The following is a 57671-nucleotide window of genomic DNA, read 5'->3' on the forward strand; positions in this document are numbered from 1 at the left end:
CCGCCGGCGCCCTGCTGCTGTGGGTGGTCAACGATCCGTGGGCCGGCGTCGACCTCACCGTCCGGCAGGGTGACACCCTCCAGCACGTCGGCCCGGCCGCCGTCGTGTTCGCCGCGCTCGCCGCCGGCCTGGCCGCCTGGGGCCTGCTCGCCCTGCTGGAGCGCACCGTCCGGCGCCCCGTCCGGGCGTACCGGGCGATCGCTCTCGTCCTTCTCGTCATCTCCCTGGCCGGACCGCTCGGCAGCGGGGTCGGCGTCAGCACCAAGCTGGTCCTGCTCGGCATGCACCTCACCGTGGGCCTGGCACTGATCATCGGTCTTCCCGGCCGCCGCCACTGCCGGTGATCTCCCGGCGGGCCCGGGCCGCACGGGTGAACTGGTCGTCCCAGCGGCGCGGAAAGGGCAGCATCCGGTGCTTGGCGCGCCACGGGCGCATCTGCCGGACCACGTTGAAGCCGGCCGCCGAGACGACCCGTTCCGCGGACGCGAACAGTGGCCACACCGGGTAGACGTCCAGGTGCTCGACGTCCGCGGGCAGGCCGGGCGGCCGGTGCGGCGACGCCAGCACCAGTGGCGGCCGGCGTCCTTCCAGGGCGGCGCACTCCCGGGCGTACGAGACGAGTTCCTCGATCTCCGTCGCGGGCCCGGCGTGGGGGATCAACCAGGTCCCGTCGGCGATCCCGGCCGGCTCCGGCGGAGCCGGGTCGATGAGCGACAGCGGCGCGAGCGCCGCCGACCTCCGCGCCAGATGGGCCTGATGCTCCGGATCCAGCTCCTCCAGCGTCCAGGTCTGCGCGAAACGCGACAACCCCGACAGCGGGCGGTACGCGTCCCACCGCAGCAACCGAGCCAGATGAACCGTGACGATCCCGGCCGGCAGCACGGCCAGCTCTCCATCGATCCCGGCCGGGAACGCGTCGACCACCAGGGTCTCCGGGCGCAGGTCACGCAGGACCGGCCCGATCGGGCCAGAGAAGCGCAGGAGCCGGTGCGGGCCGAGCACCCGCGGATCGGCCGCGAACGGTGACGTGGTCAGCACCGTGGCCGGCCGGTCCGCGTGGACGGTGTGCAGGTACGCCCGGATCCGCGTCAGGTGTCCCAGCCCGCCACCCTGCGCGTAGCAGACGATCACCGCGCCGCCGCGGCCAGCACTTCCAGATAACCGGCGGTCTCGCCGGCCACACCGAACCGGTCCCGGACCCGGACCGCCGCCGCCGCACCCAGCGCCGCGAGCTGATCGTCCGTCGCGTGCGCGGCCCGGTGCAGGGCCGCCCGGCAGGCGTGCGGATCCCCGGCCGGGAACCGGAACCCGATCTCGTCGTCCACGAGATCGACCAGCCCGCCGGCGTCCGAGGCGAGCAGCGGGATCCCGAGCGCGGCGGCCTCCAGCGCGACGTTGGGCAGCCCGTCGTAGAACGAGGGCAGGGCGATCAGGTCGCAGGCCGCGTAGACGGAGAGCAACTGGTAGCGGTCCTGGAACGGCAACGCCGTGTACGCCACCGCGGGCCGCGCGCCGAGCCACTCCTCGATGCCCGGTTCCAGCTCCCCGGCCAGCACGACGTGGAACCGCTCCTCGTGCCGCCCAGCCACCAGGGCGTCCAGCAGCAGACGGACGCCCTTCTTGTTCTTCAACTGGCCAACCAGCCCGATCGTGCGCCGCCCCGGCTCGACGTGCTCCGCGCGCCACGCCGCCGCCTTCTGCCGTTCGGACGGCAGGATCGCCCACTCGCTCGTGTCGATCCCGTTCGCGACCCAGCTGACGGGCGTGCCGGGGGCGAGCCCGGCGACCAGCGGCGCCGTCCCGCTCGCCACCACGCACACGTGGGCGGAGGAGCGCAGCGCCTCGAGGACCACCGGCTGCCGCCGCAGGGAGAACATGCCGGTGTCGAAGTCGTTGCCGCGCAGGAGGGTGACCAGCGGCAACCCGGACCACGCCGCGTAGACCGGCGCGGACAGCAGCGGATAGGTGCCGCCGAAGGCGACCACGTGCGTGTACTGCCCGATCGAAGCCGACAGCGTCGTCCACAGCATGCGCAGCGCGTGCTCCGGATCATCGCCCAGCGGCACGGTGAGCAGGCTGCCCTCCCGCCGCATCGACCGGGCCCGCCGGCTGAGATGGACGACGTCGACCTCGACACCGGCCTGCCGCAGACCCCGCACGATGCGGTCGCACGAGTTGGCCATCCCGCCCGGACTGGGCGGATGATTCTCGGTCACCCAGAGCAGGCGCATCAACTGTCCACCAGCGCGTCGGCGCCGTCGTCGAGGTAATCCTGGTCCGCGCCGGCGCCCGGATCGAACGGCGCCCGGTCGTACGTGTCCAGGCCCGCGTACCAGCCGACGTCCGTGTACTCCTGCGCCGTACGGTGCCGGTGCGCCCGCCGCCGATAGGCGGCCGCCGCGGCCGGATGGCCGAACTGATTGCGCGCGGCGGCGCACTCCGGGCAGAGCCCGCCGTCGGCGACGTGGTCCGCGCAGAGCGCGCGGCCGCACGCCGGGCAGCCGGCGACCGCCATCTGCCCGCACTTGCCGAGGGTGAAGAAGCCCGTGGTGACGGCGCAAGGGGTCATGACTCACTCCGTTGTCCGGTGCCGGCCTGCGGTGTCCAGCGGAACGGCTCGGTGGCCACGGTCAGGATCCGGTCGACCTGTTCCTGGCCGGACTGCGGCAGCCGGTGCAGCTTGGCGGTGGCGAGGACGCTGCGGCGCTCCCCCTCGCGGACGAAGACCCCGATCCAGGCGGGCGGCGGCGCCGCCGGCACCCGGCTCTGCGCGCCCTTGGCCAGCCGGCGGCGCACCTTGATGATCTGGATCGACTTGCTCTTCCGCTTCGCCTTGTACTTACCGCGCGGGTTGCGTTTGGCGATCCGGCGCTCGCGCGTCCGGTCCACGACGAGGAGCTCCAGGATGCTGCCGTCGCGCAGCTCCGCGCGCACCCGCAGCCACGGGTCCACCGTCAGCGTCTCGGTGGCGGAGCGGACCGGCGGCCGCACCGGCAGATCACGCGACGGGCCGGTCTTGCCGGGGACGTCACGGCCCCGCAGATCGGCGGCGACCGTGAGCGTGCCCTTCGGCCCGAGATCCGAGCAGAGCTCGAGGATCAGCGGCACCAGGACGTCCAGCGTCCGCGGCGGCAGCGCCCACTTCGCGCGCCGCACCAGGCCGGCGTGCCGGTGCAGGCTCGCGATCAGGGCCGCCCAGCCGGCCGCCGGCTGGGTCGCGGAGAACCCGCGCTGCCACACGAGCGCCTGGTGCAACGGATGGAAACCCGCGATCGCGGCCTTCTGCTTGCCCCAGAACATCACCGGACCGTATCAGTGGCCCTCGACCCGGTCGTAGACGGCGGCGAGCCGGGCGCGCGCGTGTTTCCAGGTGAAGCCCTCCTCGACGTGCTGCCGGGCGCGGCGGCCCAGGTCCCGCGCCGCCTCCGGATATTCGAGAAGCACCCGGATGGCGCGGGCCAGCTCGGCCGGCCGGTCCGGTGGCACGAGCCGCCCGTGCTCCCCCAGCACCTCGCGGATCACCGGCAGATCGGAGGCGACGACGGCGGTGCCGGCGGCCATCGACTCCCACACCTTGATCGGGCTGCACCCCTGGTCCAGGTTCCGCGGGCTCGCCGTCAGCGGCGCCACGGAGAGTTCGGCGTGCGTCAGCCAGGCGGCGACCTCGTCGTGCGGCAGGGTGTGCTGCCACGTCACCCGGTCCTCGACGCCGAGCCGCTCGGCGAGCCGCCGCAGCGGGCGGGCCCGCGACGGCGACACCGAGGAGCAGACGACCAGCGACAGGTCGGTCAGGTCGGCCAGCCGGGCGAACGCTCGCAGCAGCACGTCGACGCCCTGCCAGGGCTGCAGCGCCCCGACGTAGATCAGGTAACGGCCGGGGGCGGCGGGTGGGCGCGGCAGGCCGGGCCGCACCGGGTCCGCGCCGTTCGGGACCAGATGCACCCGTTCGGGTGCGGCGCCGCGGCTGGTCACGGCCGCTTCGATGACTTGCGACGGTACGACCACCGCGGCGGCCCGGCGCAGGCACTCCCCTTCCAGGTCCCGGATCTTCGCGAGGGTGCTCGGCGCGGCGAGCGGCCACGCGTACGGCAGCTCGATCGACGGCAGCCCGTTGGCCTCGTAGACCAGTCGCCCACCGGCCGAGAGCGCCGGCAGCGCGCCCCACGGATCGCGGACGTGGCACAGCCGCAGCGTGTCGCGGTGCGGCGCCAGCCGGTCGGCGACCCAGGCCGAGAACGCCTCCGCCCGGTCCAGCAGGTTCGGCACCACCGCACCGAACCGGACGATCTCCACGCCGCCCTCACGCTGGTAGGCGGGCAGTCCCCCGCCACCGAGCACGCAGAGCAGACCGCCGCCGTACCGGTCGAAAAGCTCGGCCGCCATGTGCCGGATGTGCACGGCGGAGCCCTTGGCCGACGGAAAACGATCGAACGCGACGTAGGCCGCGCGATGCCCCTCAGACACGAACACGCTCCCGATGCCAGGCGATCTGCCGGGCCAGCCCCGCGTCCAGGCCGGTCCGGGCGGTCCAGCCGAGCAGCCGTGCGGCCCGGTCCGGGCCGGCCCAGGTGCGGGCCACGTCGCCGGGGGCGGCGGCGGCCGGCTCGGTCGGTGGCGGGGTGCCGAGCAGCGCCCCGATCCGCTGGAGGGCGTCGCGGAGGCTCACGCTCTCCGGATGGCCGACGTTCAGGACGGTCCCGGGCGGCAGCGGCGCCCGCGCGGCCCGGACGGTCGCGTCGACCACGTCGCCGACGAAGGTGAACGACCGGCTCTGGTCGCCGCCGTACAGCGGGGCCGGGGAGCCGTCGAGGGCCGCCTCGACGAACCGGTGGAACGCCATGTCCGGGCGCTGGCGCGGCCCGTACACGGAGAAGTAGCGCAGGATGACCGCCGGCACGCCGTCGCGCGCGGCCTCCTGGGTGAGCTGCTCGGCCCGCGCCTTCGACATCGCGTACGGACTCCGCGGGTCGATCCGATCGTGCTCCGCGCATGGGCGGGCCGCGCTGCCGTACACCGACGAACTCGAGGCCAGCACGAACCGCGGCCGGTGCCGGGCCGGCCGGGCCGCGCACGCCGCCAGCAGCCGTTCGGTGGTGGTGACGTTGTCCCGGTGGGCGGCCGCCCGGCCCCGACCCCACGAGGTGCGCACGCCGGGACGGCCGGCCAGGTGCAGGATCGCGTCCGCCTCCGCCAGCGGGGCGAGGTCGTCGGTTGCGAGATCACATTCGGTCACGGTCACGCCGGCGTGGGACAGCTCGGCGCTGTTGGCCGCCGCGGCCTCCGGTGCGGCGGCACGTTCGACGGCGTCGACGGCCAGCACGTCATGGCCCGCGGCGATCAGGGTCTGCACGAGATGGCTGCCGATGAAACCCGCCGCCCCCGTTACGACCACTCGCACAACCAGGCACTGTAGCTGAGCGCGGGCCGGGCGGTTCCGGCCCCTGTACCGGGGAGGAAAGATGAAGCTGCTGGTGATCGGGGGAAGCGGGCTGCTCGGCCGGGAGATCGTCCGGCAGGCGGAGCTCGCGGATCATCGGGTCACGGCGACCTTCCACCACCACCGGCCGGCAAAGCGCGCGGACCTTCAGGTCACTGCGACCTTCCACCACCACCGGCCGGCGGAGTCGGCGGACCGTGAGGTCGCGGCGACTTTCCACGACCGGCAGGCCGGGGCGCGCGGTCGGCGGATCGACATTCGCGATCGGGCCGCGGTCGCGGGACTCGTCGCGGAGGTCGGGCCGGAAGTGATCGTCAACGCCGCATATCAGCAGGCAGACTGGGTGACCACCGCGGACGGTGGAATGCACGTCGCCGCGGCCGCCGCGCGGGCCGGGGCCCGCCTCGTGCACGTGTCGAGCGACGCGATCTTCTCCGGGCGGGCGGATTGCTACGACGAGACCGCGCGGCCGGATCCGATCACGCCGTACGGCGCTGCCAAGGCCGCCGCGGAGGTCGCGGTCCGTGGGCTGGTGGCGGACGCGGCCATCGTCCGTACGTCGCTGATCATCGGTGGCGGGGAGTCCGTCACCGAGCGTCACGTACGCGGGCTCGCCACCGGGGAGCGGGAGGGAGCCCTGTTCACCGACGACATCCGGTGCCCGGTCCACGTCGGCGACCTGGCGGCCGCGATCCTGGAGCTGACCGCGGAACCCGGCGTGCACCACGTCGCCGGGGCCGACGCGATCAGCCGGCACGAACTCGGTGTTCTGATCGCCCGGCGGGACGGCCTCGACGAGACCGCGCTGCCCACCGCGTCCCGGGCGCGCAGCGGCCTGCCGGGCGCCCTGGCGGTACGCCTCGACTGCGAGGCGACGCAGTCGCGCCTGACCACCAGACTGCGCGGAGCCCGCGAGTTCCTCACGACGCCCGAGCAAGACCGAATGCCGTTCGGCAGAAGTTGATCCTGGCACGCCACGAGCGAGGCGACGCGCGGTGCCGACCGAGTTCGCCGACGGGCGGGGCCACGAGTGAGGCCGACGGGCGGCGCCGCGGACAGAACCGGCAGGCGGCGGCACGGACAGATCCGGCAGGCGGCGCCGCAGGCAGGGGCGGCGGGCGGCGCCGCAGGCAGGGGCGGCGGGCGGCGGCGCAGGCAGGGGCGGCGGGCGGCGGCGCAGGCAGGGGCGGCGCCGGAAACGCCCGGATTGAGTCGGAAAGGCGTCGCGGATGGTCGCCGCCGGCGCGTAACCGGTGCGCCCCTCGGGGTCGTTACACCCCATGTTTTCCCCTGTCGCCGAGTCCGGGAGGACCGATTTCGTGCAGCCTCAGCCGCCGCGCCGCACCACCCACGCGCACGGGACCGCGAACAACCGCCTGATGTACGACCGCTGGGGCCGGTTCGGCCGCCCCGTGGTGCTGCTGCACGGGCTGTTCTACGACCGGACGATGTGGTGGCCGGTCGCGGCCGAGCTGGACGGGAACTGCGCCGCGGTGGCGGTGGACCTGCCGGGGCACGGGGAGTCACCGGCGCGCGACGTGCACGACCTCTCGCGGCTGACGAGGGATCTGGCCACCCTGGTGAGCGGTCTGGACCTGCACCGGGCGCCGGTGCTGGTCGGGCACGGGGAGTCGGCGCTGCTGGCGCGGGCTTTCGCGGAGCGTTACGCCGTACAGCATGTGATCGCCCTGGACGGCGGTGCGGACGCGGACCTGAGTGTCGTACCCGAGGCCTATCGTCAATTCGCCGTGCGCCGGACGGACCCGGAGCTGTCGGCGGCCTACCGTGAGTGGTCCGGTGTCCCGGTCGGCGCGGCGCCGTCGGCGCACGCCGCCGGCGGCCAGTTCCCGCATCTGCGCGACCCGGCCGGCTTCGCGGCCCTGCTCCACGGCCTCGTCTAGGAGAGCCGGCCCGGTCATGACCCGCGCTGGCGGGAGAAGTGGCCGACCCGCGCCTCAGCGAACAGCAGCCGACCCGGCCCGGTCACGATCCGCACTGGCGGGAGAAGTGGCCGACCCGCTCCTCGGCGAACAGTAGTCGGACCGGCTCGGTCACGATCCGCTCTGGTGGGTGTAGTGGCTGGCCCGTTCCTCGTCGAGCAGCAGCCGGCGCAGCCGGCCCAGCGCCCGGGCACGGGTCGGCCCGATCGCGCCAACCGGGATGTCCAGCCGCGCGCTGATCTCCGTGTACCGCGCGTCCGGGTCGGTCGCCATGTGCCACAGCAGCTGCCGCTGGCGCTCCGGCAGCCGGGCGAGCGCACGGCGCACACTGGCCGCCTGCTCGGCGCGGAGCAGGCCGGTCTCCGGCGCGTCGCCCGGCTGGACCAGCCACTCGTCGAGACCGGTCATCGGGCACTCGCGCTCCCGGCCGGCGACCGCGTGCAGGCAGAACCGCCGCATCGTCACCGCCAGCCAGGAGCCGAGCGCCTCCGGGTGCTGCAACCGGTCGATCCCGTTGAACAGTTGCAGCCAGGTGGCCTGCGACAGGTCGCCGACCTGGTCCGGCGGGATTCGGAATCGGCGCGCGATGGCGCGGAGCCCGGGACCGTACGCCTCGACGAGACTGCTCCACGCCTGCTCGTCACCGGCCCGCGCGTCGCGCACCACCGCGGTCAGGTTCTCCGCCACCGCCTGTCGCATGTCCGCCACTCCTCTGCTCCGGCGTCAGTCGCCGACCACAGAAGACTGCCGACGGTGGCGACCGTCTCGCGCCGGGGAAATCCCTGGTGTCATGCGAATGAGGTACGCGAAGGCAGAATCTCGGCATGTTTCGCGAAAGCCTTCCGGAGCGACGGGAAGCACGCCGGCTGCTGGTCGGCGTGCTGCTCTCGGCGATCGGGCGGGGTCTGACCCTGCCGTTCCTGTTCATCTACCTGACCGACGTCCGTGCGATGACCGATGCGTCCGCGGGGCTCGCGATCGGCTGGTTCGGGGCCGTCGTCATGCTGCTGGCGCCGGTCGGCGGGTCGCTGATGGACCGGTTCGGCGCCCGGCCGGTGGCACTGTTCAGCCAGATCGGTCAGGCGGTGGGCAGTGTCCTGCTCGCGTTCGCGGTGACGCCCGCCCTCGCTCTGCTCGCGTTGACGGTCATCGCCGTCGGGTCGGCGTCCACCTGGGCGTCCAACGCGACAATGCTCGCCTCGCTCACCGGCGAAGGGGAGCGCCAGCGCGTGTTCGGGGTCCAGTTCGCCCTGCTCAACCTGGGGATCGGCGTGGGCGGACTGATCGCCGGGGCGTTCGTCGACGTGCACCGGCCGGTCACCTTCCAGCTGATCTATCTGCTGGACGGCGTGACGTTCCTGGTCCCCCTGGCCATCCTGCTCGCCATGCCGGCGGTGGGCCGCCGGGCCGCCGCGCCCGGCCGCTCCGAGACCGAGGCCGGCGGCTATCGCGAGGTCTTCCGCGATCGCGCCTTCCGGCGCGTGTTCCTCTTCGGCCTGGTGCTGACGACCTTCGGGTACGGCCAGATCGAGGTCGGTTTCCCGGCTTTCGCGGTACGGGCGGTCGGCACCGGCACCCGGGTGGTCGCCTGGGCGATGGCGGCCAACACGATCGCCATCGTGGTCGCCCAACTGCTGGTGATCCGGCACCTCCAGGGTCGCAGCCGCAGCCGCGCCCTCGCCGTGACCGGCGCGGTCTTCGCGATCTCATGGCTGGTCCTGGGTGCCGGCGCACTGGCCGGTGACCAGGCGCCGCTGCTCGCCGCGGTGCTGGTGATCGCCTGTTCGGCGATCTTCGGCCTCGGCGAGACCCTGCTGCAGCCGGTCCAGCCGGCCCTGGTCAACACGCTCGCCCCGGATCGGCTGCGCGGTCGCTACAACGCCGCCAACTCGATGATCTTCGGGATCAGCTCGGTGATCGGGCCGGTGACCGCGGGGCCGCTGATCGGCGCCGGGCATGCCACCGTGTGGGTGCTGCTCACGATCGGTGGCTGCCTGCTGGCCTCGCTGGTCGCCCTGTCCCTGCGCCCCCTGCTGACCCGCGCCCAGGACGGACGGCCCGACCGGCCCTCCGAGGTGCTTTCCAGGTGAAGGCCGGCCGGGACGTACCGGTCAGAAGATCGAGCCGAGGCTGCCGGGCGTGAACAGGTGGTCCTCGATCGTCTGGTCGGCGGGCGGAGCCGCGACCTGCACCACCGTCCCGTAGTGGGAGTAGCTGACCACCATCGCCGGATCACGCAGGGTGACCCGGCTGAACCGCCCGGCGACGTCGAACTCCGCGGCGGCCGCCTTCCGGGCCGGCGCCCAGGGGAAGTCCCGGTCGAAGGCGGGAGCATCGGACGGGGCCGCCAGGTGCACCCACTTGCCGAGGTCGTCGCCGTACTGGCCGGGAAAGACGCTGTGCGGCGGTTCTCCGGTCAACTTCACGTAGACGTCGGCACCGACCCGGCGGACGACGTAACCGTCACCGGTCATCTCCCAGTTGCCGGTGGCCTGGTCGATCACGCCGGAGACCTTCTCCGCCTCGCCGAACACGACGGTGAACCGGGCGGACTCCTGGCCCAGCCGGGCCACCGCCTGGGCCGGATCGGGCGTGGGCGAGGTGGTCGCCGGCGGTTGCGCCACCACGGGCGCCTTCTCGAGGAGGGAACAGCCGGCCGGTGCGAACGCGCTGGCCAGCAGCACACTTCCGATGACGAGCCGCCGAATCTGATCATGCACGGCCGCAACTATAGGAGATCGATCCCCGCCCGGCCCGCCGCGTCCGCGGGCCTCGCCCTCCGCCCGGCCGTGATGGTCGCCTCGGCCGGGTCCGCGGCGCTGGACCTCCGGGGTGTGACGCACACAACCACGCCAGATACTCTATCTAAACTATAGGCTTTGCGGGATAACGGGTTTCCTGGAGGTCCGATGAGCCAACGACAACCCCACCTGGCGCTGGAGCTCGGCGAGCACGCGGGCGACCTCGCCACGAGCGCCGAGGCGGCCGGCTTCGCACTGGTCACCATCGCCGATTCGCCGCTCGGCGGCGCCCGGATCGAGGCCGGTGTCCGAGCGGCCCACCTCGCCCGGCGGACCCGGCGGATCGGGCTCGCGCCCACCCTGCACGTCACCGTCACCGAACCGTTCCACCTCGCCACCCAGCTCGCCTCCCTGGACCACGCCTCGCTCGGTCGCGGCGCCTGGGTGGTCGGCGCGCAGAACAGCGCCGAGGCGTACGCGACGGTCGGCCTGCCCCGGCTGGACGGCGCCGAGCTGCGGCGGGAGATCACCGACGCGATCGACGTGGCCCGGCAGTTGTGGGACTCCTGGGAGGACGACGCGATCATCCGGGACCGGTCGACCGGCCGGTTCCTGGACGCCGGCAAGGTGCACCACGTGAACTTCACCGGCGCGCGGTTCTCGGTGGTCGGACCGTTGATCACCCCGCGGCCGCCCCAGGGCCGGCTCGTGGTCCTCGGCTCCGACGAGCTCGGTGTGACCGACCGGCTCGACATCGCCCTGATCGCCGCTCCGACGCTGGACGAGATCACCGACCGGACCCGGCGGGCCCGGGCCGACGGCGCCCCGCTGGTCTTCGCCGACCTGGAGGTGCACCCCGCCGGCCACTCGTCGCCACCCCGGCACCTCGCCGACGGCTCGTCGCCGCCGCTCCGGCACACCGGCGGCGCGGACGAGCTGCCGGAGCTGATCGAACGGCTCGGCCGTGTGGTCGACGGCGTCCGCCTGCACCTCGCGGACCCCGGGGCCCTACCCGGGATCGCCGCCGCGCTGGGCCGTCCACCGGTGACCGGACCGACCCTGCGGGACACGCTCGGGCTGCCACGGCCCGCCAACCGGTTCGCCACTGTCGCGTAGGGAGTCGCTCATGTCGCACCGTCTGCACCTGGGAGTGTTCTTCACCGGCGTCGGGCCGCAGCTGATCTGGACCGATCCGGCGTTCAGCTCGCACACCCACATCGACACGTTCATAGCCACGGCGAAAACGCTGGAACGCGGACTCTTCGACGCGTTCTTCCTCGGCGAGGGCCTGCGCGTACGGGAGAATCGCGGACGCGTCCACGACCTCGACGTCGCCGGACGGCCCGACGCCATCACCCAGCTCGCGGCCCTGGCCGCGGAGACCTCGCGGATCGGCCTGGTCGCCACCCAGAACACCACCTACAACTTCCCGGCTGACCTGGCCCGGCGTCTGGCCGGCCTGGACGCGATCTCCGGCGGCCGTGCCGGATGGAACATCGTGACCACCGACAACGCGTGGACCGGCGAGAACTTCCGCAACGGTGGATGGCTGCCGCACGACCGCCGTTACGCACGGGCCGGCGCGTTCGTCGAGGTCGCGAAGGCACTGTGGCAGGGGCACCCGGTCGACCGGCACGACGACCTGATCGACGTGACCGCGGCGCCGACCGTGCCGGCCCGCCCGGTCCTGTTCCAGGCCGGCGACTCCCCCGGCGGCCGTGACCTGGCCGCGCGCCACGCGGACGTGGTGTTCTCGGCGAACACCGACTATCACAAGGCCATCGCGTACGCGGCCGATCTGCGTCGGAGGCTGGCCGGTCACGGCAGGTCCCCGGACTCGCTGCGCATCCTGCCGGGGGCGGCGGTCGTCCTCGGCGACACCCCGGCCGAGGCCGCCGAGAAGGCCCGATGGATTCAGCGCGAGCAGGTCACCGGCCCGCGCGCCCTCGCGTTCCTGGAACAATATTGGGGCAAGGACCTTTCCGGGTACGACCCGGACGGCCCCCTGCCCGACATCGAGCCGACCGAGGGTGAGCTGGACCCGTCCCGCGGAACGATCTCGATCGAGCACCGCACCGGGAAGGCGGAGCGGATCGCCGGTTGGCGGCGGCTCGCCGCCGAGCGCGACCTGTCCATTCGCGACCTGGTCATCGAGGTGACGCCGCAGCACAGCACGTTCGTCGGCACCCCGTCACAGATCGCCGACGAGTGGTCCCGCTACGTCCGCGACCGTGCGGCCGACGGGTTCAACATCCTCCCGCAGCTTCTGCCCGGGACGATCGAGGACATCGTCGACAAGCTGATCCCCGAACTTCAGTCCCGCGGCGTCTATCGAACCGAGTACGAGGGCACCACCCTGCGCGAACACCTGGACCTACCCGGCTGACCGGCTCGGCGACCGGTCACCGCCGCCGTCGGCGGTGACCGGAGGTGCCGGTGTTCTCACCTTGCCCGCGGTTCTCGGGCGAGGGACGTCGTCGACGGCGGTGCAGATGCCGAAGACCCGGGCATACGAGGTCCAGCCGTTCACCCGGCCGCGGTTGTTGCTGATCTGCACCCGGCCGGCATCCGGGTTGATCGCGGACACCAGGTGCAGGTAGGTGGTTCCCGCGACGCGGGCCAGCACGATGTCGCCGACCTCGAGCCGCGCCGGATCGACCGGTGCGACGGTGACCAGTTGGCGGCTCCGGATCAGCGGCACCATGGACGACCCGGTCGGCCGGAACCGGATCACCGCTCCCCCGGCCACCCGCATCCCATGCGCGTCCAGAGCTCCCATCAGCCGCAGTCTTCAGCCCCCGCCCGCACCCCGCCACCGGTTTTCCACCACCGGCCCGGCCCACGCCGCGGTGCCGGCCATGGCGGCGGTCAGCGGGGGTCGGTGGGGAGGATGGCGAACAGCAACGAGTCGCGACGCCCGTGGCGGGTCTGGAGGTGGCTGCGCAGGCGGCCTTCCGCCCGCAGTCCCGCCCTGGTCAGCGCCCCCACCGAGCCGGCATTGCCCGGGTGGCAGGTCGCCGCGATCCGCTCCAGGCGAAGCTCCTCGAAGCCGAACCGGATCAGCTCACGGAACGCCTCCGTGGCGTAGCCCCGGTTCCACACCGATGGGTGGAAGACGGCACCCAGCGCACCACGCCGATGACCGGCGTCCTCCACCCAGATCGCGACCGTCCCGACGAGCGCGTCATCCTCCTCGACGACGGCGGCGAGCGTGAACGAGCGCCGATCCGATTCGCCGGCCTCCAGGACGCTCTCCCGGATGAAAGACCGGGTCTCCTCGATCGTGTTCGGACCCCAGTCGGTGAGCCGGGTGACGACCGGGTCGCTCGCGTACGCATGCACCCGCTCGACGTCGTCGGGTGCGAAGTCCCGCAGCAGGAGCCGCTCGGTACGGAGGGATCTCCGGCCCGGCGAGGACGGGGTGACTTCCATGCCGCGCACGCTATCGCGGCCCGCCGCCTCCACCCACGTCATCCGCAGGTGACGATGATCATCGAATAGAGCACTGTGCAGAATCGGCCAGCCGGGCGCGGACCTCCATCAGCGCGAAGCCCAGCAGATTCAGCCCGCGCCATCGCGCCGGGTTCTCGGCGCGCGGATCCTCACGGGTCAGTCCGATCCCCCAGATCCGGTCCGTGGGGCTGGCCTCGACGAGGACCCGCCCGCCGGTCCCGGCCAGGAACGTACCCAGGCCGGGGTTCTGCTGGAACTTGGCGAGATTGCCGGCGACGACGATGGCGAACCGTTCGGCGTCCCACACCTGCTGGTCGAAGGGGGTCACCCGGCCGCCGAGCAGCTTCGCGTCCCGCGGATGGCCCGCTGCGAGGATGCGCTCGGCCGACACGGTGTCGCCGAACAGCATCGCCTTGCGCCACATCATGTAGTGCTCGGCCGTGGCGAACCGGTTGCCGTCGACCGTGAAGCCCTCCGCCGACCACTGGCTCAGGCAGGAAGCACTCGCCCTGCCGTCCCGTGCCGGAGTGTGGCCCCAGAACAGGAGGTATTTGATCCGCTGACCAGAAGCGGTCAGAGCGATCAGGTCGGCGACACTGCGAACATCGGCGGGCATCCCGACAGTCTGCCTTGACCCCGCTTCCCGTGCCCCACGAATTTCGCCGGGTACCGCTACGATCTTCGTCAATCGCTTGGCCGGTGCGGAAGGGAACATTTCGTGTCTGACGACCCCAGGATCGACACTTCGGTCGCGCATCCGGCCCGGCGCTACGACTACCTGCTCGGCGGCAAGGACAACTTCGAGGCCGACCGCCGGTCCGCGGCCGAGATCGTGAAGCGGCACCCCACCGCGCGGCTGAGCGCGCAGGAGAACCGGTTCTTCATGCACCGCGCGGTGCGGTACATGGCGCGGCGGGGGATCCGGCAGTTCCTCGACATCGGCACCGGCATCCCGACCTCGCCGAACACGCACGAGATCGCACAGGAGATCGAACCCGCGGCGCGGATCGTCTATGTGGACAACGACCCGCTCGTGCTGGTCCACGCGCGGGCGCTGCTGACCGGCACGGAGCAGGGCCGGACCACGTACATCGAGGCCGATCTGCGTGATCCGGCGAAGATCCTGGCCGACTCCGAGGTACGCGACACCCTGGATCTCACCGAGCCGGTGGGGCTCCTGCTGATCGCCGTCCTGCACTTCATCCGCGACGACGACGATCCGGCCGCGATCCTCGGCACGCTGATCGACGCGCTTCCGGCCGGCAGCGTGGTCGCGGCCTCGCACGCCACCCCGGAGTACATGCCCGCAGAGCAGGTCGCGACGTTGCGCGCGGTGATGGAACGCCAGTGGCGCGACCGCACCGGCACCGAGCTGCGGGAGCTCTTCACCCGGCCGGACCTGCGGCTGCTCGGCCCCGGCATCCAGTCGGTCGCCCGCTGGTGGCCGGACGAGGCACCCCAGCCCCGCCCGGCGGTCGAGTCGGTCGCGTCGAACGGCGTGATGGCCGAGATCAGACGGACCTAGCGCGCTCACCGACCCGGGCCGGGGCCTCGGCTTCCGCCCCGGAGAGGTACCGCCGCACATAGGCGCGGAGCACCTCCGGACGGTTCATCGGACAGACGAGTCCGACGTGGCCGTCCGGTCGTACGAGCAGAAGGTCCTGGGCATCGCCCAGCGATCCGGCGGCCTCGCGGTCCGCGGCCGCGAAGGGTTCGACGGCGATCGGCGCCGGGCAGCCCACCAGCGCCAGGCGCAGCGTGTCGCCGGCGTCGGTGCCCGCAAAGCGGAGGTGGTGCAGCAGCGTCCACCGGTCATAGCTGAGCAGTTCGTGCAGCCGGACCGGTCGCCCGCGGCGCGAGACGACCTTGACGTCGGGCACCCGGTCGCCGGCCCGGATCCCGCCGATCGGCCAGCGGCTCCGGCCGTGGGAGAGGGGGCTGCGGCGATGGTGCCGGCCGAAGTCGCTCATCATCCACTCCGTGCGCCGCTGCATCGCGTCGAACGTCAGCATGGTCCGCAGCAGCAGGCCGCGCAGCTGATGCGGCACCGGCGACAGCTTCATCTCCATCGGGCTGACCCGCATGTCACGGATCACGCTCGCGGCCAGGGCCCGCTGCTCCAGGTCGTACGAGTCGAGCACCGGGTCGGCGGCCTGCCCACGATGCACCGCGGCCAGTTTCCAGGCGAGGTTGTACGCGCCGAGCATGCCGACGTTCATCCCGTGCCCGCCCAGCGGCGCCCAGGTGTGCGCGGCGTCGCCGGCCAGCAGGACCCGGCCCGCGCGCAGCCGGGTGGCGATGCGGTCGGCGAACCGGGCCCGGCTCAGCCAGACCGGCTCGGTGAGCACCAGGTCCAGGTCCGGCATCCGGGCCGCGCCGGCCACCAGGTCGCGCAGCTCCCGCAGCGTGGGCGGGTCGTTGAACTGCGGATCCGGGTCGTCGCGGACGCAGAAGACCCGGTACCCGCAGCCCGGGGTGGGGAAGGCGATGACCGACCGGTGCGGGGAGAGGAAGAAGTATCCGTCCCCCGGCTTCTCGGGCAGGGGCCAGGACGGGATGACGTTGCCCTGGACCACCTGCATGTTGGGCCGCTCGGCACCGGGAAAACCGATGCCGAGCAGTTCGCGTACCGTGCTCCGGACGCCGTCGCAGGCGATCACCCAGGCCGCCGTGATCCGCTCCACCGCCCCCTGGGCACGCTTGACGGTGACCCGCACCTGGTCGTCGTCCTGTTCCAGGTCGGTGACCCTGGTACGCCGGTCGACCGTCACCCCGAGCCCGGCGAGCTCCTCGGCGAGCAACCGTTCGATGTTGTGCTGCTCGATCGTCATCGCCCTGGGGTAATTGGAGGCGAGCCGGCCCGAGGTCAGCTTGCCGATCCGGCGCCCCGAGGAGAAGACGGTGCCGCTCGCCATCTCGTACGCGTTGCGCCGGATCGTCTCGCCGACACCGAGCGATCCCAGCGCCTCCCCCGCGCGCGGGAAGATCACATCGGCCCGCGGCTCCCGGTTCGTGCCCGCCGCCCGGTCCACCACCGCGACCCGCATCCCGAGCCGGCGTAACGCGATCGCCATGGTCAGCCCGACCGGGCCGGCCCCGACGACGAGTACCTCGATGTCCTGTCGCATGGTCGTCCTCCTCAGGCCGGATAAGCTTCGATGACGCTGAGCGGCGCGGCCGCGTCGACCATCCGGTCGAAGCGCAGCCCGGCCTCCACCAGCAGTTCGGTGTGCTCGGTCAGGGTCCGCTCCCGCCCGCCGTAAACGATCATCATGGCGACGTCGAGGACCTTGCTCGGGTGGAACTCGTCGCCCGGCGGGACGACGGCCTCGATGAGCAGCAGCCGGCTGCCCGGCCCCATCGCGGCCCGGCAGTTGCGCAGCAGGACGGCGGCGTCCGCGTCCGACCAGTTGTGCAGCACACCCTTGAGGACGTAGAGGTCGGCACCGGCGGGCACCTCACGCAGGAAGTCGCCGCCGACGACGTCGCAACGCTCGGACAGCCCGGCGGCCCCGATCCGCTTGCGGGCCACCTCGACGACCTCGGGCAGGTCGAAGACGACCCCCTCCGCCTCCGGGTACCGCTCGAGCAGGACGGTGAGCAGGGTGCCGTCGCCGCCGCCGACGTCGACGATGCGCCGTACCCCGCTGAAGTCGTAGCCGGTGGCCAGGACGGTTCCCATGACCCTGCTGTGCTCGGCCATCGCCGCGTTGAAGATCTCGCCGTGCTCGGCGTTGCTGGCCAGGTGCTCGAAGATCGGTTCGCCGTACACCGCCGAGAAGACCGGCTTCTGATCGCGCACGCACTGGCCGGAGGCGTCGTACACCGGATTGAGCATGGTCTGGAACCGCACCCACCAGTACAGCGACTGTGGATGGTCGGCGTCCAGCCGCTTGCCCATCTCGGTCAGCGCGAACCGGCCGGGTGTCACCTCGGTACAGACGCCGATCCCGGCCAGCGCCCGCAGCAACCGATACAACGCTTGCGGGTGGGCGCCGATCGTCTCGGCGAGGTCGTCCGCGCCGCGTGGCCCCTCGGCGAGCAGATCCGCCACGCTGAACTCGACGGCGAGTTGCAGCAGCCGGGCCGCGCCGAGACCTTCGGCCATCCGTAGCAGGCGCAGCGCTTCCTCGTGGTCCGGGGTAGTTCGCCGCTCCGTCATCATGTCGCCTCCAAGAGCTGATGGGTGTTTCCCGGGTTTACGAGCAGCCGCGCCGGGCCGTGGAAGACCAGGTCGTCGGCGTATCGAACAGGCTGTTCGGCCAGGCTGAGCCGGGGCGTCCGGCGCAGCAGCGCGGAGAGCCCGATCTCGGCTTCGAGCCGGGCCAGGTGGGCGCCGAGGCAGTAGTGGGCTCCGATTCCGAAGCCGGCGTGCCGGGTGGCGAGGCGGTGCGGGTCGAGCCGGTCCGGGTCGGGGAAGCGGGCCGGGTCGCGGTTCGCCGAACCCAGCACCAGTACGACGGTGCTTCCCGCCTCGATGTGCCGCCCGCCGAGCTCCACGTCCTGCCCGGCGCGGCGCCGGACCAGTTGCACCGGGGTGTCGTACCGGATCAGCTCCTCGACCGCTTGCGGCATCAGCTCCGGCACGGCGCTCAGCTCGTCGCGGACCCGCGGATGGCGCAGCAGCGCCAGCACGGCCTTGGCGATCAGGTTCGTGGTGGTCTCGTGCCCGGCGGTCAGCAGGTGGATGCAGGTCGAGGTGAGCCGGCCGCCGGTGAGCCCGGCGGTGAGCAGGTGTCCGATGAGGTCGGCGCAGTCCGCGCGGCCGGGGCGTCCGGCCTCGGCCGCGAAGAAGTCCGACAGCTCCCGGGCGGCCCGGTCGGCCGCGGCGTGCCCCTCACCGCCGTACGACGTGTTGGCCTGTTGCAGTGCCACGGCGCGTTCCCGCAGCCACTGGTGCCGGCTGGCGGAGATGCCGAGCAGGTCGGCGATGACCATGATCGGCAGCGGTGCCGCGAAATCCGCGACCAGGTCGGCGACGGGGCGGTCGGCCAGTTCGGAGAGAAGCTCGTCGACGAGCGTCTCGACGCGGGGCCGCAGCGGCGCGACCCGCGCCTGGCTGAAGTGGCCGGCCACCCGCGAGCGCAGCTCGGTGTGCTCCGGCGGGTCGAGGAAGACCAGCCAGTTCGTGACGACGTCGCGCAGGGTGGCGTACTGCGGCGGGATCGGGACCGGGGGGCCACCGCCGGGGGGCCGGCGGACGAGACGACGGTCGGACAGGGCCGTGGAGACGTCGTCGTAGCGGAAGACGTACCACGCGTCGGAGTGCCGGTGCACGGGATCGGTCTCCCGGTAGCGCCGGTAGACGGGGTACGGGTCCGCGATCTGACCCTCGACAATGCTTTTCATGCCGCCACCTCCGCTTCGCTGCGGCGTCGACCTGAATTGACAACTGAGCTCGATGATTGGCTCGCAAGCTCGCTCATGCCCGTACTCCCGCCCCGAAGCGGTCGGCGTAGAAGGCGAACATCTCGGTGACCCGCTCCGGCGCGGCCGCCACCTTGCCGGAGGCCGTGGCCAGATGGTCGAAGCGCAGCGCCATCGAGCGCATCGCCACGTCGGGGCGCGGAATGAACCGCGGCTCCGCCTCCAGCTCGAAGGAGGGGCCGGCGCTCGTGCCCGGCCGGCCGGAGGACATGGTGACCAGGACCTCGGCGAGCGGGCCCATCATCCCGGTCATGACGTCGATGGCCGCGTTCATCAGCTTCGACCGGCGCAGGCTGGCGTCCGGGTCCTGACCGAAGTGCTGCACCATCAGCTGGATCATCATGAAGTACGCCCGGTTGAAGAGGTCCAGCACGGCGATCGCCTCGGGATCGGTCACCGGCTCGGTGTTCGGGTTGCCGGGATGCCGGGCCGGGTTGCGCGCCACCGGGTAGGCCGGCGTCCACAGCTCCCGTGAGGTCCGCTCGGAGAGCAGCACGTCGGCCAGGCCGAGGAAGATCTCGTAGTGCGACTCGCCGCCCCCGGCGTCCGCGTGCAGCCGCCCGCCCTCGCCCTGCTCGGTCACCACGTCGATGGCGAAGAGCGCGCTGGCCAGGTCGTCGACGTACAGCTGGTAGTCGGGGTGCACGGCGTTGATGGACTCCCGCAGGAACAGGTGATGTTCCCCGCCGCCCCGGCCCCGGGCGATCATGAACAGATCGGGCACGCGTCGCAGGCCCTCCCTGATGCCGTCGTACAGCTCGGGGATGGAGTGGTACCGGTGCTCGTCGCGCCCGGGCGGCAGGTCCGGTCCGGGCACGCCGGCCAGGGGCGACACCGCGCCCAGTGGGCGCTCGATGGCGATGAACCGCTGCAGGCTGCCCACGGCGAGTGGTTCCAGGGCGAAGTCCATCGCGACCGGCAGGAGGCCGTTCAGCGTGCCGAAGGAGAAGACCGGTACGTGGAAGCCCTCACCCAGCGCCATGATGATGTTGTTGATCGCCAGGAAGTGGATCATCTCCTCGCGGGCGACCTCGATCAGCCGGCCCCGCACCCCACCGTCCCGGCTGCGGCCGCCGTCGCCGCAGGCCAGCCGGGCCTGCTCCGGGGTCCACCGGCCGCGGCGCACGAACTCCTGGGCCGCGGCGTGGGTCGGGACGGAGTACGCGGCGTACAGATACTGCAGCATCACGGCCAGTTCCAGGGTCACCGCCTGGCGCAGCGCGACGAGCAGTTGCCCGCGCGTCGTGATCGGCAGTCCGGGCCGGACCTGGCCGGAGGCCGCCACCGGGATCTTGGCAGCGGACTGTTCACGCCGCAGAAACTTGAGGAACAGGCCGGCCTTGGCCGCGGACATGTCCCGCGTCGGCGGCATCGCCCAGGTCCGCGACCGGTTCGCCGGATCGGACATCTGCCAGAGCAGGCGGGCGTAGGTCGCCACCTTGCAGCGGTCCGCGAGGCTGAACACCTCGTCGTTCATGAACGAGTAGAGGAACTCGTAATCGGCGAGCACCTCGTGGTAGAGCAGGTCGAAGGTGACCTCCTCGACCGGTACGGCGTCGAGGCTCCAGTCGTCGGGCAGCACCCGGACCGCCAACTGGCCGGCGCCGGACCAGTAGCCCAGCGCGTCCGCGTCGTCGTAGGCGCGCGCGCTCGAGCCGGGCTCCTCCGGCGGGCAGGGACCCGGGTCGCCGTCGGGGGCGAGCAGGATCCGGGCCGTACCCGCGCAGGCGCCCCGGATGGTGAACCGGCCGTCGCCCCGGTCATCGGTGTCGACGACGCAGGAGGCGGCGAAGTCACCGCCGGGGGCGGCCACCCGTACCAGGTCGACGTCCCCGCACCGGGCCGACGGCGCGGCCACGACCGGGTCGAGCGGGCGGGAGCGGGGGTTGAGGAACTGCCGCACCCGGATGCCGTCGACCGGTGCCGGGCGGCCCCGCACGAAGGACCGGATCGCGACGGTCACCGCGTGGTCGTCGCCGCGTGACCGGTCGGGGTGCTCCAGCACGAGGCAGCCGTCGTCGGTCTGTACCGTGACCTCCTCCTCGGCGACCAGCGGCCGCCGCTCCCCGGCCACCTCGCCGACCAGGCACAGCGCCTCGTCGGGCAGGGCGCCGGCCAGCAGGTTCGGCACCGTGACGATCCCGCTGAGAAGATCGAAATCCGGGCCCGTGTACGCCGTACCGGGCACCCGCGCGATCAATTGACTGGTCCGCGCCGACCGCAGCTCCAGGTCGCCCAGCCGGACCCGGTCACCGCCGCGCCCGGTCACCGGCACCGCCGTGACCAGGTTGAACGTGACCCGGTCCGGTTCGACGGCGACCGTCAGGTTGTGCAACGGAACCGGCCGCCGGGTCCACCCGGCGGCCCGGGGTGTCAGCAACCGCCCGGCGGGACAGGTGCGCGGTTCGGTTCGCCGCCAGGGCGCCACGGTGCCCCGGACCAGCCACTGGTTCGGCGCGTCCGGGGCCACCGGGGCCGCCATGGTCGCCAGCGCGAACTGGACCACGAGGCCGTCCACCCCCGGCTGAGCGGCGACGTCGCGCAGCCGGGCGACCGCGGGTGACTCCGCCGTCCCCGGGAGCCAGCGCAGGCCCTCGCCGGACGCCAGCACGAACTGGTGCACCGTGGACCGGGCCAACTCGGTGGCGAGCGGGTGCTCCCGGAGCTCGCGGCAGTAGTCGAAGTGGTGCCACCGGGGCGGCTGGAAACCGGACACCTCGCCGCTGATCAGGTAGCCGTCCTCATACGACCGTTCGCCGCGGCCGAGCGCGAACTGCCCCACCATCACCGTCGTCGTCCAGCGCGACGTCGGATCGAGGTCGAACACCCGAGCCCGGTTCGCGGTGGTCGCCAGGTACTCGTTGTAGTGGCCCCACAGGTCCACCCGACGCCCGATCACGGGGTCGTCCCGGTCCGGACCGGTCGCGGCCTCGGCGGCGACGACCTCGGCGTCGATCCAGAAATGGCCGCTTCCGCCGAAATTGTAACCTTTGCCGCTGTTGAGCGGGCCCTCCCCGCGGCGTTCCAGCCAGGCGTGATATTCCGCCGGCGGCAGGCCGGTCGGCACCGGCCCGTCGTCGGTGAGCGCGCGGTTGGTCGCCAGATCGATCAGACCACTGCGCGGCCCGGTGGGCAGCTTCGTGGTCGCCGTCCCCCGGAAATGCAGCCGCGGGAGATCCAGCACGCTCATGCCGCCACCTCCGCTGCGCTCCAGCGTCGACATGTGCCAAAAACTGAGCTAGCCGATTCGCTCGCAAGCTCGCTCATGCCGCCACCTCCGCTACGCTCCGGCGTCGACATGAGCCAATAACTGAGCTGATTGATTCGCTCGCAAGCTCGCTCATGTCGCCAGCTCCGGCACCCGGATCGGCATCTGCAGGACCATCCGGCTCACGGCGTCGAGCGCGGACTCGATCGCGCCGTCGATCCAGGCCGGCCGGGACGAGCAGTGCTCCCCGGCGAAGAAGAGGCGCCCCTGCGGGAGCTGCGCCAGCTGGCGCTGTTCCTCAGCGGCCGCCGCGTCCATGCCCCACTGGACCGAGCACCCACCGCGGCTCCACGGGAACTGGCCCCACACCATGCTCTTCGCGTTGAGCACCATGCCGGGACGCAGCAGCTGCGGGTGCATCGACGCGAGGTCGGCCAGGATCGCCGCGTACCGGGTCGCGGTGGACATCCGGCCGAGCAGCTCGGCGTCCTCGCCGACGCTGTAGCTGGCCAGCAGGACCGCGCCGCGCGCCGGGTCACCGTCGGTCGGTGAGTAATAGGTCTGCCGAACCCGGCCACCGCTCGAGGAGGCGCCGCCGTTGATCCCCTCGCGCCGCCAGAACGCCTCCCGGCAGTGCAACGCCACCTTGGTCGCCGGCACGTACTGCATGTCGTTGATGATCTGCATCTTGTCGTCGCTGAAACCGGTGAGCCGCAGCTCGCGCAGCACCGAGAACGGCAGCGTGCACAGCACCTCGCCGCAGCGGCGCACCACGTGCCGGCCACCGACCCGCAGGTGCAGCAGCACCTCGTCGGGGCGCGACTCGATCCCGACGACCTCGTGCTGCCGGCGGATCGGTCCCTGCACCCGCCACGCCAGCCGGCGCGCCAGCTGTTCCATGCCGCCACGCAGCCGGAACAGCTCGGTGCTGGTCTCGAGGAGGATGTCGTCCAGGAAACCCCGCAGCGGGTTGTGGCACCCTTCCCGCAGCGACGGGTGGGCGGAGAAGAGTCCGTGCAGGTCGAACGCGGTGCCGCCGTCCCGGACGAACGGCATGAGGTTCAGGCGCTCCGCGGAGTCCAGCAGCCGGGTACGCAGGTCCTGGCGCAGATCCTGCCGCTGGTCGGGGGGCGCGATCGCGTCCACGACGAGCGTCAGCCATGCGCCGAACATGAGCGTCTCCGGGCGATAGCCGTTATGGGAGAGCCCATCGCGGATCTCGGTGGTCAGCCGGCTCGCTGCATCGTGCAGGCGGACGTAGCTGTCGTCGGTGCGCAGAAACGCGTTCCGATCGGCCAGCAGACTGTGGAAAGAACGCAATTCCTCGGTGAGACCCAGCTCGGCGATGTATCGCAGTGTGTTGCTGTGGCCGGCCGGTATCCGCATGGCGCCGAGTTCGGCGAAGGGCGAGTCCTCCGAGTCTCCGAATCGGAAGGTGTAGACCCGCCCGCCGATTCGCCGGCTGCCCTCGAGCACCTCGACGGGCACGCCCAGTCGTTCCAGTTCGTAGGCGGCCGACAGGCCCGCAATTCCGGCGCCCAGGATGACCACGGTCCGGTCGGTACTCCTGCCGTCGGGCCCACTGTCGGCCCCGGTGATCTGGTCTTCGACGTTCGCCGGTGCCAGCCCGGCCGTCGGTGATGGCCTGTACATGGGTAGTGCCTCCCGTACACCGTCGTCTTCGAGGTCCATTTGCCGACAAAGCCGGAGTTCGAACTGGCGAACGTCCCGAAAAGAGGCGACACCCGACCCGATCTAATTGTCGGATACGAATGGACTATGATTCGTCGACTAATACCCGCACACGAGCGTCATATAACTGACCTAGGCCATTGTCACGACACGCTGATCCGGTTATCCGGGAGCGTCGGCCTACAGCCGCTTTACCTGCCGAAGCATAAGCTGCGCTGTAGGGACCTGCGGCTCAAAGCTAAGCGAGAAGCCGTTAAGCCGCAAAAGAACGGCGGAACGGGGGAGACGATTCACAGGCACCGCCCGCAGCACCCCTCATCCCGAATAGAAGCTCGCGGTTCGGCCGCCGGAACGCTTCCGGCCCGGTACAGTACGTTCGGCACGAACCGGACAGAATTGTTTTCCAGGTGCAAGCCGGCCGGGCGCCTCCCACGGGCCCCTTCACGCCCAGCCGATGACATCGACGAACTTCGACGGTAGGGTGCGACAGGAAAGCGCATTCCCGCTGAGGAGACGCGATGAACACGGTCCTCTTGATGCTGACCGCACTGCTGGTCGCACCGGGCACACCGGCCCGGCCGGTCCTCTCCCCCACCGAAGCCGCCCCGTTCACCGCGGCGAACTACCTCGGATCCTCGGGAACCTACGCGGCGCCGGTCGCCGACCCGTGGCGGCCGCAACCGATCCGCACGCCGCGTCGCCCGGACTTCGTGGTCGGCGGTCACGGCCTCACCGACGTGCAGCAGGCGGTCGACGCCGCCTACCGGACCGGCGGCACGCGACGCCTGTCGATCGCGGTGCGCCCCGGGACGTACACCGGAACCGTCTTCATCCCGGCCGGTACTCCCCCGTTGACGATCTACGGCGACGGGCCAGCTGACCAGGTGAAACTCGAATTCACCATCGACGCGACGATCACTCCGGCCCAGTGGGCGGCCCAGGTCAACGCCGACGGCCGCTACGCCGAGGGCGACCCGGCCTGGCCGATGTTCCAGTCCTGCGCCACCAAGACGACCGCGACCGCCGCGCTCTGCGCCACCGTGGTCTGGTCGCAGGCCACCGACCTGCGGTTGAAAGGTCTGACGATCACCAACACGCTGCTGGACACTGTGGATCGCGGCACGCACCAGGCGCTCGCGCTGCGCACCGACGCCGACCGCACCCAGTTGGAGAACCTGCGACTGATCGGCCGCCAGGACACCTTTCTGGCCAACGCCGACAACGTGAACACGATCGCGCGCGTCTCGGTACGGAATTCGTACATCGAAGGCGACACGGATTTCGTCTTCGGCCGCGCCGCGGCGGTCTTCGACCACTGCGAATTCCGCCTGGTCTCCTCCCGCAAGGCCAGCGGCGGCGTCATCTTCGCCCCCAACACCCACCCCGGATTCCCGTACGGATTCCTGGTCACCCGCTCCCGCATCATCGCCGATGACGGCTATCGATCGGCACCGACCGGCCACCTCGGCCGCGCCTGGGATCAGGGCGCCGGCGCGACCGGCTACCTTCCCGGCATCACCCCGAACGGCCAGCTCGTGATCCGCGACAGCTATCTGGGCGAGGGCTTCGACACCGCCGCCCCGTGGGCACCGGCCGCGACAACCGCCCGCCCCTTCCTCGCCCGCGTCGACGAGGGCCGCGACCTGAACGACGTCAACTACAACCGCCTCTGGGAGTACGCGAACCACGGCCCGTTCGCCGCCTCAATGCTCATCGAGCCGGCGAACGGTGCCGGCGTCTACCGCAGGGGCAGCGCCCGCCTGACCTCCCTGGTGTTCGACTAGCGTGTTCGACTAGCTCTGCTGGTAGGTGACCGCGGTGAAGCCGCACGGCTGGTGGACGTGCAGGTAGTAGGCGCCCTCGCCGTACTCGTAGAGGTCCGCGCCGCCGATCAGGCCGACGTAGCTCATCGGCCGGCCGCAGCCCGGGCAGTCCGGATCCTCGGGGTCCTGGATCCACTGCGGATGGCCGCCCAGCGTCGACCCGCCCCGGCTCCACGCGCTGGCCTGGTACGGGTTGGAGCGGGCCGCGCCGACCACCGGCAGCAACGTGGGCAACTCCTGCGGTGGACCGCCGACCGGTAGGTAGCTGGGCGCGGTGTTCCCCTCCCACCAGGTTGCGCCGCCGTCCGGCGTGACCTGGCTGAACAGGGTGGTGTAGCAGGAGCAGAGGACGCAGGTCCGGAACCGCAGCCGCCCGGTCCAGCCGACGTGCGCGAGCGCCGGCTCGGCCCCGTCGAGGTCGGCGATCGTCGACAGCGTCGTGGTGCACCAAGGGCACGCGGGATTGAAGAGCGGTTCGGGCGCTTCGCGCGGGATCCACTCGTACGCGACGTCCCCGCACAGATCCCGCCGGGTCCCGTCCGGTTCGATCGTCCAGCCGCCCTCCCGCGCGAAGTCCAGCACCCCGATCGGCAGCCCGTCCGCGCCGGCCGGCGGCTGTCCGGCCCAGCGGCGCATCGCGGCCTCGGCCAGCGGATGCCGGCTGACCGCCAGCACGAGCAGCAGCTGGTTGAGCGCCTCCGGCCGCTCGCCGCGATCCACCAGCGCGACGACCCGGCCGACCACGCCGGCGTCCGCGGCGCGGTAGATCGTCGGCGGCCACAGCAGGTCCGCGTCGAGCGCCCGGCCCAGGAACGGCGTCAGCCGCCCCGGGTCGGAGTCCGCGATCTCGGTCAGTTCCTCGGTCGCGGCGTCATCGTCGGCGGCGGCCCTGTCGATCAATTCCTCGAGCACGGCGGAGATTATTCAGTACGACCGGGGCAGCCCCAGCGAGAACTGTGCCACGAAGTTGAGCGCCATTTCCCGGCTGACCGGCGCCATCCGCGTGAGCCGGGACGTGGCCAGGGCCTGGACCAGGCCGTACTCGTTGGCGAGACCGTTGCCGCCATGGGTCTGGATGGCCTGGTCCACCGCCGCGCAGACGGCTTCGCCGGCCGCGTACTTGGCCATGTTCGCGGCCTCGCCCGCCGCCTTCAGCTCGCCTGCGGCGTGCAGCGCGGCCGCCTTCTGGGTGAGCAGCCGAGCCGCCTCGATCTCCACGTGCAGTTTCGCGAGCGGGTGGCTGATCGCCTGGTGGGCCCCGATCGGCACGCCCCACACCTGACGCTCGCCGGCGTAGGCGACGGCTTTGCGCAGCGCCCACCGGGCCATCCCGGTCGCCGACGAGGCGGCCATGATCCGCTCCGGGTTGAGGCCGGCGAAGAGCTGGTCGAAGCCGGCCTCCTCGCTGCCGATCAGCGCGTCCGCGGGCAGCCGCACGTCGTCGAAGAAGAGGGTGAACTGGTCCTCCGGCGCGACCAGCCCCATGTCGATCTTCTGATGGGTGAAGCCGGGCGCGTCGACCGGCACCATGAACAGCGACGGGCGCTTGCCGACCCGGGCCACGACCAGGACGTGCGAGGCCTCGTCGACCCCGCTGATGTACGTCTTCGAGCCACTCAGGATCCAGTCGTCGCCGTCGCGGCGGGCCTGCGTGGCGATCTGGTGGGTGTTCGAGCCTGCGTCCGGTTCGGTGATCCCGAAGACGTACGTCGCGGTGCCGCTCGCAAGGCCGGGCAGCCAGCGCTGCTTCTGCTCCTCGGAGCCGAAGAGGGCGATCACCGTGCCGACGATGGCCGGGGAGACCACCATGAGCAGGAGCGGACAACCAGCGGTGGCCAGCTCCTCCAGGACCGCGGCGAGGTCGCCGATGTCGCCGCCCCCGCCGCCGTACTGCTCCGGGATGGACACGCCGAGGTAGCCGAGGGCGGCGGCCTCCTGCCACAGCTCGGTGGTCTTCCGGCCCTCGCGGGCGGCGGCGTAGAAGTACGCCTCTCCGTACTTCTGGCCGAGGCGGGCGACGGCTTCGCGCAGCTCCCGGCGTTCCTTGGACTCGACGAATGCGGTCAACTCAACTCCCGGAATCGATCACGGCGAGTACCTCGCCGGCGGCGACCTGCCTACCCACCTCGGCGGTCACCGAGGCGACGACCCCGTCAGCGGACGCGCTGAGGGTCTGCTGCATCTTCATGGCCTCGAGGACGACGATCGGATCGCCGGCGGCGACCTGATCACCCTCGGACACGTGGACCGCGACGACCAGGCCCGGCATCGAGGCCAGCAGCGAGCCGGCGGCCAGGTTCGCCGCCGGATCCTGGAAGATCGGCACAGCCTGGAAGTCGTACGACCCGGACGGCCCGTGCACGTCCGCGCCGCCGTCGACCGCGGTCACCCGGTACGTCTCGCGCACCCCGTGGTCGTCGAGCACGACCCGGTCGGCGGTGACCGACAGGACGCTCACCCCGGGCAGCCAGGACGATTCGATCCGGCCGCCGCGCGACGCATAGCCGACCGCGTACTCGGTGCCACCGCATCGATACGTCCGCACCCGCTCCCGGCTGGGCACGTTGCGCCACGCGGCCGGGATCCGCGCCTGCACACCGGCGGACGCCGCGGTCCGGACCGCCGATCCCACCGCGGCCGCCAGGGCTGCCTTCCGGACCGGATGGTCCTCGCTCTCGCCGGTCCAGGCCGCGAGCTTGCGCTCCAGCAGCGCGGTGTCGACCCGTCCCGCGACGAAGTCCTCGTCCGCCAGGATCGCCCGCAGGAGCCCGAGGTTCGTCGTCAGCCCGTGCAGCACCCCGCGGCGCAGGGCGTCCGCGAGCAGCCGGATCGCCGACGCGCGGTCCGGGCCGTACGAGATGATCTTGGCAAGCATCGCGTCGTAGCGGACCCCGACCTCGCTGCCCGCCTCGACCCCGGAGTCCACCCGGACACCGGGCGCCTCGAAGCCGAAGGCCCGCAGCCGCCCGGTCTGCGGCGCGAAGCCGGCCGCCGGATCCTCCGCGTAGAGCCGCACCTCGACGGCGTGCCCGGCGGGCGCCGGCGGCTCCGCGGGAAGCTCGCGCCCCTCCGCGATCGCGATCTGCCAGGCGACCAGGTCGAGGTCGGACACGGCCTCGGTGACCGGGTGCTCGACCTGCAGCCGGGTATTCATCTCCAGGAAGAAGATCCGCTCGCCGTCGACCAGGAACTCGACCGTCCCCGCGTTCTGGTAACCGACCGTCTCCGCCGCCGCCCGGGCATGCCGGTGCAGCGCCGCGCGGACCTCGGAGGACAGACCGGGAGCCGGCGCCTCCTCGACGATCTTCTGGTGCCGGCGCTGGACCGAGCAGTCCCGGTCCCCGACCACCCAGATCCGCCCGTGCCGGTCACCGAGCACCTGCACCTCGACGTGCCGGGCGTTCGGCAGGTACGGCTCGGTGAACACCGTCCCGTCCCCGAACGCGGAGCGCGCCTCGGCCGCGGCCGCGGCCAGGGCCGGACGCAGCTCCCCGGGCTCGGTGACCACCCGCATGCCACGCCCGCCGCCGCCCGCCGCGGCCTTGATCAGCAGCGGGAACGCGTCGTCCCCGTCGAGCACCGGCACGCCCGCCGCGGAGACCAGCTTCTTGGCCCGGATCTTGTCGCCCATCGCCTCGATGGCGTCCGGGGCGGGACCGATCCAGATCAGTCCGGCGGCCGTCACCGCGTGGGCGAACTCGGCGTTCTCCGACAGGAAGCCGTAGCCGGGATGGATCGCGTCGGCGCCGGACCTCCGCGCCGCCTCGATGATCGCCGCACCGTCCAGGAACGACCCGATCCCGACCGCGGTGTCGGCCTCGCGGACGTGCGGGTCCGTCTCCTCGGCGAAGACGGCGACCGTCTCGATCCCGAGCGCCCGGCAGGTCCGGAAGATCCGCCGGGCGATCTCGGCCCGGTTCGCGACCAGCAGCTTGCGGATCATCACAGCCGGAACACCCCGTAGCCACGGGCGCCCTGCACGGGCGCGTTATGAATGACGGACAGGCAGATGCCCAGCACGGTCCGGGTGTCGCGCGGATCGATGACACCGTCGTCGTAGAGCATCCCCGAGGTGAAGTACGCGAGGGACTCCCGTTCGACCTGGGCCTCGATCGCCGCCCGGGTCATCGCGTCGGCCGCCTCGTCGAAGGGCCGGCCGGACGCGGCCGCGGCCTGCCGGGACACGATCGACACCACCCCGGCGAGCTGCGCCGGACCCATCACCGCGGACTTCGCCCCGACCCAGCTGAACATGAACCGCGGATCGTAGGCCCGGCCGCTCATCCCGTAGTTCCCGGCGCCGTACGACGCGCCCATCACCACCGACAGGTGCGGAACCTTCGAATTCGACACCGCGTTGATCATCTGGGCGCCGTGCTTGATGATCCCGCCCTGCTCGTAGTCCTTGCCGACCATGTAGCCGGTCGTGTTGTGCAGGAACAGCAGCGGGGTGTCCGCCTGGTTGGCGAGCTGGATGAACTGCGCGGCCTTCTGGGCCTCCTCGCTGAACAGCACGCCCTGCGCGTTGGCCAGGATCCCGATCGGGTAGCCGTGCAGCCGCGCCCACCCGGTCACCAGGCTCGTCCCGTACAGCGGCTTGAACTCGTCGAACTCGCTGCCGTCCACGATCCGCGCGATCACGTCCCGCGGATCGAACGGGACCTTCAGATCCGTCGGGACGATCCCGAGCAGCTCGTCCGGGTCCGCGACCGGCTCGTCGTATCCGGTGCGCGGCTGCGGGCCGAGCTTGCGCCAGTTGAGCCGGCGCACGATCTGCCGTCCGATCCGGATCGCGTCGAGCTCGTCGACGGCCAGGTAGTCGGCGAGCCCCGAGGTGCGGGCGTGCATCTCCGCGCCGCCCAGCGACTCGTCGTCCGACTCCTCGCCGGTCGCCATCTTCACCAGCGGCGGGCCGCCGAGGAACACCTTCGCGCCGCCGTCCACCATCACCACGTAGTCGCTCATCCCCGGCACGTACGCGCCGCCGGCCGTGGAGTTGCCGAAGACGAGCGCGATCGTCGGCCGCCGGTCCGCGCTCGCCTCGGTGAGGCCACGGAAGTGCCGGCCGCCCGGGATGAAGATGTCCTTCTGCGTCGGCAGGTCGGCGCCGCCGGACTCGACCAGGTTGATCGTCGGCAGCCGGTTCTCCGCGGCGATCTGCGCGGCGCGGAAACTCTTCTTCAGCGTGACCGGGTTGCTGGAGCCGCCGCGCACGGTCGGATCGTTCGCGATGATCATGCACTCGACGCCCTCGACGACGCCGAGCCCGGTGACCACCGAGCCGCCGACGGTGAAGTCGGTCCCCCAGCCCGCCAGGGTGCTCAGCTCGAGGAACGGCGAGTCCTCGTCGAGGAGCAGCTCGATCCGCTCGCGAGCGGTCAGCTTGCCGCGCCGGTGGTGCCGGTCGACGCTCTTCGCCCCGCCTCCGGCGAGGGCGACGGCATGCTGCTGCTCGAGGTCCGCGACGCGCTCCAGCATCGCGAGACGATTTTGTTCGTACGCCGGTGGCAGGTGCATCTCGACAGCTCCGTCATTCCTTTTAACTGGGCGATGGCACTCACGCGATCTTGGCAATCCGCGCCCTTACCGCAGCCACAACTCGCCGGGGCCGGGGCTCATCGCAGCAGCTCCGTGGGGATGTCCGCGTTCCGGGCGCGCAGCCACTCCCCGACCGCCTTGGCCTGGGGATCGAACCGGGTCGACGCGGCGACGCCGGCTCCGAGCAGACCCTCGATGACGATGTTGAGCGCGGCCAGGTCGGGCAGCGCGTGAACGGTCACGTCGAGCTCAGCGGCCTCGGGCAGGAGTTTGCGCACCCGGTCGGCGTCGAGCCACCCGGCCAGCCAGTCATAGGCGTCCCGCCGGCGTGGGTGCCCCGCGGGAATCCAGACGCCGACGTTGGCGGCACCGCCCTTGTCCCCGGACCGCGCGTACACGAGACGCCCGAGCGGCGCCGGCGTCGTCGCCCGCTCCGGGTCCCAGCCGGTCCCCACAGTCGTCGCCGGACCGCTGACATCCTCGAGGGAACCAGCCGTGGTGGGTGGGGGTGGGATGTGGAGTCGGGTGCCGTCGGGGAGAACAACGAGGTGCGGGACCTCGGACTGCGGGAGATAGGCGGCTTCGAAGACCCCGAACGGGCTGGCCTCGGCGGGCGGCGCGGTGACGTGGAAGCCCGGATAGGAGGCGAGGGCCAGCTCGACCGCGGCGCTGCTGAACGCGCGCCCGACCAGGTTCGGGTCGGGATCCTTGACGTGGCAGCAGAGCAGGGCGGACGCCTCGCGCTGGGTGGCCGGGTCGGGCCGGTCGGTGCGGACCAGGTCCCAGGTCATCTCGGCGGGACGCTTCGGCAGCCCGGCCTCGAGCTGGCGGCGCACCCAGGCGGCCTTCGTGTCGAGGTCCAGGCCGGTCAGGACGAACGAGACCGAGTTGCGGTGGCCGCCGAGGCGGTTGATGCCGACCTTGGTGGTGGCGGGCGGGGCTGAACCCCGTACGCCGGAGATCTCGACCTGGTCCTGATCTTTCTGGGTCAGCTGGACCGTGTCGAGGCGGGTCACCACGTCCGGGTTGAGATAGTGGGGAGTGTCGATCTCGTAGACGAGCTGGGCGGTGACCGTGTCGACGGTGACCGCGCCGCCGGTGACCGGGTGCTTGGTGATGACGACCGTGCCGTCCGCGCTGAGCTCGGCGATCGGGAAGCCGAGCGGGCGGCTGGTGTCGATGGTGGTGAAGCCGCTGAAGTTGCCGCCGGTGGCCTGGGTGCCGCACTCCAGGACGTGGCCGGCGACGATTCCGGCGGCGAGTTCGTCGAGGTCGTCGCGGGTCCAGCCGAACTCGGCGATCGCCGGTCCGAGGGTGAGCGAGGCGTCGGTGACGCGGCCGGTGACGACGATGTCGGCGCCGGCGCGCAGGGCCTCGGCGATGCCGAAGGCACCGAGGTACGCGTTGGCGGTGAGCGCTCCGGGCCAGGTGCGGCCGCTCTCGGGGTGGAGCAGGTCGTCACCGCAGACGTAGGCGACCTCGACGTCCGCGTCCAGGGACCTGATCGCCGTGGCGAGGGCGGCGGGGTTGAGGCCGCCCGCGTTCGTGACGATCCGGACGTTCGCCGACCTGGCGAGCTGCAGGCAGTCGGCGAGCTGGCGGAGGAACGTCCGGGCGTACCCCAGCTCGGGGTTCTTCAGCCGGTCCCGGCCGAGGATGAGCATGGTCAGCTCGGCCAGGTAGTCGCCGGTCAGGTAGTCGAGCGGGCCGCCCTCCAGCATCTCGCGCATGGCGGAGAGGCGGTCGCCGTAGAAGCCGGAGCAATTGCCGACACGGATCGTTCGCATCTCGCCTCGCCTCCCCGCGACTCGGTGGTCAGGGTCACCGTAGGCAATCTGACAAAATTGTCAAGGATGCTCGCGGAGGCCGATCGCGGAGGCCCACAACCTCGACATGTGGTTGACCACCTCGTCCTCGTCGAGCGGCTCGCGCAGCGAATAGATGACGTGCGCCATCTGCTCGACCATCGCCCCGAGCACGATCGCGGTCAGCCGCGGATCGAGATCACGATCGGCCAGGCCGGCCTCCTGCAGGCGGCGCAGGCCCTCGGCGCCGCGGTGCACGTAGCGCTCGCGGACCTCCAGCAGCATTCGACGCAGCGCGTCGTCCGAGTCGGCGCCCTGCTCGACCAGGCGCAGGACGCGGGAGGCGTTGCGCCAGGCGCGCAGGTAGCCGCGGTTGGACTCGACGATCCGGACATACGGCTCGTCGGCGGTGTCCGGGGCGACCAGGCTCTCGGTGAACATCTCCTCCGCGACCGCCCGGACGATCGCGCGCAGCAGGTCGTCCTTCGACTCGAAGTAGGTGTAGAAGGTCCCGTAGGAGACGCCTGCCGCCTGGGCCACCTGCTCCGGGGTGAACGCCGCCCAGCCACGGGTCTCCAGCAGTTCCCGGCCGGCCCCGAGCAGCGCGTCCCTGGTCCGCCGCCCGCGCGCGGTGGCCGGCGCGGTCGGCGCCGGGTTGGTTCGTGATCGACCCATGGTCTCCATAATCGCTCGCTCTTCCGGGGACCACCGAACGGACATCGACAAATCGGGTGGTGGCGACCGCCCATCGACGTGGATACGCTCAGGGGGTGACGCATGACAACCGCCCCGAACGACGGGCCGCCGAGGCATTGGCCGAGGTACTGGGCCTGGCACCGCTACCGCCGTGGACCGCGGAGGACGAGGCTCGCTTCAACGAGAAGGTGGAACGCGCCGACCGCGAGCTCGCTGAACTCATCGCTCAGCGGAGGTCTCAAGCAGCGTGACCGCCGTACATCATCCGCTGCGCGTTCTGGACGCGAGTGCGCTCGTCGAACTGATGCAGGGCCATCCCACGATGATGCAGATGGCCGGTAACGCCGCGGTCGGGAACCTGACCGCGGTGGTGCCGGCCCTGGCAGTGCTGGAGGCCCAAGCCGCGGTACGGGTGAACCCGACCCTCTGGGATCATCTGCTCGGGCTCCAGGGTCTGCGCGACCTGGACCTCTCAGCACGCACCGCGGCCCTCGTCGGTGATCTGGCCGCACCCCCGGCTGGAGCGCAATCCGCTTTACACCACCCTGATGGCGGAACAGATGGCCGCCCAGGTCGCACACGAGGCGATACAGATGAACGCCGTCGTTGTCACCCGGATCCCTGCAATTTATCGGGGATACGCCGTCACGCTCATGGAGTTGTGACGGGGCCGAAGGTCACCGGGACGCCGGGTGAATAGAGGACGCTGGCCGGCGGGGTGTCGAGGCCGGGCAGTCCGGCGGCGGCCAGCAGGGTGTCGTCCAGGTCGAGCAGGTCGGCGCGGTGCAGTGGCCAGCGCGGATGGTCGTTCGCCAGGTGCCGGGTCCGGCCCCAGGCCCGGGTGTGCAGCCCCCATCGGGCGGTGAGGAAGTGCTCCAGCGGCGTCGGCTCGGCGATCGGCTCACCGACCCGGATCCGCATCCGGTTGGTCGCGGTGCGCGGGCCGGGCCAGCGACGGCGTGAGACGTACGAGAGTTCTTCGCCCGCCCGGGTCAGCCGCATCCGCGCCCACATGTACGGCAATCGCAGGCTCACCCGCGCGACCAGCACCGGGATCAACCGCTCCGCTTCGAGGGACCGGAACACGACGGCCCGCCGGCCCTGGGCGTCGACGCTGTAGAGCCTGACGTTCGTCTCACAGAACGTCCCGAGATAGGGCACCCCGGGCCCGCCCAGGAACCCGAAACGCTCCATCCGGAAGCCGATCACCCCGGCGTAGGTGACCCCGTCGACGGTGTCGGGGACGGTGCCCGGCGGCAGCAGCGGCGCCACCCGTTCCGGGTCGACCGCCCAGTGCAGGAAGGCCAGGTCGGTCCAGCGCTGGCCGAGCACGGCGCGCGACACCGGCCGTACGGTCTCGGTGGTTATCTCCTCGACGTCCACCCGCACAGCTTGCCGCAGAGCCGGACGCGACCGGCGCGCCGCCCCGAGGACGGCGCGCCGGAGTGGGGCGTCAGTTACCGATCCAGCCCTTGCCGGGCGGGTTGACCTCGGCCTGCTCGGCGACCTTCACCAGATCGTCGACGGTGAGCCCGGCGCCTTCGCCGACCAGGGTCATCAGGCGGCCCTGGCCGAGGTCGACGACCAGGTAGATCAGGTCCCGGCCGGGCGCGTCGGTTCGTACCGGCTGACGGGCCGGATGGCCACCGACCGTGAGCTGCTTACCGCCGGCCGGTGCGTCGGTGACGGCGCCGACCACGACCGACAGGCTGCCGGTCTCCACGGTGCCGCCTTCCACGGGCGGCACGCCGCGCTTGTCCTTGCCCGGGGTCGCCGCCCCGGTCGGCACCTCGCGCCGGACCGCGCTCACCTCGGCCCGCCAGGTGGTCGGGCCCTGGCCGCTGATCGTGGCGGCGGTGGTCGTCCAGCCCTCGGGCAGCCAGCGCAGGTTCACCGGGATCGTGGCGACCGTCGGGTCGGGCCGCACCGAACGGGCCATCCGCAGCAGATCCGCCTTGCTGATGTCGAAGTGGCCCGCGGCGAGCATCAGCACCGTGTGCCCGTTCGGCGACCAGTCCACGTACGACTTCGCGTCACCGCCTGCCGAGTAGTAGCCCCGTACTCCGTTGATGTCGACCCGCTGGCCGGAGGTGTCCATCGCCTGCGCGGGATCCGGGACCTCGGTGCGGACGTAGAGGGTGATCCCGGCCCCGTTCCACGGGTCACCGGGCCCGACCTGCTTCTTCCACACCCGTTGCACGGTCGGGCCGAACGGGTCGCCCGGCTGACTGCTGTCGGCGAACCGGATCCGCTCGCCGAACCCGGGCGGCGCCCAGGCCGGTCGGTAGCCGAGGGGGTACGTCTGCGGCAGTGCGGCCACGGTGGGTTCCGCGCCGCTCGGTGCGGTGGCCGCCCCGGCCGCGGTCGGCGCCGTGCCGGCCGGGCCGGGGCCGCGCAACAGCACCACCGGCACGGTGACGGCCGCCGCGACACTCACGGCGGCGACCGCCGCGCCGGCCATGCCGTATCGCCGGCGGCGCCGGGCCTGCGCGGCACGTCGCGGCAGCGCCGCCCGGATCCGGTCGGCCGGCAGCGCGCGGTCGGCCTGACGCTCCTGGGCGGTACGGATCAGATCCTCGATCTCCCTGGTCACGGTTACTCCCCGGTGGTCACGAGCGCGGCCGGCAGCACACTCTGCAGGGTCGCCAGCGCACGCATGAGGTGGGTACGGACAGTGACCGTTCGACAGCCGAGCATGTCGGCGATCTGCTCGACGGCCAGGTCCTCGTAGAAGCGCAGGGCGATCACCGCCCGCTGCCGGGGTGGCAGCATCGCGATCACGCGCAGGACCGCGTCCCGGTCGTCCCGTTGAGCCGACTGGTCGGGCGTCGCCGGCAGGAACCCGCTCAGGGTCTCGGCGGGCACCGGGATCGACCGGGCCGCCCGGCGGCGCCGCCAGGACAGGAACTCGTTGACGAGCATGCGCTTCACGTAGAGCTCCGGCGCGTCCATCCGGCTGATCCGCGACCAGCGGGCCTGCACCCGGACCAGGACGTTCTGGGTGATGTCCTCGGCCAGGTGCGGGTCCCAGGTGACCACGGTCGCATAGCGCACCAGATGACCGATGCGGGCGGATACGAACTCTTCGAACGTCACGATGGAAGAACGCTCGCGAGGCCGCCGGTTGTTGACACGGTCGCCACCTGATTTCGAGAAGGGCCACCCGCCCGGGGACAGGTGACCCTCCAGATCGTGATCAACAGCTGCTGACCGTGTCGCCGCCGTCGGCGGCGCAGGTGTCGGTGCCGGTTCCGCCGTTGGCGGTGTCGCCACCGACGCCGTCCTGCACGTCGAGGTGGTCGTTGCCGGCGTCACCGAACGTGGTGTCGGTGCCGTCGTGGTCGATCAGGGTGTCCTGGCCGCCCTGCCCGTCCAGGTCGTCGTTGCCCGGCCCGCCGTCGATGGTGTCGTCGCTGGCGCCACCGTCGATGCCGTCCGTGCCGTCACCACCGTTGATGTTGTCGGCGCCACCGCCGCCGTCGATGACGTCGTTGCCGTTCCCGCCGCTGATGCCGTCGCCGTCGCCGCCGCCGTCGAGGTCGTCGGCGCCGTCACCGCCGTTGATCGTGTCGGTGCCGAGGCCACCGTTGATGGTGTCGGCGCCGTCACCGCCGTTGATGATGTCGGAGTTGTTGCCGCCGTCGATGATGTCGTCCCCGCTGCCGCCCTCGATGGTGTCCGCTCCGCCCAGGGCGTTGATGGTGTCGTTGCCGCCGAGACCGCAGATCACGTCGGCGCCTCCGGTGCCGGTGAGCGTGTCGTTGCCACTGGTCCCGGTGATGGTGCACGCGTCGGCGGTCAGATCGCGCACGAACATGTCGCGTACACCGTTGGTGTCGGAGGCCACCAGGTTGGTCGCGGACGAAGTGAACGCCACATGCTGTCCGTCACCGCTGATGAAGGCGGGGTCCGAGTCACCATCGGCCTCGGCGCCGCCGTTGGTGAGGCTCACGCGTTCGGTCGTCGAGTTCTGACGGTCGCGGACGAACACGTCGAGAACGCTGTTGGTGTCCGACGCGACAAGGTTGGTCGCGGCCGACGGGAAGGCGACGTAGCGGCCGTCGTCACTGATCGACGGGAGGCCCGATTCGGCGTTGGCCTCCGCGCCGCCGCTGGTGAGGTTCACGCGTTCCGTCGTGCCCGCCTGACGGTCCCGCACGAAGGCGTCGAAAGCGCCGTTGGTGTCCGACGCGACGAGGTCGGTGGCCGCCGAATCGAAGGCGACATAGCGGCCGTCGTCACTGATCGAGGCTCGGCCGTTGGTCCCGTCCGCGCTCTGACCGCCACCGCTGGAGACGCTGACACGTTCCGTGGTCGCGGTCTGGAGGATGTGGACGAAGACGTCCGACGTCCCGTTGGTGTCGCTCGGCACGAGGTTGTCCGCGGCGGAGGTGAACGCCACCTGGCCGCCTCCGCCGCTGATGACCGGAAGCGAGACGAAGTCGTTCCCTTGGGCTCCTCCGGAGGAGACGCTGACCCGTACGGTGGTGCCGGCCTGCCGGTCTCGCACGAAGGCATCCGACGTGTCGTTGGTGTCTCCGGTCACCAGGTCATCGGCCACCGATAGGAACGCCACGCGGTTACCGTCGTCGGACACCGTGGGCTGAACCGACGCGCCGTCGGCCTGCCCACCACCGGTGGTGAGGCTGACCCGCTCGGTGGTGCCGGCCTGGCGGTCCCGCAGGAACACGTCACCGGTGGCGTTGGTGTCGCCGGACACGAGATTGTCGGCCTCCGACGTGAAGACCACATACCTTCCGTCGCCACTGATCGCCGAGAGAGCCGAACTGCCGTTCCCCTGGGCGCCGCCGGACGAGACGCTGACCCGCTCGGTGGTGCCGGCCTGGCGGTCGCGCACGAACACGTCCAGGTCGTTGTTGGTGTCGCCGGCGACCAGATTCGTCGCGAAGGAGTCGAACACGATGTAGCGGCCGTCATCGCTCGAAACACCATTGGGGAGATCGGCCGCGCTGTCGGCATCGCCCTGCGTGCCGCCGGTGCTGACGCTGACGCGCTCGGTCCCCACGGCCGCGGCCGCCGGTGAGGTCTCCAGAGCCACCGCGGCCAGCGTCGCCAGGGCGGTGGTCGCGAAGATCGCGCAGAGCCTTGCTGCGAGGCTCCTCCTGCCTGCTGAGGTTGTCCACATGACAACCACGTCCCTTCCCGCCGGGCACACCGCCCGGCTCCGGTAACGGTTGAATGCCGAGGGCTCCAGCGGATTCGGTGATCCGGCCGGCGCCGCACCCACGCACAAGACCACTTCCGGTGCCGCTTGGCGAGACGGAGTTGTTGCGCCAAATGCGACCGCCCCACCGCTGGTGGATCTCGGTGCGCCGGTCGCGAAATGTTGTGAGAGGACCGACCTTTGGCCTCAGCGGCCGCCGTCGAACAGGGCCATCGTCTCGGTCAGGCGTGCGCGCGCCCATTCGTAGTTGCCGGTGCCGGGGAAGTTCCGGTAGGCCGTCTCGATGGTCATGATCAGGACGAGGTAGAGGCAGTACAGGCGCCGGCGGACACGCTCGTCCTCGGTGGCGGGACCGTGGCCGTAGCCACGGATGAAGGCGGACGAATCGCCGTACGCGGGGACCTCGCTGCCGGTGAAGCCGGCCTCGATCAGCGGATCGCCGTAGAAGGCGCGCTCGTGGTCGATGATCGCCACGATCCGGCCGTCGCGGACCATGACGTTGTTGTCCCACATGTCCCACTCGACGAAGCACGGCTCGGTCACCTCGTCGAGACTGCCGGCGTGGGCCGCGATCACCGCGCGGACCTCGGCGTACGGGAAGCCCAGGTCGACCGTGCGGCGTTCGCCGTCGCGGAGCACGCCCTCGATCATCCGGAGGAAGGCGGCCCGCCAGGTCGGATCGCCCGGCCCGTCGAGCGGACCGAAGTGCGGGCCACGGACGGCGTTGAGGTCACGGTTCAGCGCGCCGAGCAGCTCGTTGTAGGCGGCACGTTCCTCGGCCGAGTGCTCGTCGCGGAGCATGCCCAGGTTGTCGCCGGCGATGAACGGCATGAAGAACCAGTCCGCGTCGCACAGCTCCCGGCTCCGGTCGGCGAACTCGATGTCGGGCACGGGGACGGTGGTGTGCTCCCGGACCAGGCGCAGCGCGGCGAGCTCGGTCGCCATCGCGTCGCGCTCGTAGGTCATCACCTCGATGCCCGGCGGCGGGGCGATCTTGAGGACGACCTCGCGGCCGGAGCGCAGCCGGATCCGGTACGCGACGTTGAACCAGCCGTGACCGAGCTCGTCGCACCAGTCGTCGCCGTCCGGGACCTCCTCGGAGCCGTAGGCACGCGCGATCATCGCACGCAGCACGTCCGGGGTCTGCCGGTTCTTGGTGATGCTGTCCACGGCGGCAACCTAGCGTCGCTCACGCCGTACCGGAAAGGTCTTGATCGATTTTGGTTCGCCGCGGCGGGGTGACCGCGAACGCGTTGACGGCGACGACGATGAGGATGCCGAGCCACTCGTGCGGGTGCAGCGCCTGGCCGAGCAGGACCAGCCCGGCCAGGGCGGCGAAGACCGGGTGGACGCTCATCACCACGCCGAAGAAGCGCGGCGGGACGCGGCGCAGGGCGATCAGATCGACCGCGTACGGGATCACCGAGCTGAACACCCCCGCACCGGTCGCGAAGAGCAGGCCCGCGCCGGTCATCCGGCCGGAACCGATCAGCCAGGCCAGCACCGGCAGGTAGAGCAGCACGGAGACGGTGGTCGCGGCGGCGGGCGCCTGCAGGCCCGGCAGTCGCCGGCCGAGCAGGCGGTTGAGCAGGATGTAGGAGGCCCAGCAGACGGCGGCGAGCAGCCCGGAGCCGATCCCGTACCAGTCGCTGCCGCCCTGCGGCAGCACCAGGACATAGACCCCGGCGGCGGCGCCGAAGGCACAGACCAGATCTCTTCCGGTACGGGATCCGGCGAGCGCCACGCTCAGCGGCCCGAGGAACTCCAGCGTGACGGCGAGGCCCAGCCCGACCCGGTCCGCCGCGATGTAGAGGCTCAGATTCATGGTCGCGAAGACCAGGCCGAGCAGGATCGTCGGCCACCACTGCGGCCAGCGGAACCGGTGCAGTGGCGGCCGGCCCACCGGGATCAGCACGGCGGCCGCGACCATCTGGCGGACGGCGACCACCCCGGCCGGGCCGATGCTGCCGAACGCGTGGGCGCCGACGGCCGCGCCGAACTGGCTGCTGGCCGCGCCGATCACCATGGTGGCCAGCCCGCCGGCCAGTCCCCCACCGCCGCGGGTCCGCGCGGGGGCCTCCAGTTGTGCCGTCATGGCCCAATCGAAGCCCGCCGGGGCGCCGGAGAGAAATGCCTTCGCCGCGAGACTTATACGCTGGGCGTATGGATTTGCAGCTGCGTCACCTCCGCGCGCTCGTCGCGGTGGTGGAGGCCGGCACGTTCACCGACGCCGCGACCGATCTGAACACCTCGCAGGCCGCGGTGTCCCGGTCGGTCGCGGCGCTCGAGGAGGCGCTCGGCGTCCGCCTGCTGCAACGCACCACCCGGCACGTCAGCCTGACCGGCACCGGCGCCCAGGTGCTCGCCGGCGCCCGGCGCGTCCTCGACGAGGTGGCCCACCTGCACCGGATCGCCGAGCAGTCCCGCACCGAGTTGCGGGTCGGCTACGCGTGGGCGGCGATGGGCAAGCACACCCGGCGGTTGCAGCGGGCCTGGGCCGGCCTGCGGCCGGGGATTCCGCTGGTGTTCGTGCACACCAACAGCGTCACGGCCGGGCTGAGCGAGGGCGCCGCGGAGATCGCGGTGATCCGCCGGCCGCTGGACGATCCGCGGTTCGCGACCGCGCGGATCGGCGCCGAGGCGCGGTTCGCGGCGGTCTCCACCGAGAACCCGCTGGCCCGGCGGCGGACGCTGCGGGTGGGCGACCTGGCCCGGTACACCGTGGCGATCGACGCGCGGACCGGGACGACGACGCTCGACCTGTGGGAGCCGGGGCCGGCCCCGGCGATGGTCCGCCGCACGCACGGGGTCGACGAGTGGCTGACCCTGATCGCCGCGAACCAGGCGGTCGGGGTCACCTCCGAGGCCACGGCGAACCAGAATCCGCGGCCGGGGGTGGCCTATCGCCGGCTGCGCCAGGTGCCGCCGATCCCGGTCTGGCTCGCCTGGTGGCGCGACGATCCGCCGGCCCTGCTCGACGATCTGATCCGGTTGAGCCAGGCCGCCTACGGCGGGTCGCAGGCGCCCGTCGAGCCGGAGCAGGAGTAGGTGACGGCGCCGGGAGCCGGCCCGGTCAGCGGAAGGATCGCCGGTACGCGGCGGGCGTGGTGTCGAGCGCGGCGCGGAAGCGGCGGCGCAGGTTCACCGCTGAGGACAGCCCGACGCGCTGGGCGATGGCCCCGACCGGGAGGTCGGTCTCCTCGAGCAGGGCGCGGGTGCTGGCAATCCGGCGGTCGAGCAGCCAGCGGCCGGGAGAGACGCCGAGCTGGTCGGTGAAGTGCCGGGTCAGGGTGCGGCGGGAGAGGCCGGCGCGGGCCGCCATGTGGTCCACCGTCAGCGGCTGGTCCAGGCGGGCGGTGATCCAGTCGAGCAGCGGGGCGAGCGAGTCGGGAACCGGGCCGGTGGTCGGCAACCGGGGGAACTGGCGCTGGCTGCCCTCGCGGTGCGGGGCCGCGGCCAGCTGACGGCCGATCCGCATCGCCAGGGCCGCGCCGTGGTCGCGCCGGACCTGGTTGAGGCAGAGGTCGACGGTCGTGGCCGACGCACCGGCGGTGGCCACGTCACCGTGGTCCACGTAGAGCACCGACGCGTCGGACCGGATCAGTGGGTAGCGGGCGGCGAGATCGGCGGTCAGCTCCCAGTGGGTCGCGGCGGCGCGGCCGTCGAGCAGGCCCAGGCTCGCCGGGACGTAGATCCCCGAGCAGATGGCCACGATGCGCGCGCCGCGGCTGTGGGCGGCGCGGACCGCCGCGCCGACCTCCGGGGAGACCTCCGGGCCGGGGCACCAGCCGGGGATGAGGACGGTGTCGGCGGTGGTGAGGGCCTCCAGCCCGTGCTCGACGATCACGTCGACCTCCATGGTGGTCCGGACCGGTCCCGGAGTCTCCGTGCAGAGGGCGAAGTCGTAGTGCGTGGGGATGTCCGGGCCGTGATCGCCGAAGACGGCCGAGGCGCTGGTCACCCGGTACATCTCGAGCGGCGGACCGACCAGGGCGACCACGCGGTGCTTCATGGCCCGAATGTACCCACCGACGTCGTCCTGGGCGCCTGTGGGCGGTTCACCGGCCGCCCACAATTGGTGATCATGAAGCTTGCACTTCTCGATCGGCGACCGCCCGTCGCCACCTCGGACCGGCTGTGGACCAGAGACTTCGCCCTGTTCTTCGGTGCTCGTACGGTGTCCCTGCTCGGTGACGCGATGTTGCCGGTCGTGGCGGCACTGGCCGTCGGCGCGATCCACGGGGTGTCCGGCGTCGGCTACGTGCTGGCGATCTGGACCGCCCCGTTCGTGATCTTCGTGCTGTTCGGCGGGGTCTTCGCCGACCGGGTGGGTGCCCGGACGATGATGATCGGCGCCGACGTCGTCCGGATCCTCACCCAGGGGGTGCTGGCCGTCGCGTTCTTGACCGGGGACCCGCCGCTCTGGCTGCTGCTGTCCGCGTCGTTCCTGTCCGGGACGGCCGCCGCGATGTTCCAGCCGGGCGTGAACGGCATGGTCCCGCTGGTGGCCGCGGATCCGCAGCGCGCGAACGGCACGCTGAAGGTGGCCGAGGCGGCCACCCAGGTCGGCGGCCCGGTCCTCGCGGGTCTGCTGATGGTGCTGGCCGGCGCCGGCACCGTCTACGCCGTCGACGCGGGCACGTTCCTGCTGAGCGCGCTCTGTCTGGCCCTCGTCCGGATTCGACCGCTCGCCCGGGCCGGGAAGCCCTCGACGGTCCTGCTCGATCTGCGCCGGGGCTGGTCGGAGTTCCGTTCCCGCTCCTGGATGTGGTCGGTGATCCTGATCTGGGTGCTCTTCGGCGTCCTGGTCTTCGGGCCGTACATCCCGCTGAGTTCACGCCTGATCGGTGACCGTCTCGGCGACGTCGCGTACGCCTGGGTGATGGCCGGTCTCGGTGCCGGCACGGTCCTCGGTGGACTCGTCGCGATCCGGCTCCGCCCCGCGCGTCCGCTCGCCGCCGGCGGGATCGCCATGTCCGGGTTCGCGTTCATCCCGTTGTCGGTGGCGCTCGAGCTGCCGCTGCCGCTGCTGATGGCGGGTCACCTGGTGGGCGGCGTCGCCTGGGCGTTCTGGTCGGTGATGTGGTCCACGAGTGTGCAGACGCAGGTCGCGCCGGAGGTCCTCAACCGGGTCACCGCCTACGAGGTGGCCGGCTCGGTGGCCGGGATGGCCGTCGGGCAGGCGCTGGTCGGGCCGGTCCTCGGGATCGTCGATCCGCGCACCCTGCTGTTCGTCGCCACCGGCGTCAGTCTCGCTGTCTGCGTGGCGCTGCTGCTCACACCGCCGGTGCGACGCCTGCGCCGGGCTTGACTGTGCGATTCAAAGCGGTGCGATGACGGCTGGTAACGTCATCTGATCACCCGACAATCACCATAAAACCAGCATATCTATTATTAAAGGAGTGCAGCAGTGCGGATCCTGCCCGAGATCTCCCGCACCTTCGGTGAATACCTACTCGTGCCCAACCTCACCGACGAAACCTGCACGCCGGACAATGTCGACCTGTCCACGCCGCTGGTCCGGCACCCGGTCGGCGAGGAGTCCCCGATCCGGATCGCCACCCCGCTGGTCAGCGCGATCATGGGTGCCGTCTCATCGCCGCAGCTCGCGATCGCGCTGGCCCAGGTCGGCGGCATCTCGTTCGTCCATCAGAACCAGCCGATCGACGAGCAGGCCGCCATGGTCTCCGCGGTCAAGAAGCACAAGGCCGGGTTCCGGCACAACGACGTCAACATCAAGCCGACCGCGACGCTCGGCGAGGCCGACGCGCTGTTGCGCTCCACCGGCCGGGCGGTGGCGGTCGTCACCGACGACGGAACTCCGCCCGGGGCGTTCCTCGGGCTGATCACCGCCCAGGACTTCAACTTCCACCGGCACCGCGTCGACGACAGCGTCGAGAGCCGGATGCGCCGCGGCGCCGAGCTCGTGACCGGGACGCCCGGGATGTCGCTGTCGACGGCGAACGAGCTCCTGTGGGACTCGCGCCAGGACGTGCTGCCGATCGTCGGCGCGGACGGCCGGGTCACCGCGCTCGTCCAGCGTCGCGACTACGAGCTGCACAAACAGTTCAGCTACGAGAGCGTCGACGACCACAAGCAGTTCCGGGTGGGCGCCGGCGTCAACACCCGTGACTACCGGGAGCGGATCCCGGCGCTGGTCGAAGCGGGCGCGGACGTGCTCTGCCTGGACTCCTCCGACGGTTACTCCGTCTGGCAGCGGGAGGTCCTCGAGTTCGTCCGGAAGGAGTACGGCGACGCCGTCCGGATCGGCGCCGGCAACGTTGTCGACGCACGCGGATTCGAGTACCTCGCGGACGCCGGCGCCGACTTCGTCAAGGTCGGCATCGGCGGCGGCTCGATCTGCATCACCCGCGACCAGAAGGGCATCGGCCGGGGCCAGGCCTCCGCGCTCGCGGAGATCGTCGCGGCGCGTGACGCCTACACCCAGCGGACCGGGATGTATGTCCCGCTCTGCTCCGACGGCGGGGTGCTGCACGACTCGCACATGGCGATCGCCTTCGCGTTCGGCGCCGACTTCCTGATGCTGGGGCGCTACTTCGCCCGGTTCACCGAGAGCCCCGCGCCCCTGGTCAAGATCCGCGGCCAGGCGTTGAAGGAGTACTGGGGCGAGGGCAGCGCGCGGGCCCGCAACGTCGCCCGTTACGGGCAGGGCACCGAGCTCCACTTCGAGGAGGGTGTCGACGGCTACGTGCCCTACGCGGGCAGCCTGTACGACAACGTCAAGGTCACGCTCGCCAAGCTGCGCTCCACGATGATCAGCTGCGGCTCGACGACGCTGCGCCGGTTCCACGACACGGCGACGCTCGTCCAGGTCTCCCAGCAGACCTTCGTGCAGAACTCCGAGGACGTCGAGCGCAACGAACGCCCCACGGTCGGCTGACCGACGGAACCCGGCCGGCCGCTGAGGGCCGGCCGGGTTCCCCGGGATCAGACGAGGTCGTACCGGTCGTTGTCCATGACCTTGACCCACGCCGCGGCGAAGTCGCGGACGAACTTCTCGCGGGCGTCCGAGCTGGCGTAGACCTCGGCGAGGGCGCGCAGCTGCGAGTTGGAGCCGAAGACCAGGTCGACCGCGGTGGCGGTCCACTTGAGCTCGCCGGTGGTCACGTCGCTGATCTCGTAGACGTGCTCCGTGGACTCCGACGCCCGCCACTTGGCGCCCGGCGCCAGCAGGTTGACGAAGAAGTCGTTGCTGAGCGTGCCGGTCTTATCGTTGGTGAGCACGCCGTGCTGCTTGCCGCCGAAGTTCGCACCGATCGAGCGCAGACCGCCGACCAGGGCGGTCATCTCCGGCGCGGTCAGGTTCAGCATGTACGCCCGGTCGACGAGCAGCACCTCCGGCTGGGTCTTCTCGCCGGAGCGCAGGTAGTTGCGGAAGCCGTCGGCACGCGGCTCCAGGACCTTGAACGACTCGACGTCGGTCTGCTCCTGGGTGGCGTCGGTGCGGCCCGGGTGGAACGGGACGGACACCTCGACGCCGGCGTCCTTCGCGGCCTTCTCGACGGCCGCGGTGCCGGCCAGCACGATCAGGTCGGCGAGCGAGATCTGGGCGCCGCCGGCCGCGTTGAACTCGCGCTGGATGCCCTCGAGCCGCTCGATGACCGGGATCACCGGCTGGTTGACCTCCCAGCTGCGCTGCGGCTCCAGACGGATCCGGGCACCGTTCGCTCCACCGCGCTTGTCGGTGGAGCGGAAGGTGGCGGCCGACGCCCAGGCGGCACCGACCAGCTCAGCGGTGCTCAGGCCGGACTCGAGGACCTTGGCCTTGAGCGCGGCCACGTCCGCGTCGCCGACCAGGGCGCCGGTGACGGCCGGGACCGGGTCCTGCCACAGCTGGGCCTCGGGAACCCACGGGCCGAGGAAGCGGGCGACCGGGCCCATGTCGCGGTGCAGCAGCTTGTACCAGGCCTTGGCGAAGGCGAGCGCGAACTCGTCCGGGTTCTCCAGGAACCGGCGGGAGATCTTCTCGTACGCCGGGTCGACGCGCAGCGACAGGTCGGTCGTCAGCATCGTCGGCAGGTGCTTCTTCGACGGGTCGTGCGCGTCCGGGATGATCGCCTCGGCGTCCTTGGCGACCCACTGCTTGCCGCCACCGGGGCTGGTGGTCAGCTCCCACTCGTACCCGAAGAGGATCTCGAAGAACCGGTTGCTCCACTGGGTCGGCTTGTCGGTCCAGGTGACCTCGAGGCCGCTGGTGATCGTGTCGGCGCCCGCGCCGGAGCCGTGCGTGCTCAGCCAGCCCAGGCCCTGCGCCTCCAGCGGGGCGCCCTCCGGCTCCAGGCCGACGTTGTCGCCGTCGCCGGCGCCGTGGGTCTTGCCGAAGGTGTGGCCACCGGCGATGAGGGCGACGGTCTCCTCGTCGTTCATCGCCATCCGGCGGAAGGTCTCCCGGATGAAGTGCGCCGCGCTGGCCGGGTCGGCGTTCTTGCGCGGGCCTTCCGGGTTGACGTAGATCAGGCCCATCTCGGTCGCGCCGACGCCCTCGGCAAACGTCTTCTCGTCGCTGGCGTACCGCGATTCGCCGAGCCAGGTGTCCTCCTGGCCCCAGATGATCTCCTCCGGCTCCCAGACGTCGGGGCGGCCGAAACCGAAGCCGAAGGTCTTGAAGCCCATCGACTCCAGGGCGACGTTGCCGGCGAGCACCAGCAGGTCGGCCCAGGAGACCTTCTGGCCGTACTTCGCCTTGACCGGCCAGAGCAGGCGGCGGGCCTTGTCCAGGTTCGCGTTGTCCGGCCAGCTGTTGAGCGGGGCGAACCGCTGCCCGCCATCACCGGCGCCGCCGCGGCCGTCGTGGATGCGGTAGGTACCGGCGGCGTGCCAGCTGAGCCGGATCATCAGGCCGCCGTAGTGCCCGAAGTCGGCCGGCCACCAGTCCTGCGAGGTGGTCAGGACGGTGATGATGTCCTTCTTGAGCGCCTCGACGTCGAGCTTCTCGAACTCCTTGGCGTACGAGAAGTCCGGGGCGAGCGGGCTGCCCTTCTGCGAGTGGGCGTGCAGCACCGACAGGTCGAGCTGGTTGGGCCACCAGTCCTGGTTGGTACGCGGACGACCGCCGAGCTTCGGAGTCGGCGAGTCGATCACCGGGTTCTCGCTCTCGCTACCGGTCCCCTGGCCGTGTGCGACCGGGCAGCCGGAGGCTTTGGGTTCTTGGATGTCGCTCATCTGGTTCCTTCCGAACGGGGCAGGCAGTCGGGGCAGGCGCCCCAGTAGACGACCTCCGCCTCGTCGATCACGAACCCGTGATCGTCGGAGGCGGTGAGACAGGGGGCATGGCCGGCCGCGCAGTCGACGTCGGCGATCGCGCCGCACCAGCGGCACACGACGTGGTGGTGGTTGTCACGCACACGCATCTCATAGCGGGCGGTCGCACCAGCAGGCTGGATGCGCCGCACCAGACCCGTGTCGGTGAGCGCACGCAGCACATCGTAGACCGCCTGGTGGGACACCGTCGGGTGATCCGTGCGCACCAGGTCGATCACGGTGTCGGTGTCGACGTGCGGGTGGTCCCGCAGCGCGGCGAGCACCGCCAGTCGTGGCCGTGTCACCCGCAACGAGACCGCTCGCAGCTGTTCCTCGAAGGCGGACGTCACGGGGGAACCATAGTCCCCTTTTCTGGAATGAATCAAGTTTTCTGGCGGGCCTGCCGAGAATTCACTCGAAGTTGGGGACGGCGTCGCGCGGGCAGGGCCGGATCACGGCCGGGCCGCGACCAGGCCGCCGCCAGACGGGCGTAGGGGCCGGGCTCACCCAGCAGCACGTGATGCGGGCCGGACTGGACCAGGCGGCCGTCGGCGAGGACCAGGACCCGGTCGGCGGCCTCGGCCACCGGCATGCGATGCGCGATCGAGACGGTGGTCCGGCCACGGGTCAGCTCGGACAGGGCCCGCTGGACGGCCGCCTCCGTCCCCGGGTCGATGCCGGAGGTCGCCTCGTCGAAGATGACCAGGTCCGGGTCGGCGAGGGCGGTCCGGGCGAGGGCGACGAGCTGACGCTCGCCGATGGAGAGACGATCCCCACGTACGCCGACCCGCGTGTCCAGCCCGTCCGGCAGCGTCGCCAGCCAGTCGGCCAGCCCGAGCCGATGCATGATCCGCAACGCGTCCTCATCGGTGGCGCCGGTGGCACCGAGACGGATGTTGTGGGCGATGCTCGCGTCGAAGAGGAACGGGTCCTGGGGAACGATCACCACCCGGCCGGCCAGGTCGGCGAGCTGCTCGAGCGGCACCCCGCCCAGGTGGATCCGGCCGTCGGACGGCGGGAGGCGCCGGGTGAGCAGCTTGGCGAAGGTCGACTTGCCGGAACCGGTCCGGCCGACCACGGCGACATGCTCGCCCGGCTCGATCCGCACCGAGACGTCGTGCAGCACCGGCGGCCCACCGGGATAGCGGGCCGAGACGTGGTCGAGCCGCACGCCGACCGGACCCGCCGGCAGCGGGACACCGTCGCCGGGCAGGCCGGGCGGCGTGGTGACCAGCTCCAGCGCGCGCCGCCAGCCGGTCAGGGCGTTCTGCGCCTCGCCCAGGCTCTGCACCACGAACTGCAGCGGCCGCACGAAGAACGTCACCAGGAACACCGTCGCGACCACCTGCCCCGAGCTGAGCCGCCCCCACCAGACCCCGCCGAGCAGCACGGTCACGGTCATCGTGGAGATGGCCAGCTCGCCCAGGGAAGCGTTGAGGTGCAGCGGGATCTGGGTGCCGATCAGGCTGTCCCGGGACCGGTCGACCGCCGCGTCGAGTTTGGCGCGGGTCCGGTCCTGGCTGCCGGTGGACCGGATCAGCGGGCCGCCCAGCACCGCCTCGGCGACCGCGCTCTGCAGGGCGGACAGGTCCCGGCGGGCCCGGTCGAAACGGCGGGCGATCAGGCGCTGGGTCCACGCCATCACGGTCAGCAGCACCGCCGTGATCAACAGCACCGGCAGCGCCAGTTGCCAGCTGTAGGCCAGCAGAATGCCGGTGGCGATCAGCAGCTGCGCGATGTTGGTGAGGAACTGGATGCCGCCGCCCTGCAGGAACGTGGTCACCTGGTCGAGGTCGCCGGTCAGGCGGGTCACCAGGTCGGCGCTGGGCGCCCGGTCGGCGGTGGACGCCGCCATGTCGTGGACCCGGCGCAGCCCGTCGCGGCGCAGCCCGGCCAGGGCCTCCTCGACCCGGTCCTGCAGGCGCCGGTTGAGCAGCAGCGACGAGACTCCGGCGAGCAGCACCGCGCCGGCGCCGACCGCGACGGCCGGGCCGACCGTCTCCGGGGCGACGCCGGAGTCGATCACGTGCTGCACGGTCAGCGGCGCGATGATCCGGCCGGCCCCGGCCAGCAGCGCGAGCAGGAACGTCAGCCAGAGGCCCTGCCGCAGTCGCGGCGAGACCCGGATCATGGTCGCGATCAGCCGCCGGGGTCCCGCGCCTTGCAGTCCGGCGAGTACTTCAGTGGACAACTGACCACTCCTCATGGGCGAGTCGTGAGAACGGATCCGGCACCTGGTCCGCGGTGCCGGCGGCGACGATCCGGCCCTCGCGCAGGACCACGATCCGATCGGCGATCTCCACCGGGCCGGGGCGGTTGGTGCTGATCAGCACCGTCGGGCCACCGTCCGCGACCAGCTCGGCCAGTGCCGCCAGGACCTGCCGCTCCACCCGCGCGTCCAGCGCCGACGTCGCGTCGTCGAGCACCAGCAGCCGTGGCTCGCGCAGCAGGGCCCGGGCCAGGCAGACGCGCTGCCGCTGCCCGCCGGAGAGGGTGGCGCCCCGCTCCCCCACCACCGTGTCGAGGCCGTCCGGCAGCCCGCGCACGATCTCGTCGGCGGCGGCCAGCCGCAGCGCGTGCCACAGCTCGTGCTCCCGGCGGGTCCGGCCCAGCTCGAGGTTGTCGCGGATCGACTCGGCGAACAGGAACGGGCTCTGCGACACCACACCGACGTGCGCCGGCACCGCGTCCCGGGCCAGCTCGCGCACGTCGACGCCGTCCAGCAGCACCGATCCGGTGTCCGCGCGGGTCTGCCCGCCGGCCAGGTCGAGCAGGGTGGTCTTGCCCGACCCGACCGCGCCGACCACCACCGTTATCGTGCCGGGTTCGAGAACCAGGTCGAGGTCCGCGGCGATGCGCCGGCCCTGCCGGCTGACGCCGGCGCCGCGCAACTCCACCCGCATCGGCGCCGATCCGGTGAGTGCGAGAGGTCCGTCCTCGGCGAGCTGAGTGCTTTCCAGTACGCCCTGAACCCGCTCCCGCCCGGCCGACGACATCGGCAGCATCGACAGGAATCTGCTGATCACGTTCAACGGGATGGCGATCGTGATCAGCAGATAGACGACGCCGACCAGGTCACCAACGCTGAGCGTGCCCGCCTGCACCCGCGGCGCCCCGAGCACGAGCACGGCCAGGACCGCCGCCGTCGGCAGCAGTTCGAGCAGCGGGTCGAAGAGCGAGCTGACCGAGGCCATCCGCAGGGCCGCGGTCCGCAGCCGCCGCACGCCCGGCGTGAACCGGGCGTCCTCGACCTCGATCAGCCCGAGGCCGCGTACCACCGGACCGCCCTCGATCGACTCGTGCGCGAGCCCACTCACGACGCCCCGGGCGGCCTGGGCCTCGCGGGCCCGCGGCGCGAGCAGCCGCTGATAGGTCACGTTCAGGGCGAGCACCAGCCCGACCAGGGCCAGTCCGGCCAGGCCGAGCGCCAGGGCCCGGCGGAACAGCTCGGTGAGGGCGAGCAGCAGCATGAACACCATGCCGACGGCGAAGTAGGCGAACTGCATCGGTGACCAGAGCGCGTCCACGTCGCCGGCCGCGTGCGCGAGCAGCTTCCCGGGCGCTCGGTCCCGGTGCCAGTCGGGATGCAGGTCGAGGTAGCGGCGCACCACGGCACGACGGGTCTCGGCCTGGGCGCGGTACTGGACGCGCCCGGTGGCGATCCCGCGTACCAGGATGGTGACCCACCGTGTCGCGGAGACACCGAGGATGAACAGCGCGCTCAGCCACCACGTGCTCGCCGGCACGTCCTCGCCGGCCAGCGCCGGGATCACCAGATGGTCGGTCGCCCAGGCGATCGCCGAGGCACCGGCCACCATCGTCGATCCGTTGATCAGCCCGGCGACCGTGGCGGCGAGCGCCGTCCCCGGATCGGTCCGGGCGCCGGCGAACTGAGCCGCCAGGGCGGACTTCCGGCGCAGGTCAGGCGCGGCCACGGCGACCCGGGATCGCGCCGGAGCCTGGGGCGGTCACGCGTAGGTCCTCTCGGTGCGGGCGATCAGGGCCCGGTTGCGCAGGCGTTCCAGGAAGAGGACGACCGTGGCGGCGACGGTGCGGTGGCTCTGGTCGTTTAGCACGTCGTGCTGCGCGTCGGCGATGCTGACGAGATCGGCGCGGGGCACGGTGGCGTACCAGTCGCGGACACCGTCGAGCGGGCTGATCGGATCCGCCGTTCCGTGCAGGCCCAGGACCGGGACGGTGATCTCACCGGGGAGGTCCGGATCGAACCAGTCGGCGGGCAGGTCCGTGAAGAGCTCGCCGGGGCGTACCCCGGACTCGCTGATCCGGCCCCGGTGGGTGGGGCAGGAGGTGCGGGCGTCGAGCTCGCCGGCCCAGTCCCGGCTCGCGGTCGCCCGCGGCGAGGCCGGCAGGCCGGCCAGGATCAGCGCGGAGGCGCGGGGCAGGCGGTGGCTCGCGGCCAGCAGCGCGGCGTACGCGGCTCCGGCGTCCGAACCGACCACGATCCGTGGCTTCGCCGGATCGGCGGCGTCCAGCAACGCGACCAGTTGCTCCCGCGCCCGGACCGGATCGTCGGTGGGTGCGGTGATCGCGTGCACCCGGTACGCGTCGGATGCCAGCCGGCGGCCGAAGCGCTCGTAGACCCGGGCGGACTCGCCGCGCCCGGGGAGAAGGACCAACGTTCCACGCAACGGGATCGGGTCGGGTTCGATCCAGGTGTGGACGGTGTCCTCGAAGGCGAGTGTCATCGGGGGCCTTCCCGGTAGTAAACTCTACAACGCCCACCAAGCTAGTAGGCTTTTGCTCCGGCTGTCCAACCACAATCGCGAGCACGAGCCATCACGGCTGCTCATCAATCCGATCGGAAATCGAAGTTGGACACCCTCGACGGCCGGCAACCATGCTGACCTGCATGACCTCGGCATCAACCCCCACCGAAACCATCGCCGGTGCCGATCATCCCGCTCGCTATGTGGTGATCGGGGCGGGCGCGGTCGGCGCGTCGATCGCCGCCGAGCTGCACCGGTCCGGGGTGGAGACGCTGCTGGTCGCCCGCGGCGCCCAGCTCGCCGCGCTGCGCGAGCACGGCCTGACCTACGTACGGCCGGACGGCTCCCACCGGCTGCGCATCCCGGTCGCCGCCGGGCCGGACGAGGTGGAACTGACCGAGCACGACGTGCTGCTGCTGGCCACCAAGAGCCAGGACACCGCCGGGGCGGCGGCCGAGTGGGCGTGGCGGCCGGTCAAACGCACCGACGGCGGCACCGGTGTCGCGGCGGCCGAGCTGCCGCTGGTCACCCTGCAGAACGGCCTCGCCAACGAGCGGACCGCGCTGCGCTGGTTCGACCGGGTGATCGGCGGCGTCGTGTGGATCCCGGCGACCTACGTGGTACCCGGCGAGATCGTCAACCACGGCCACCCGGTGCCGGCCGTGCTCTTCCTGGGTGAATACCCGAACGGGACCGGCGCGGTCACCGAACGGATCGCGACCGGGCTGCGCAAGGGCGGGTTCACCGTCCACCCGGTCCCGGACATCACCGCACACAAGGCCGCCAAGCTGCTCGGGAACCTGGTCAACACGCTCGACGCGCTGTACCCGCCGAGCGCGCTGCGCGACGCCGCGCTGGAGACGCTGCGCGCCGAGGCCCGGGCCGTCTACGCCGCCGCCGGGATCGTCCCGGCCACCCCGGACCAGAGCGGCTTCACCGTCGCCGAGATCGCCACGCACCCCCGGGCCGGCAACTCGACCCGGCAGAGCCTCACCCGCGCCGCGCTGCCCGAGACCGACTACCTCGACGGCGAGATCGTGCTGCTCGGACGCCTGCACGGGGTGCCGACACCGGCCGCCGCCGCGATCCAGGCCCGCGTCCACCGGGCGATCGCCGAGGCCACCCGGGCCGGTTCGCTGGACGACGCCGATCTCGCCGCCACCCTGCCCGCCCCTTCCGAGGCCGCCGGGGGCGACCCGCCGGTCGTGCTGGTCGGCGCGGACGAGGTGTACCGGCGGGCGGCACAGGCCAATCCGCCGGTGCTGCTGGACGTCCGATGGGCGCCGGGAGACCCGGACGGCGAGCGGCGTTACCGGGACGGGCACCTGCCCGGGGCGGTCCAGGTGGATCTGGACACCGATCTCGGCGGGCGGCACGAGACCGGTGCGGGGCCGCGCCCGCTGCCCTCGCCGCGCAGGCTCCAGGCGGCGGCACGGCGGTGGGGAATCCGGCGGGACACCACGGTCGTCGTCTACGACGACAACGGCGGGCCGGCCGCCGCCCGGGCCTGGTGGCTGCTGCGGTGGGCCGGCGTTCCCGACGTACGCGTCCTCGACGGTGGTCTCGCGGCGTGGCGCGACGCCGGCTTCGCCGAGGCCGCCGGGTCCGCACGGCCTCGCGCGGCCGGAGACATCGAGCTCGACGGTGGCCACCTGCCGGTGCCGGCAGCGGACGGGATGGCCACCCGTGGCGGCCGGGAATCTGTCCAGGCGACTGCCCATCGCTGAGCGCCCACTCCGCTTACGGCGGCCACCGCCGCGTCAAGGGTCCGCACAACCTTCGTGACGCGACGGTGGCTGATTGCCGCTCACGGAGAAGACCACACCGTCACAGCAACCAAAGAGAACCCCGCTGAAGGATCAGAGCGGGCTGAGGGTCCAGTGCTGGTTCTTGCCGCCCCAACAGTGGTATTGCATGACATTGGCGAAGTCAGCACTCTCACCACCAGCACCCCGGCCGTCGACATCGACCAGTCGCCAGCGCTGGTTGTCGCCGCCCCAACAGTGGTACTGCATGACATTGGCGAAGTCGGCATTCTCACCACCAGCACCCCGGCCGTCGACATCAAGGCACTTGTCACTGTGCTGGGCCCGTATCTCGTAGTAGCCATTGCCCGCCTCGACAAACTTCCAGTGCTGGTTGTTGCCGCCCCAACATCGGTACTGCATGACGTCGGCAAGGTCGGCATTTGCACCACCGGATCCCCGGCCGTCGACATCAAGGCACTTGCCGCTGTGCTGGGCTCGTAACTCGTAATACCGGTTCGGCTCAGGTGCCGCCGTGGTCGCGTCGGCCCGCACCGGGCCGACCAGGATCGTCGTGGCCACGGCCCCCGTGCCGACGATTGCGAATAGTGTTCGCCGAAAAGACTTACTGTTCACCATTGATCCTTTGCGTCGGATACCAGTGTTCCGCATTCCGTCAGGTTGCGATCGCCTACAATCACACGGTGCTGACGAGCCCAAAACTTGGGGACCATCACCGTAACCGGTAAAGAAATGACATGAAGCCGACCGCAACAAGACTGTGGGAAATTCACAGAATATCCCAACCGTGCGGAGGCCAGAACGATTATGCAGTCACGAATCCGACGGCCCGGCTGGAGCTGGTACATGTGAACGCCGTCAGGCAGCTGAGCGATGAACCTGTTGTCGGCTCGCGACACCTCTGCCGATTCGTCGGAATATGGGGAGAACGAAAACGGGCCCGCTAAATGCGGTCAACTGCGGGGACTCCGGGTCCTCGTACTGATAGGTGGCGGCATTGTTCCGACAGCGTCGATCAACAGCCATCGCCCGGCAGAGTGACGATCCGGGCGCCGAAGCGGCGGCCGGCCGGTCCCGGCAGGTGTGACCCAGTCCCGAGCTGCGGGAAGCCGCCGCCGGGCCGGCACACCATGTCGGTAATGTGCGAGCCGCGTTAAGCACTGGTCAACACCGCCCGACGAAAGATTGCCCTGGATATCGTGACAACCGCAGCGATCTCGACCGACCTCGTCCAGAGCCTGAGCCGGGCGGGCGTGCCCGACGTGCTGACCGATTCCGCGCACCGCGCGGCGTATGCCAGCGACGCCTCGTTGTACCGGATCGTGCCGCAGGCGATCGTCCGGCCGCGCCACGACGACGACGTGCTGGCCACCCTGGCGGTCTGCCGCGAGCTCGGGATCCCGATCACCGCCCGGGGCGCGGGCACCTCGGTCGCCGGCAACGCGATCGGGCCGGGCGTGATCCTGGACTTCAGCCGGCACATGAACAAGGTGCTCGACGTCGACGGCGACACCCGCACGGCACGGGTGCAGGCGGGGACCGTCCAGGCCACGTTGCAGGCGGCGGCCCGGCCGTTCGGGCTGCGGTTCGGGCCGGATCCCTCAACGCACACGCGCTGCACGATCGGCGGCATGATCGGGAACAACTCGTGCGGGTCGCGGACCCTCGGTTACGGGCGGACCTCGGACAACACGGTCGCGCTCACCGCGTTCACGATCGACGGCGAACGCCTGGTCACCGGGCCGGAGCTCAGCGGGGCCGACAAGACCGTCGCTCGGCTGCGGGACGTGATCGGGGCGAATCTCGCGGTGGGCCGGACCGAGTTCGGCCGTTTCGGGCGGCAGGTCTCCGGCTACGCCGTCGAGCACCTGCTGCCGGAGAACGGGTTCAACCTCACCGAGTTCCTGGTCGGCAGCGAGGGCACCCTCGCGGTCGTCACCGAGGCAACGGTACGCCTGGTCGCCGACCCGAAGCACCGCACGCTCGTGGTCCTCGGCTACCCGGACTTCGGCACCGCCGGCGACATCATCCCGAGCATCCTGGAGTTCCAGCCGACCGCGTGCGAGGGCCTGGACCACCGGATCTGCGAGCTGGTCCGCAGCCGCCGCGGGCCGGACGCGGTGCCGCCGCTGCCGGGTGGCACGGCCTGGCTGATGGTCGAGATCGCCGGTGACGACCCGGACGAGGTGCGTGATCGCGTCACCCGGCTGATCGCGGCGGCGCAGGCGATCGACTCGCGGGTCGTCGCGGACCCCGCCGAGGCCGCACCGCTCTGGAAGATCCGTGAGGACGGGGCCGGGCTGGCCGGGCGCGCGCCGAGCGGGCTGCCCGCCCACGCCGGCTGGGAGGATTCGGCGGTGCCGCCCGCGAAGATCGGGGCGTACCTGCGGGACTTCGACGCGCTGACCGAGCGGCACGGGCTGAGCTCGATGCCGTACGGGCACCTCGGCGACGGGTGCGTGCACGTGCGGCTGGACTTCCCGCTGGACAAGCCGGGCGGGCCGGGGAAGTTCCGGGCGTTCCTGGAGGAAGCGGCGGATCTCGTGGTCAGCTACGGCGGCTCGCTCTCCGGCGAGCACGGGGACGGCCGGGCGCGCAGTGAGCTGCTGAGCCGGATGTACTCGCCGGCAGCGATGGACCTGTTCCGGCAGATCAAGCACACGTTCGACCCGAACAACCTGCTCAACCCGGGCAATCTGGTCGACCCGGATCCGGTGGACACGAACATCCGGGTGTCTCAGGCCCGGCCGGTGCGGACCGAGCTGGCGTTGGCCTACCACCACGACGGCGGGGACTTCAACCAGGCCGTGCACCGGTGCACGGGGGTGGGCAAGTGCCGGGTGGACACCACGGTGCTCGGCGGGGTGATGTGCCCGTCGTTCCTCGCCACCAAGAACGAGAAGGACTCGACGCGCGGGCGGGCTCGCGTGCTCCAGGAGATGCTCGACGGGGACCTCGCGCCGGACTGGCGG

The 57671-nt window shown here is 71.7% G+C and carries 49 protein-coding genes (2 of these 49 cut by a window edge); 14 read left to right on the forward strand and 35 right to left on the reverse strand.

Translation table 11 applies throughout. From position 1 onward, the window contains the following. A protein-coding gene (locus tag CHC09_RS30230) for a DUF6069 family protein (RefSeq protein WP_089296638.1) crosses the window boundary here: on the forward strand, positions 1 to 344 show its 3' portion. The gene continues 79 nt to the left of window position 1, outside the view; only the last 344 of its 423 coding nucleotides appear in the window; its start codon lies beyond the left edge, outside the window; its stop codon occupies positions 342 to 344. Here CHC09_RS30230 and CHC09_RS30235 read toward each other — a convergent pair. From CHC09_RS30235 to CHC09_RS30260, 6 genes are read right to left on the reverse strand one after another with little or no spacing between them, the layout of a single operon-like run. After that, entirely contained in the window at positions 310 to 1131 is an 822-nt protein-coding gene (locus CHC09_RS30235) for a hypothetical protein (RefSeq protein ID WP_089296639.1), read from the reverse strand. The genes CHC09_RS30230 and CHC09_RS30235 overlap by 35 nt on opposite strands. Then, the gene (locus CHC09_RS30240; RefSeq protein ID WP_089296640.1) at positions 1128 to 2231 is read right to left on the reverse strand and encodes a glycosyltransferase family 4 protein; all 1104 of its coding nucleotides are present in this window, start codon (positions 2229 to 2231) and stop codon (positions 1128 to 1130) included. Before CHC09_RS30240 ends, CHC09_RS30235 begins: the two co-directional genes overlap by 4 nt. Continuing rightward, positions 2231 to 2569 carry a hypothetical protein gene (locus CHC09_RS30245; RefSeq protein ID WP_089296641.1) on the reverse strand — a complete coding sequence of 113 codons (339 nt, stop codon included), beginning with the start codon at positions 2567 to 2569 and terminating at the stop codon, positions 2231 to 2233. The genes CHC09_RS30240 and CHC09_RS30245 overlap by 1 nt, the downstream gene beginning before the upstream one ends. Next, positions 2566 to 3300: a hypothetical protein gene (locus CHC09_RS30250; protein WP_089296642.1), complete on the reverse strand. Its 735-nt coding sequence runs from the start codon at positions 3298 to 3300 to the stop codon at positions 2566 to 2568. The genes CHC09_RS30245 and CHC09_RS30250 overlap by 4 nt, the downstream gene beginning before the upstream one ends. 12 nt (positions 3301 to 3312) lie before the next feature. Beyond that, a complete protein-coding gene (locus CHC09_RS30255) occupies positions 3313 to 4470 on the reverse strand; it encodes a glycosyltransferase (protein ID WP_244911617.1) in 1158 nt (385 codons plus the stop codon). Then, positions 4457 to 5398 (reverse strand): NAD-dependent epimerase/dehydratase family protein, encoded by a 942-nt coding sequence (locus tag CHC09_RS30260; RefSeq protein ID WP_089296644.1) that lies wholly within the window; start codon positions 5396 to 5398, stop codon positions 4457 to 4459. Before CHC09_RS30260 ends, CHC09_RS30255 begins: the two co-directional genes overlap by 14 nt. A 61-nt stretch (positions 5399 to 5459) precedes the next feature. Here CHC09_RS30260 and CHC09_RS30265 point away from each other — a divergent pair, with 61 nt between their 5' ends. Further along, positions 5460 to 6401 carry a sugar nucleotide-binding protein gene (locus CHC09_RS30265; RefSeq protein ID WP_089296645.1) on the forward strand — a complete coding sequence of 314 codons (942 nt, stop codon included), beginning with the start codon at positions 5460 to 5462 and terminating at the stop codon, positions 6399 to 6401. Positions 6402 to 6756: 355 nt separating this feature from the next. Then, on the forward strand, positions 6757 to 7338 hold the full coding sequence (locus tag CHC09_RS30270) for an alpha/beta fold hydrolase (protein ID WP_179277342.1): 582 nt from the start codon (positions 6757 to 6759) through the stop codon (positions 7336 to 7338). Positions 7339 to 7488: 150 nt separating this feature from the next. Here CHC09_RS30270 and CHC09_RS30275 read toward each other — a convergent pair whose 3' ends face one another. Continuing rightward, positions 7489 to 8076 carry an RNA polymerase sigma factor gene (locus CHC09_RS30275; RefSeq protein ID WP_089296647.1) on the reverse strand — a complete coding sequence of 196 codons (588 nt, stop codon included), beginning with the start codon at positions 8074 to 8076 and terminating at the stop codon, positions 7489 to 7491. A gap of 125 nt (positions 8077 to 8201) precedes the next feature. Between CHC09_RS30275 and CHC09_RS30280 the strand changes: the two genes are divergently transcribed. Continuing rightward, complete coding sequence (locus tag CHC09_RS30280; RefSeq protein ID WP_089296648.1) at positions 8202 to 9467, forward strand: MFS transporter; 1266 nt, start codon at positions 8202 to 8204, stop codon at positions 9465 to 9467. Positions 9468 to 9488: 21 nt separating this feature from the next. On the opposite strand, the gene CHC09_RS30285 is transcribed toward CHC09_RS30280, so the two are convergent. After that, entirely contained in the window at positions 9489 to 10097 is a 609-nt protein-coding gene (locus CHC09_RS30285; protein WP_089296649.1) for a flagellar basal body L-ring protein FlgH, read from the reverse strand. Between the two features lie 189 nt (positions 10098 to 10286). Here CHC09_RS30285 and CHC09_RS30290 point away from each other — a divergent pair, with 189 nt between their 5' ends. Both CHC09_RS30290 and CHC09_RS30295 read left to right on the forward strand, forming a co-directional pair. Next, positions 10287 to 11234, forward strand: coding sequence for an LLM class flavin-dependent oxidoreductase (locus tag CHC09_RS30290; protein ID WP_089296650.1), 948 nt, complete (start codon positions 10287 to 10289; stop codon positions 11232 to 11234). Between the two features lie 10 nt (positions 11235 to 11244). Beyond that, the gene (locus CHC09_RS30295; protein WP_089296651.1) at positions 11245 to 12504 is read left to right on the forward strand and encodes an LLM class flavin-dependent oxidoreductase; all 1260 of its coding nucleotides are present in this window, start codon (positions 11245 to 11247) and stop codon (positions 12502 to 12504) included. On the opposite strand, the gene CHC09_RS30300 is transcribed toward CHC09_RS30295, so the two are convergent. The 3 genes from CHC09_RS30300 to CHC09_RS30310 form a co-directional block, all read right to left on the reverse strand. Next, complete coding sequence (locus tag CHC09_RS30300) at positions 12493 to 12897, reverse strand: S26 family signal peptidase (protein WP_089296652.1); 405 nt, start codon at positions 12895 to 12897, stop codon at positions 12493 to 12495. The genes CHC09_RS30295 and CHC09_RS30300 overlap by 12 nt on opposite strands. Positions 12898 to 12986: 89 nt before the next feature. Beyond that, the gene (locus CHC09_RS30305; protein ID WP_179277343.1) at positions 12987 to 13550 is read right to left on the reverse strand and encodes a GNAT family N-acetyltransferase; all 564 of its coding nucleotides are present in this window, start codon (positions 13548 to 13550) and stop codon (positions 12987 to 12989) included. A gap of 58 nt (positions 13551 to 13608) precedes the next feature. Beyond that, on the reverse strand, positions 13609 to 14187 hold the full coding sequence (locus CHC09_RS30310) for a riboflavin biosynthesis intermediates N-glycosidase (RefSeq protein ID WP_089296654.1): 579 nt from the start codon (positions 14185 to 14187) through the stop codon (positions 13609 to 13611). Positions 14188 to 14289: 102 nt separating this feature from the next. Between CHC09_RS30310 and CHC09_RS30315 the strand changes: the two genes are divergently transcribed. Then, positions 14290 to 15096: an SAM-dependent methyltransferase gene (locus CHC09_RS30315; protein ID WP_089296655.1), complete on the forward strand. Its 807-nt coding sequence runs from the start codon at positions 14290 to 14292 to the stop codon at positions 15094 to 15096. Here the strand turns inward: CHC09_RS30315 and CHC09_RS30320 are convergent. The 5 genes from CHC09_RS30320 to CHC09_RS30340 form a co-directional block, all read right to left on the reverse strand. After that, positions 15083 to 16699: an FAD-dependent oxidoreductase gene (locus CHC09_RS30320; RefSeq protein ID WP_089296656.1), complete on the reverse strand. Its 1617-nt coding sequence runs from the start codon at positions 16697 to 16699 to the stop codon at positions 15083 to 15085. The genes CHC09_RS30315 and CHC09_RS30320 overlap by 14 nt on opposite strands. A gap of 11 nt (positions 16700 to 16710) precedes the next feature. After that, positions 16711 to 17733, reverse strand: coding sequence for a methyltransferase (locus tag CHC09_RS30325; protein ID WP_203833252.1), 1023 nt, complete (start codon positions 17731 to 17733; stop codon positions 16711 to 16713). Then, complete coding sequence (locus tag CHC09_RS30330) at positions 17733 to 18920, reverse strand: cytochrome P450 (RefSeq protein WP_089296658.1); 1188 nt, start codon at positions 18918 to 18920, stop codon at positions 17733 to 17735. Before CHC09_RS30330 ends, CHC09_RS30325 begins: the two co-directional genes overlap by 1 nt. A gap of 73 nt (positions 18921 to 18993) precedes the next feature. After that, complete coding sequence (locus CHC09_RS30335; RefSeq protein WP_089296740.1) at positions 18994 to 22188, reverse strand: ferritin-like domain-containing protein; 3195 nt, start codon at positions 22186 to 22188, stop codon at positions 18994 to 18996. A gap of 150 nt (positions 22189 to 22338) precedes the next feature. Continuing rightward, complete coding sequence (locus tag CHC09_RS30340; RefSeq protein WP_179277344.1) at positions 22339 to 23859, reverse strand: flavin monoamine oxidase family protein; 1521 nt, start codon at positions 23857 to 23859, stop codon at positions 22339 to 22341. A 557-nt stretch (positions 23860 to 24416) separates the two neighbouring features. On the opposite strand from CHC09_RS30340, the gene CHC09_RS30345 reads away from it, so the two are divergent. Continuing rightward, positions 24417 to 25682 (forward strand): putative acyl-CoA thioester hydrolase, encoded by a 1266-nt coding sequence (locus CHC09_RS30345; RefSeq protein ID WP_089296660.1) that lies wholly within the window; start codon positions 24417 to 24419, stop codon positions 25680 to 25682. A gap of 9 nt (positions 25683 to 25691) precedes the next feature. On the opposite strand, the gene CHC09_RS30350 is transcribed toward CHC09_RS30345, so the two are convergent. The 6 genes from CHC09_RS30350 to CHC09_RS30375 all read right to left on the reverse strand — a co-directional run bounded on the left by CHC09_RS30350 (position 25692) and on the right by CHC09_RS30375 (position 33739). Continuing rightward, positions 25692 to 26633, reverse strand: coding sequence for a hypothetical protein (locus CHC09_RS30350; RefSeq protein ID WP_089296661.1), 942 nt, complete (start codon positions 26631 to 26633; stop codon positions 25692 to 25694). Between the two features lie 12 nt (positions 26634 to 26645). Then, positions 26646 to 27788: an acyl-CoA dehydrogenase family protein gene (locus CHC09_RS30355; RefSeq protein WP_089296662.1), complete on the reverse strand. Its 1143-nt coding sequence runs from the start codon at positions 27786 to 27788 to the stop codon at positions 26646 to 26648. 1 nt (position 27789) lies between these two features. Next, positions 27790 to 29664, reverse strand: coding sequence for an acetyl/propionyl/methylcrotonyl-CoA carboxylase subunit alpha (locus tag CHC09_RS30360; RefSeq protein WP_179277352.1), 1875 nt, complete (start codon positions 29662 to 29664; stop codon positions 27790 to 27792). Further along, positions 29664 to 31238, reverse strand: a complete 1575-nt coding sequence (locus CHC09_RS30365) for an acyl-CoA carboxylase subunit beta (RefSeq protein ID WP_089296664.1) — start codon at positions 31236 to 31238, stop codon at positions 29664 to 29666. The genes CHC09_RS30360 and CHC09_RS30365 overlap by 1 nt, the downstream gene beginning before the upstream one ends. Positions 31239 to 31336: 98 nt before the next feature. Beyond that, a complete protein-coding gene (locus CHC09_RS30370; protein ID WP_089296665.1) occupies positions 31337 to 33046 on the reverse strand; it encodes an acyclic terpene utilization AtuA family protein in 1710 nt (569 codons plus the stop codon). A 60-nt stretch (positions 33047 to 33106) separates the two neighbouring features. After that, entirely contained in the window at positions 33107 to 33739 is a 633-nt protein-coding gene (locus CHC09_RS30375) for a TetR/AcrR family transcriptional regulator (protein ID WP_179277345.1), read from the reverse strand. A 95-nt stretch (positions 33740 to 33834) separates the two neighbouring features. Here CHC09_RS30375 and CHC09_RS46655 point away from each other — a divergent pair, with 95 nt between their 5' ends. Further along, complete coding sequence (locus tag CHC09_RS46655; RefSeq protein WP_179277346.1) at positions 33835 to 34011, forward strand: hypothetical protein; 177 nt, start codon at positions 33835 to 33837, stop codon at positions 34009 to 34011. A gap of 400 nt (positions 34012 to 34411) precedes the next feature. On the opposite strand, the gene CHC09_RS30385 is transcribed toward CHC09_RS46655, so the two are convergent. From CHC09_RS30385 to CHC09_RS30415, 6 genes are all read right to left on the reverse strand, one after another. Further along, positions 34412 to 35143 carry a YqjF family protein gene (locus CHC09_RS30385; RefSeq protein WP_089296668.1) on the reverse strand — a complete coding sequence of 244 codons (732 nt, stop codon included), beginning with the start codon at positions 35141 to 35143 and terminating at the stop codon, positions 34412 to 34414. 70 nt (positions 35144 to 35213) lie between these two features. After that, entirely contained in the window at positions 35214 to 36353 is a 1140-nt protein-coding gene (locus CHC09_RS30390; RefSeq protein WP_089296669.1) for a hypothetical protein, read from the reverse strand. A 2-nt stretch (positions 36354 to 36355) separates the two neighbouring features. Next, entirely contained in the window at positions 36356 to 36856 is a 501-nt protein-coding gene (locus CHC09_RS30395) for a SigE family RNA polymerase sigma factor (protein ID WP_089296670.1), read from the reverse strand. 100 nt (positions 36857 to 36956) lie between these two features. Further along, complete coding sequence (locus CHC09_RS30400) at positions 36957 to 38906, reverse strand: calcium-binding protein (protein ID WP_143232667.1); 1950 nt, start codon at positions 38904 to 38906, stop codon at positions 36957 to 36959. A 225-nt stretch (positions 38907 to 39131) separates the two neighbouring features. Beyond that, on the reverse strand, positions 39132 to 40115 hold the full coding sequence (locus CHC09_RS30410; RefSeq protein ID WP_089296673.1) for a phosphotransferase family protein: 984 nt from the start codon (positions 40113 to 40115) through the stop codon (positions 39132 to 39134). A gap of 19 nt (positions 40116 to 40134) precedes the next feature. Continuing rightward, positions 40135 to 41040 carry an EamA family transporter gene (locus CHC09_RS30415; RefSeq protein ID WP_089296674.1) on the reverse strand — a complete coding sequence of 302 codons (906 nt, stop codon included), beginning with the start codon at positions 41038 to 41040 and terminating at the stop codon, positions 40135 to 40137. Between the two features lie 68 nt (positions 41041 to 41108). On the opposite strand from CHC09_RS30415, the gene CHC09_RS30420 reads away from it, so the two are divergent. Continuing rightward, positions 41109 to 41993: a LysR family transcriptional regulator gene (locus CHC09_RS30420; RefSeq protein WP_089296675.1), complete on the forward strand. Its 885-nt coding sequence runs from the start codon at positions 41109 to 41111 to the stop codon at positions 41991 to 41993. Between the two features lie 25 nt (positions 41994 to 42018). Here the strand turns inward: CHC09_RS30420 and CHC09_RS30425 are convergent, their stop codons facing one another. Then, entirely contained in the window at positions 42019 to 42957 is a 939-nt protein-coding gene (locus CHC09_RS30425; protein WP_089296741.1) for a GlxA family transcriptional regulator, read from the reverse strand. A 72-nt stretch (positions 42958 to 43029) separates the two neighbouring features. On the opposite strand from CHC09_RS30425, the gene CHC09_RS30430 reads away from it, so the two are divergent. Both CHC09_RS30430 and CHC09_RS30435 read left to right on the forward strand, forming a co-directional pair. Further along, entirely contained in the window at positions 43030 to 44256 is a 1227-nt protein-coding gene (locus CHC09_RS30430) for an MFS transporter (protein WP_089296742.1), read from the forward strand. A 99-nt stretch (positions 44257 to 44355) separates the two neighbouring features. After that, the gene (locus CHC09_RS30435) at positions 44356 to 45846 is read left to right on the forward strand and encodes an IMP dehydrogenase (protein ID WP_089296676.1); all 1491 of its coding nucleotides are present in this window, start codon (positions 44356 to 44358) and stop codon (positions 45844 to 45846) included. A 47-nt stretch (positions 45847 to 45893) separates the two neighbouring features. Here CHC09_RS30435 and katG read toward each other — a convergent pair whose 3' ends face one another. Genes katG through CHC09_RS30460 form a run of 5 tightly spaced genes read right to left on the reverse strand, consistent with a single transcriptional unit; the run spans position 45894 to position 52912 of the window. Beyond that, on the reverse strand, positions 45894 to 48128 hold the full coding sequence (gene katG / locus CHC09_RS30440; protein ID WP_089296677.1) for a catalase/peroxidase HPI: 2235 nt from the start codon (positions 48126 to 48128) through the stop codon (positions 45894 to 45896). Continuing rightward, complete coding sequence (locus CHC09_RS30445) at positions 48125 to 48556, reverse strand: Fur family transcriptional regulator (protein ID WP_089296678.1); 432 nt, start codon at positions 48554 to 48556, stop codon at positions 48125 to 48127. Before CHC09_RS30445 ends, katG begins: the two co-directional genes overlap by 4 nt. 32 nt (positions 48557 to 48588) lie before the next feature. After that, positions 48589 to 50397: an ABC transporter ATP-binding protein gene (locus CHC09_RS30450; protein ID WP_203833251.1), complete on the reverse strand. Its 1809-nt coding sequence runs from the start codon at positions 50395 to 50397 to the stop codon at positions 48589 to 48591. After that, positions 50387 to 52141 carry an ABC transporter ATP-binding protein gene (locus CHC09_RS30455; RefSeq protein WP_089296680.1) on the reverse strand — a complete coding sequence of 585 codons (1755 nt, stop codon included), beginning with the start codon at positions 52139 to 52141 and terminating at the stop codon, positions 50387 to 50389. Before CHC09_RS30455 ends, CHC09_RS30450 begins: the two co-directional genes overlap by 11 nt. Positions 52142 to 52174: 33 nt before the next feature. Continuing rightward, positions 52175 to 52912 carry an alpha/beta hydrolase gene (locus CHC09_RS30460; protein WP_089296681.1) on the reverse strand — a complete coding sequence of 246 codons (738 nt, stop codon included), beginning with the start codon at positions 52910 to 52912 and terminating at the stop codon, positions 52175 to 52177. 164 nt (positions 52913 to 53076) lie between these two features. Here CHC09_RS30460 and CHC09_RS30465 point away from each other — a divergent pair, with 164 nt between their 5' ends. Next, positions 53077 to 54660 (forward strand): 2-dehydropantoate 2-reductase N-terminal domain-containing protein, encoded by a 1584-nt coding sequence (locus CHC09_RS30465; RefSeq protein ID WP_179277347.1) that lies wholly within the window; start codon positions 53077 to 53079, stop codon positions 54658 to 54660. Positions 54661 to 54792: 132 nt separating this feature from the next. On the opposite strand, the gene CHC09_RS30470 is transcribed toward CHC09_RS30465, so the two are convergent. Next, positions 54793 to 55314 carry an RICIN domain-containing protein gene (locus CHC09_RS30470; protein ID WP_203833250.1) on the reverse strand — a complete coding sequence of 174 codons (522 nt, stop codon included), beginning with the start codon at positions 55312 to 55314 and terminating at the stop codon, positions 54793 to 54795. Positions 55315 to 55898: 584 nt separating this feature from the next. On the opposite strand from CHC09_RS30470, the gene CHC09_RS30475 reads away from it, so the two are divergent. Then, positions 55899 to 57671: the 5' portion of an FAD-binding and (Fe-S)-binding domain-containing protein gene (locus CHC09_RS30475; protein ID WP_089296684.1), read on the forward strand. It continues 1047 nt past the right edge of the window; only the first 1773 of its 2820 coding nucleotides appear in the window; it begins with the start codon at positions 55899 to 55901; its stop codon lies off the right edge, out of view.

The organism is Actinoplanes regularis, assembly GCF_900188005.1.
In the GTDB taxonomy this organism is placed as follows: Bacteria; Actinomycetota; Actinomycetes; order Mycobacteriales; family Micromonosporaceae; genus Actinoplanes; species Actinoplanes regularis.

Excerpts from the sequence above, each read along its gene's own strand:
- CHC09_RS30240 (WP_089296640.1), bottom strand. The coding sequence starts at position 2,231 with ATGCGCCTGCTCTGGGTGACCGAGAATCATCCGCCCAGTCCGGGCGGG.
- CHC09_RS30245 (WP_089296641.1), bottom strand. The coding sequence starts at position 2,569 with ATGACCCCTTGCGCCGTCACCACGGGCTTCTTCACCCTCGGCAAGTGC.
- CHC09_RS30250 (WP_089296642.1), bottom strand. The coding sequence starts at position 3,300 with ATGTTCTGGGGCAAGCAGAAGGCCGCGATCGCGGGTTTCCATCCGTTG.
- CHC09_RS30265 (WP_089296645.1), top strand. The coding sequence starts at position 5,460 with ATGAAGCTGCTGGTGATCGGGGGAAGCGGGCTGCTCGGCCGGGAGATC.
- CHC09_RS30275 (WP_089296647.1), bottom strand. The coding sequence starts at position 8,076 with ATGCGACAGGCGGTGGCGGAGAACCTGACCGCGGTGGTGCGCGACGCG.
- CHC09_RS30280 (WP_089296648.1), top strand. The coding sequence starts at position 8,202 with ATGTTTCGCGAAAGCCTTCCGGAGCGACGGGAAGCACGCCGGCTGCTG.
- CHC09_RS30290 (WP_089296650.1), top strand. The coding sequence starts at position 10,287 with ATGAGCCAACGACAACCCCACCTGGCGCTGGAGCTCGGCGAGCACGCG.
- CHC09_RS30295 (WP_089296651.1), top strand. The coding sequence starts at position 11,245 with ATGTCGCACCGTCTGCACCTGGGAGTGTTCTTCACCGGCGTCGGGCCG.
- CHC09_RS30300 (WP_089296652.1), bottom strand. The coding sequence starts at position 12,897 with ATGGGAGCTCTGGACGCGCATGGGATGCGGGTGGCCGGGGGAGCGGTG.
- CHC09_RS30305 (WP_179277343.1), bottom strand. The coding sequence starts at position 13,550 with ATGGAAGTCACCCCGTCCTCGCCGGGCCGGAGATCCCTCCGTACCGAG.
- CHC09_RS30310 (WP_089296654.1), bottom strand. The coding sequence starts at position 14,187 with ATGCCCGCCGATGTTCGCAGTGTCGCCGACCTGATCGCTCTGACCGCT.
- CHC09_RS30320 (WP_089296656.1), bottom strand. The coding sequence starts at position 16,699 with ATGCGACAGGACATCGAGGTACTCGTCGTCGGGGCCGGCCCGGTCGGG.
- CHC09_RS30325 (WP_203833252.1), bottom strand. The coding sequence starts at position 17,733 with ATGACGGAGCGGCGAACTACCCCGGACCACGAGGAAGCGCTGCGCCTG.
- CHC09_RS30330 (WP_089296658.1), bottom strand. The coding sequence starts at position 18,920 with ATGAAAAGCATTGTCGAGGGTCAGATCGCGGACCCGTACCCCGTCTAC.
- CHC09_RS30335 (WP_089296740.1), bottom strand. The coding sequence starts at position 22,188 with ATGAGCGTGCTGGATCTCCCGCGGCTGCATTTCCGGGGGACGGCGACC.
- CHC09_RS30340 (WP_179277344.1), bottom strand. The coding sequence starts at position 23,859 with ATGTACAGGCCATCACCGACGGCCGGGCTGGCACCGGCGAACGTCGAA.
- CHC09_RS30345 (WP_089296660.1), top strand. The coding sequence starts at position 24,417 with ATGAACACGGTCCTCTTGATGCTGACCGCACTGCTGGTCGCACCGGGC.
- CHC09_RS30360 (WP_179277352.1), bottom strand. The coding sequence starts at position 29,664 with ATGATCCGCAAGCTGCTGGTCGCGAACCGGGCCGAGATCGCCCGGCGG.
- CHC09_RS30365 (WP_089296664.1), bottom strand. The coding sequence starts at position 31,238 with ATGCACCTGCCACCGGCGTACGAACAAAATCGTCTCGCGATGCTGGAG.
- CHC09_RS30370 (WP_089296665.1), bottom strand. The coding sequence starts at position 33,046 with ATGCGAACGATCCGTGTCGGCAATTGCTCCGGCTTCTACGGCGACCGC.
- CHC09_RS30375 (WP_179277345.1), bottom strand. The coding sequence starts at position 33,739 with ATGGGTCGATCACGAACCAACCCGGCGCCGACCGCGCCGGCCACCGCG.
- CHC09_RS30400 (WP_143232667.1), bottom strand. The coding sequence starts at position 38,906 with ATGTGGACAACCTCAGCAGGCAGGAGGAGCCTCGCAGCAAGGCTCTGC.
- CHC09_RS30415 (WP_089296674.1), bottom strand. The coding sequence starts at position 41,040 with ATGACGGCACAACTGGAGGCCCCCGCGCGGACCCGCGGCGGTGGGGGA.
- CHC09_RS30420 (WP_089296675.1), top strand. The coding sequence starts at position 41,109 with ATGGATTTGCAGCTGCGTCACCTCCGCGCGCTCGTCGCGGTGGTGGAG.
- CHC09_RS30425 (WP_089296741.1), bottom strand. The coding sequence starts at position 42,957 with ATGAAGCACCGCGTGGTCGCCCTGGTCGGTCCGCCGCTCGAGATGTAC.
- CHC09_RS30430 (WP_089296742.1), top strand. The coding sequence starts at position 43,030 with ATGAAGCTTGCACTTCTCGATCGGCGACCGCCCGTCGCCACCTCGGAC.
- katG (WP_089296677.1), bottom strand. The coding sequence starts at position 48,128 with ATGAGCGACATCCAAGAACCCAAAGCCTCCGGCTGCCCGGTCGCACAC.
- CHC09_RS30460 (WP_089296681.1), bottom strand. The coding sequence starts at position 52,912 with ATGACACTCGCCTTCGAGGACACCGTCCACACCTGGATCGAACCCGAC.
- CHC09_RS30465 (WP_179277347.1), top strand. The coding sequence starts at position 53,077 with ATGACCTCGGCATCAACCCCCACCGAAACCATCGCCGGTGCCGATCAT.